This window comes from Pseudomonas sp. NPDC085632, from assembly GCF_044541255.1.
GTDB lineage: Bacteria > Pseudomonadota > Gammaproteobacteria > Pseudomonadales > Pseudomonadaceae > Aquipseudomonas.
In genome coordinates, this window is the sequence record NZ_JBITSX010000022.1 from 1 (window position 1) to 55,786 (window position 55,786).

54 protein-coding genes (1 of these 54 cut by a window edge) are annotated in these 55,786 nt (G+C 59.9%); 36 read left to right on the top strand and 18 right to left on the bottom strand.

The features are described from left to right. The 5 genes from ACIF4X_RS15650 to ACIF4X_RS15670 all read left to right on the top strand — a co-directional run. Positions 1–963, top strand: a 963-nt coding sequence (locus tag ACIF4X_RS15650; protein WP_397482832.1) for a homoserine dehydrogenase, incomplete at its 5' end; no start/stop codon positions are given. A gap of 105 nt (positions 964–1,068) precedes the next feature. Then, on the top strand, positions 1,069–2,478 hold the full coding sequence (gene thrC / locus ACIF4X_RS15655; RefSeq protein ID WP_397482833.1) for a threonine synthase: 1,410 nt from the start codon (positions 1,069–1,071) through the stop codon (positions 2,476–2,478). A 120-nt stretch (positions 2,479–2,598) separates the two neighbouring features. Beyond that, complete coding sequence (locus ACIF4X_RS15660) at positions 2,599–3,972, top strand: transporter substrate-binding domain-containing protein (RefSeq protein WP_397482834.1); 1,374 nt, start codon at positions 2,599–2,601, stop codon at positions 3,970–3,972. A 116-nt stretch (positions 3,973–4,088) separates the two neighbouring features. Then, entirely contained in the window at positions 4,089–4,496 is a 408-nt protein-coding gene (locus tag ACIF4X_RS15665; protein ID WP_397482835.1) for a response regulator, read from the top strand. A gap of 166 nt (positions 4,497–4,662) precedes the next feature. Further along, positions 4,663–4,944: a DUF3509 domain-containing protein gene (locus ACIF4X_RS15670; RefSeq protein ID WP_134174817.1), complete on the top strand. Its 282-nt coding sequence runs from the start codon at positions 4,663–4,665 to the stop codon at positions 4,942–4,944. 176 nt (positions 4,945–5,120) lie between these two features. Here the strand turns inward: ACIF4X_RS15670 and ACIF4X_RS15675 are convergent, their stop codons facing one another. Next, positions 5,121–6,101 (bottom strand): TIGR02285 family protein, encoded by a 981-nt coding sequence (locus ACIF4X_RS15675; protein WP_397482836.1) that lies wholly within the window; start codon positions 6,099–6,101, stop codon positions 5,121–5,123. Then, positions 6,028–7,227, bottom strand: a complete 1,200-nt coding sequence (locus ACIF4X_RS15680; RefSeq protein WP_397482837.1) for a CaiB/BaiF CoA transferase family protein — start codon at positions 7,225–7,227, stop codon at positions 6,028–6,030. The genes ACIF4X_RS15675 and ACIF4X_RS15680 overlap by 74 nt, the downstream gene beginning before the upstream one ends. A 146-nt stretch (positions 7,228–7,373) precedes the next feature. Here ACIF4X_RS15680 and ACIF4X_RS15685 point away from each other — a divergent pair, with 146 nt between their 5' ends. The 3 genes from ACIF4X_RS15685 to ACIF4X_RS15695 all read left to right on the top strand — a co-directional run bounded on the left by ACIF4X_RS15685 (position 7,374) and on the right by ACIF4X_RS15695 (position 11,073). Next, positions 7,374–7,916 (top strand): YaeQ family protein, encoded by a 543-nt coding sequence (locus ACIF4X_RS15685; RefSeq protein ID WP_007908961.1) that lies wholly within the window; start codon positions 7,374–7,376, stop codon positions 7,914–7,916. A 55-nt stretch (positions 7,917–7,971) separates the two neighbouring features. Further along, a complete protein-coding gene (recJ, locus tag ACIF4X_RS15690) occupies positions 7,972–9,681 on the top strand; it encodes a single-stranded-DNA-specific exonuclease RecJ (protein ID WP_397482838.1) in 1,710 nt (569 codons plus the stop codon). 285 nt (positions 9,682–9,966) lie between these two features. After that, entirely contained in the window at positions 9,967–11,073 is a 1,107-nt protein-coding gene (locus ACIF4X_RS15695) for an NADH:flavin oxidoreductase/NADH oxidase (RefSeq protein WP_397482839.1), read from the top strand. 201 nt (positions 11,074–11,274) lie between these two features. On the opposite strand, the gene ACIF4X_RS15700 is transcribed toward ACIF4X_RS15695, so the two are convergent. Further along, complete coding sequence (locus ACIF4X_RS15700) at positions 11,275–12,903, bottom strand: glucan biosynthesis protein D (protein WP_397482840.1); 1,629 nt, start codon at positions 12,901–12,903, stop codon at positions 11,275–11,277. A gap of 393 nt (positions 12,904–13,296) precedes the next feature. On the opposite strand from ACIF4X_RS15700, the gene ACIF4X_RS15705 reads away from it, so the two are divergent. Beyond that, positions 13,297–13,482: a hypothetical protein gene (locus ACIF4X_RS15705; RefSeq protein ID WP_007908956.1), complete on the top strand. Its 186-nt coding sequence runs from the start codon at positions 13,297–13,299 to the stop codon at positions 13,480–13,482. On the opposite strand, the gene ACIF4X_RS15710 is transcribed toward ACIF4X_RS15705, so the two are convergent. Together ACIF4X_RS15710 and ACIF4X_RS15715 are read right to left on the bottom strand one after the other, a co-directional pair. After that, the gene (locus ACIF4X_RS15710) at positions 13,479–13,685 is read right to left on the bottom strand and encodes a hypothetical protein (RefSeq protein WP_134174828.1); all 207 of its coding nucleotides are present in this window, start codon (positions 13,683–13,685) and stop codon (positions 13,479–13,481) included. The genes ACIF4X_RS15705 and ACIF4X_RS15710 overlap by 4 nt on opposite strands. Before the next feature lie 83 nt (positions 13,686–13,768). Then, entirely contained in the window at positions 13,769–14,281 is a 513-nt protein-coding gene (locus ACIF4X_RS15715; RefSeq protein WP_397482841.1) for a Bro-N domain-containing protein, read from the bottom strand. 419 nt (positions 14,282–14,700) lie between these two features. Here ACIF4X_RS15715 and ACIF4X_RS15720 point away from each other — a divergent pair, with 419 nt between their 5' ends. Next, positions 14,701–14,946 (top strand): AbrB/MazE/SpoVT family DNA-binding domain-containing protein, encoded by a 246-nt coding sequence (locus ACIF4X_RS15720; protein WP_082341390.1) that lies wholly within the window; start codon positions 14,701–14,703, stop codon positions 14,944–14,946. Next, positions 14,946–15,347, top strand: coding sequence for a type II toxin-antitoxin system VapC family toxin (locus ACIF4X_RS15725; RefSeq protein ID WP_397482842.1), 402 nt, complete (start codon positions 14,946–14,948; stop codon positions 15,345–15,347). Before ACIF4X_RS15720 ends, ACIF4X_RS15725 begins: the two co-directional genes overlap by 1 nt. 75 nt (positions 15,348–15,422) lie before the next feature. Here ACIF4X_RS15725 and ACIF4X_RS15730 read toward each other — a convergent pair whose 3' ends face one another. The 8 genes from ACIF4X_RS15730 to ACIF4X_RS15765 all read right to left on the bottom strand — a co-directional run bounded on the left by ACIF4X_RS15730 (position 15,423) and on the right by ACIF4X_RS15765 (position 25,502). Continuing rightward, positions 15,423–16,907, bottom strand: coding sequence for an APC family permease (locus tag ACIF4X_RS15730; protein WP_397482843.1), 1,485 nt, complete (start codon positions 16,905–16,907; stop codon positions 15,423–15,425). Positions 16,908–17,133: 226 nt separating this feature from the next. Next, positions 17,134–18,558, bottom strand: coding sequence for a gamma-aminobutyraldehyde dehydrogenase (locus tag ACIF4X_RS15735; protein ID WP_397482844.1), 1,425 nt, complete (start codon positions 18,556–18,558; stop codon positions 17,134–17,136). Positions 18,559–18,723: 165 nt separating this feature from the next. Further along, entirely contained in the window at positions 18,724–19,533 is an 810-nt protein-coding gene (locus tag ACIF4X_RS15740; protein ID WP_397482845.1) for an ABC transporter permease, read from the bottom strand. Beyond that, positions 19,523–20,443 carry an ABC transporter permease gene (locus tag ACIF4X_RS15745; protein WP_397482880.1) on the bottom strand — a complete coding sequence of 307 codons (921 nt, stop codon included), beginning with the start codon at positions 20,441–20,443 and terminating at the stop codon, positions 19,523–19,525. The genes ACIF4X_RS15740 and ACIF4X_RS15745 overlap by 11 nt, the downstream gene beginning before the upstream one ends. Positions 20,444–20,459: 16 nt before the next feature. Further along, a complete protein-coding gene (locus tag ACIF4X_RS15750) occupies positions 20,460–21,497 on the bottom strand; it encodes an ABC transporter ATP-binding protein (protein ID WP_397482846.1) in 1,038 nt (345 codons plus the stop codon). 266 nt (positions 21,498–21,763) lie between these two features. Next, on the bottom strand, positions 21,764–22,915 hold the full coding sequence (gene ydcS / locus ACIF4X_RS15755) for a putative ABC transporter substrate-binding protein YdcS (protein ID WP_158829609.1): 1,152 nt from the start codon (positions 22,913–22,915) through the stop codon (positions 21,764–21,766). 83 nt (positions 22,916–22,998) lie between these two features. Beyond that, the gene (locus ACIF4X_RS15760) at positions 22,999–24,456 is read right to left on the bottom strand and encodes a gamma-aminobutyraldehyde dehydrogenase (protein WP_186612452.1); all 1,458 of its coding nucleotides are present in this window, start codon (positions 24,454–24,456) and stop codon (positions 22,999–23,001) included. Between the two features lie 131 nt (positions 24,457–24,587). After that, on the bottom strand, positions 24,588–25,502 hold the full coding sequence (locus tag ACIF4X_RS15765) for a LysR family transcriptional regulator (RefSeq protein ID WP_007949637.1): 915 nt from the start codon (positions 25,500–25,502) through the stop codon (positions 24,588–24,590). 178 nt (positions 25,503–25,680) lie between these two features. On the opposite strand from ACIF4X_RS15765, the gene ACIF4X_RS15770 reads away from it, so the two are divergent. The 15 genes from ACIF4X_RS15770 (at position 25,681) to ACIF4X_RS15840 (ending at position 42,544) form a co-directional block, all read left to right on the top strand. After that, the gene (locus ACIF4X_RS15770; RefSeq protein ID WP_397482847.1) at positions 25,681–26,403 is read left to right on the top strand and encodes a tellurite resistance TerB family protein; all 723 of its coding nucleotides are present in this window, start codon (positions 25,681–25,683) and stop codon (positions 26,401–26,403) included. A 292-nt stretch (positions 26,404–26,695) separates the two neighbouring features. Beyond that, on the top strand, positions 26,696–28,318 hold the full coding sequence (locus ACIF4X_RS15775) for a methyl-accepting chemotaxis protein (protein WP_397482848.1): 1,623 nt from the start codon (positions 26,696–26,698) through the stop codon (positions 28,316–28,318). After that, positions 28,318–28,854, top strand: coding sequence for a chemotaxis protein CheW (locus ACIF4X_RS15780; protein WP_397482849.1), 537 nt, complete (start codon positions 28,318–28,320; stop codon positions 28,852–28,854). Before ACIF4X_RS15775 ends, ACIF4X_RS15780 begins: the two co-directional genes overlap by 1 nt. After that, positions 28,851–30,122: a CheR family methyltransferase gene (locus ACIF4X_RS15785; protein WP_397482850.1), complete on the top strand. Its 1,272-nt coding sequence runs from the start codon at positions 28,851–28,853 to the stop codon at positions 30,120–30,122. Before ACIF4X_RS15780 ends, ACIF4X_RS15785 begins: the two co-directional genes overlap by 4 nt. Continuing rightward, positions 30,119–30,802 (top strand): chemotaxis protein CheW, encoded by a 684-nt coding sequence (locus tag ACIF4X_RS15790; RefSeq protein ID WP_397482851.1) that lies wholly within the window; start codon positions 30,119–30,121, stop codon positions 30,800–30,802. Before ACIF4X_RS15785 ends, ACIF4X_RS15790 begins: the two co-directional genes overlap by 4 nt. Continuing rightward, complete coding sequence (locus ACIF4X_RS15795) at positions 30,799–33,084, top strand: hybrid sensor histidine kinase/response regulator (protein WP_397482852.1); 2,286 nt, start codon at positions 30,799–30,801, stop codon at positions 33,082–33,084. Before ACIF4X_RS15790 ends, ACIF4X_RS15795 begins: the two co-directional genes overlap by 4 nt. Then, the gene (locus ACIF4X_RS15800) at positions 33,081–34,091 is read left to right on the top strand and encodes a chemotaxis response regulator protein-glutamate methylesterase (protein WP_397482853.1); all 1,011 of its coding nucleotides are present in this window, start codon (positions 33,081–33,083) and stop codon (positions 34,089–34,091) included. Before ACIF4X_RS15795 ends, ACIF4X_RS15800 begins: the two co-directional genes overlap by 4 nt. A gap of 48 nt (positions 34,092–34,139) precedes the next feature. After that, a complete protein-coding gene (locus ACIF4X_RS15805; RefSeq protein WP_008086602.1) occupies positions 34,140–35,141 on the top strand; it encodes a PleD family two-component system response regulator in 1,002 nt (333 codons plus the stop codon). 457 nt (positions 35,142–35,598) lie between these two features. Then, positions 35,599–36,694, top strand: a protein-coding gene (gene prfB / locus ACIF4X_RS15810; protein ID WP_102358477.1) for a peptide chain release factor 2 whose coding sequence is annotated in 2 segments (ribosomal slippage) — positions 35,599–35,670 and positions 35,672–36,694 — 1,095 coding nt in all. Because the reading frame shifts where the segments join, the coding sequence is not laid out codon by codon here. A 114-nt stretch (positions 36,695–36,808) separates the two neighbouring features. Further along, positions 36,809–38,311 carry a lysine--tRNA ligase gene (lysS, locus tag ACIF4X_RS15815; protein WP_008078360.1) on the top strand — a complete coding sequence of 501 codons (1,503 nt, stop codon included), beginning with the start codon at positions 36,809–36,811 and terminating at the stop codon, positions 38,309–38,311. A 105-nt stretch (positions 38,312–38,416) separates the two neighbouring features. After that, positions 38,417–39,130, top strand: a complete 714-nt coding sequence (locus tag ACIF4X_RS15820; RefSeq protein ID WP_283437548.1) for a TetR/AcrR family transcriptional regulator — start codon at positions 38,417–38,419, stop codon at positions 39,128–39,130. A 151-nt stretch (positions 39,131–39,281) separates the two neighbouring features. Then, positions 39,282–39,836, top strand: coding sequence for a hypothetical protein (locus ACIF4X_RS15825; RefSeq protein WP_397482854.1), 555 nt, complete (start codon positions 39,282–39,284; stop codon positions 39,834–39,836). Between the two features lie 59 nt (positions 39,837–39,895). Beyond that, a complete protein-coding gene (locus ACIF4X_RS15830; RefSeq protein WP_176091693.1) occupies positions 39,896–41,146 on the top strand; it encodes a flavohemoglobin expression-modulating QEGLA motif protein in 1,251 nt (416 codons plus the stop codon). A 166-nt stretch (positions 41,147–41,312) separates the two neighbouring features. Then, complete coding sequence (locus ACIF4X_RS15835; RefSeq protein WP_397482855.1) at positions 41,313–42,218, top strand: alpha/beta hydrolase; 906 nt, start codon at positions 41,313–41,315, stop codon at positions 42,216–42,218. Further along, positions 42,215–42,544, top strand: coding sequence for a hypothetical protein (locus ACIF4X_RS15840; RefSeq protein ID WP_034154859.1), 330 nt, complete (start codon positions 42,215–42,217; stop codon positions 42,542–42,544). The genes ACIF4X_RS15835 and ACIF4X_RS15840 overlap by 4 nt, the downstream gene beginning before the upstream one ends. A gap of 234 nt (positions 42,545–42,778) precedes the next feature. On the opposite strand, the gene ACIF4X_RS15845 is transcribed toward ACIF4X_RS15840, so the two are convergent. The 3 genes from ACIF4X_RS15845 to ACIF4X_RS15855 all read right to left on the bottom strand — a co-directional run bounded on the left by ACIF4X_RS15845 (position 42,779) and on the right by ACIF4X_RS15855 (position 44,737). Further along, the gene (locus ACIF4X_RS15845) at positions 42,779–43,567 is read right to left on the bottom strand and encodes an OmpA family protein (protein ID WP_397482856.1); all 789 of its coding nucleotides are present in this window, start codon (positions 43,565–43,567) and stop codon (positions 42,779–42,781) included. Positions 43,568–43,621: 54 nt separating this feature from the next. Continuing rightward, complete coding sequence (locus ACIF4X_RS15850; protein WP_034154861.1) at positions 43,622–44,026, bottom strand: DUF4398 domain-containing protein; 405 nt, start codon at positions 44,024–44,026, stop codon at positions 43,622–43,624. A gap of 366 nt (positions 44,027–44,392) precedes the next feature. Next, a complete protein-coding gene (locus ACIF4X_RS15855) occupies positions 44,393–44,737 on the bottom strand; it encodes a hypothetical protein (RefSeq protein ID WP_016983304.1) in 345 nt (114 codons plus the stop codon). Positions 44,738–44,950: 213 nt separating this feature from the next. Between ACIF4X_RS15855 and ppc the strand changes: the two genes are divergently transcribed. The 7 genes from ppc to ACIF4X_RS15890 all read left to right on the top strand — a co-directional run bounded on the left by ppc (position 44,951) and on the right by ACIF4X_RS15890 (position 52,243). Further along, complete coding sequence (ppc, locus tag ACIF4X_RS15860) at positions 44,951–47,581, top strand: phosphoenolpyruvate carboxylase (RefSeq protein ID WP_397482857.1); 2,631 nt, start codon at positions 44,951–44,953, stop codon at positions 47,579–47,581. 300 nt (positions 47,582–47,881) lie between these two features. After that, positions 47,882–48,532 carry an adenylate kinase gene (gene adk / locus ACIF4X_RS15865; protein WP_397482858.1) on the top strand — a complete coding sequence of 217 codons (651 nt, stop codon included), beginning with the start codon at positions 47,882–47,884 and terminating at the stop codon, positions 48,530–48,532. A 93-nt stretch (positions 48,533–48,625) separates the two neighbouring features. Beyond that, entirely contained in the window at positions 48,626–49,300 is a 675-nt protein-coding gene (tsaB, locus tag ACIF4X_RS15870) for a tRNA (adenosine(37)-N6)-threonylcarbamoyltransferase complex dimerization subunit type 1 TsaB (RefSeq protein WP_397482859.1), read from the top strand. A gap of 222 nt (positions 49,301–49,522) precedes the next feature. Beyond that, positions 49,523–49,834, top strand: a complete 312-nt coding sequence (locus ACIF4X_RS15875; RefSeq protein ID WP_122609625.1) for a hypothetical protein — start codon at positions 49,523–49,525, stop codon at positions 49,832–49,834. Then, positions 49,834–50,694 (top strand): DUF72 domain-containing protein, encoded by an 861-nt coding sequence (locus ACIF4X_RS15880; RefSeq protein WP_397482860.1) that lies wholly within the window; start codon positions 49,834–49,836, stop codon positions 50,692–50,694. The genes ACIF4X_RS15875 and ACIF4X_RS15880 overlap by 1 nt, the downstream gene beginning before the upstream one ends. A gap of 32 nt (positions 50,695–50,726) precedes the next feature. Next, positions 50,727–51,548 carry an oxaloacetate decarboxylase gene (locus tag ACIF4X_RS15885; RefSeq protein ID WP_397482861.1) on the top strand — a complete coding sequence of 274 codons (822 nt, stop codon included), beginning with the start codon at positions 50,727–50,729 and terminating at the stop codon, positions 51,546–51,548. A gap of 2 nt (positions 51,549–51,550) precedes the next feature. Further along, positions 51,551–52,243 carry an extensin family protein gene (locus tag ACIF4X_RS15890; protein ID WP_397482862.1) on the top strand — a complete coding sequence of 231 codons (693 nt, stop codon included), beginning with the start codon at positions 51,551–51,553 and terminating at the stop codon, positions 52,241–52,243. A 3-nt stretch (positions 52,244–52,246) separates the two neighbouring features. Here ACIF4X_RS15890 and ACIF4X_RS15895 read toward each other — a convergent pair whose 3' ends face one another. Continuing rightward, a complete protein-coding gene (locus ACIF4X_RS15895; RefSeq protein WP_397482863.1) occupies positions 52,247–52,867 on the bottom strand; it encodes an energy transducer TonB in 621 nt (206 codons plus the stop codon). A gap of 92 nt (positions 52,868–52,959) precedes the next feature. Between ACIF4X_RS15895 and ACIF4X_RS15900 the strand changes: the two genes are divergently transcribed. Continuing rightward, positions 52,960–53,742, top strand: a complete 783-nt coding sequence (locus ACIF4X_RS15900) for a class I SAM-dependent methyltransferase (protein ID WP_397482864.1) — start codon at positions 52,960–52,962, stop codon at positions 53,740–53,742. Positions 53,743–53,945: 203 nt separating this feature from the next. Here ACIF4X_RS15900 and ACIF4X_RS15905 read toward each other — a convergent pair whose 3' ends face one another. Next, the gene (locus ACIF4X_RS15905) at positions 53,946–54,581 is read right to left on the bottom strand and encodes a TetR/AcrR family transcriptional regulator (RefSeq protein WP_397482865.1); all 636 of its coding nucleotides are present in this window, start codon (positions 54,579–54,581) and stop codon (positions 53,946–53,948) included. 94 nt (positions 54,582–54,675) lie between these two features. Here ACIF4X_RS15905 and ACIF4X_RS15910 point away from each other — a divergent pair, with 94 nt between their 5' ends. Continuing rightward, positions 54,676–55,776: an efflux RND transporter periplasmic adaptor subunit gene (locus ACIF4X_RS15910; RefSeq protein WP_160056179.1), complete on the top strand. Its 1,101-nt coding sequence runs from the start codon at positions 54,676–54,678 to the stop codon at positions 55,774–55,776. 6 nt (positions 55,777–55,782) lie between these two features. Next, positions 55,783–55,786, top strand: partial view of an efflux RND transporter permease subunit gene (locus ACIF4X_RS15915; protein WP_397482866.1) — the 5' end (the start) only. 3,065 nt of this gene lie beyond the right edge of the window; only the first 4 of its 3,069 coding nucleotides appear in the window; its start codon is at positions 55,783–55,785; the stop codon falls past the right edge of the window.

Consider the following 55,786-nt stretch of genomic DNA (forward strand, 5'->3'; position numbering starts at 1 on the left):
GCCAAGGCACGCGAGAAAGGCGTGATCGTCGCATTCGAAGCGGCCGTGGCCGGTGGCATTCCGGTGATCAAGGCGATCCGTGAAGGCCTGTCCGCCAACCGCATCAACTGGGTCGCCGGGATCATCAACGGCACCGGCAACTTCATCCTCACCGAAATGCGCGAGAAGGGCCGTACCTTCGAAGACGTGCTGGCCGAAGCTCAGGCGCTGGGCTACGCCGAAGCCGATCCGACTTTCGACGTTGAAGGCATCGACGCCGCGCACAAGCTGACGATTCTGGCCTCCATCGCGTTCGGCATTCCGCTGCAATTCGACAAGGCTTACACCGAAGGCATCACCAAGCTGACCACCGCTGACGTGAATTATGCCGAAGCGCTGGGCTATCGCATCAAGCACCTCGGTGTGGCGCGCAGCACAGACGCCGGCATCGAGTTGCGCGTGCACCCGACGCTGATCCCGGCCGATCGCCTGATCGCCAACGTCAACGGCGTGATGAACGCGGTGATGGTCAACGGTGACGCCGCCGGTTCGACGCTGTTCTACGGCGCCGGCGCTGGCATGGAACCGACCGCTTCGTCGGTGATCGCCGACCTGGTCGACGTGGTTCGCGCCATGACGTCCGACCCGGAAAACCGTGTACCGCACCTGGCTTTCCAGCCGGACTCGCTGTCGGCCCATCCGATCCTGCCGATCGAAGCCTGCGAAAGCGCTTATTACCTGCGCATTCAGGCCAAGGACCATCCGGGCGTACTTGCTCAGGTGGCAAGCATCCTGTCGGAGCGCGGTATCAACATCGAGTCGATCATGCAGAAGGAAGTCGAGGAACACGACGGTCTGGTGCCGATGATCCTGCTGACCCACCGAGTGGTCGAGCAGCGCATCAACGATGCCATCGCCGCCCTCGAAGCGCTGGCCGGCGTGAATGGTCCGGTGGTCCGGATCCGCGTCGAACACTTGAATTAACAGCAGCGGCAAGTTTTCAGCTTCAAGCTGCAAGTAAAAGCAGAGCCGCTTTTCACTTGTAGCTTGCAGCTCACAGCTTGTAGCTCAAACCGAAGGTTTGCCCTTATGCGTTATATCAGTACCCGCGGCCAGGCACCGGCCCTGAATTTCGAAGACGTCCTGCTGGCCGGTCTCGCCACCGACGGCGGTCTGTACGTTCCGGAAAACCTGCCACGTTTCACTCAGGAAGAAATCGCTTCCTGGGCCGGCCTGCCGTATCACGAACTGGCCTTCCGCGTGATGCGCCCGTTCGTCACCGGCAGCATTCCGGACGCCGATTTCAAAAAGATTCTTGAAGAAACCTACGGCGTGTTCGCCCACAGCGCCGTGGCGCCGCTGCGTCAACTGAACGGCAACGAATGGGTGCTGGAGCTGTTCCACGGCCCGACCCTGGCGTTCAAGGACTTCGCCCTGCAATTGCTCGGTCGCTTGCTCGATTACGTGCTGGAAAAACGCGGTGAGCGCGTGGTGATCGTCGGTGCCACCTCCGGTGATACCGGTTCGGCCGCGATCGAAGGCTGCAAGCACTGCGAAAACGTAGACATCTTCATCCTGCATCCGCACAACCGTGTGTCGGAAGTGCAGCGTCGCCAGATGACCACGATTTTCGGCGAGAACATCCACAACATCGCCATCGAAGGCAACTTCGATGACTGCCAGGAAATGGTCAAGGCGAGCTTCGCCGACCAGAGCTTCCTCAAGGGCACGCGTCTGGTGGCGGTGAACTCGATCAACTGGGCGCGGATCATGGCCCAGATCGTCTACTACTTCCACGCAGCCCTGCAGTTGGGCGGCCCGGCGCGTTCGGTGTCGTTCTCGGTGCCGACCGGCAACTTCGGCGACATCTTCGCCGGCTACCTGGCACGCAACATGGGCCTGCCGATCAACCAGTTGATCGTCGCCACCAATCGCAACGACATCCTGCACCGCTTCATGAGCGGCAATCAGTACGTCAAGGAAACCCTGCACGCCACGCTGTCGCCGTCGATGGACATCATGGTCTCGTCGAACTTCGAACGCCTGCTGTTCGACCTGCACGGTCGCAACGGCGCAGCGATTGCTGGTCTGATGGATTCGTTCAAACAGGGCGGCGGTTTCAGCGTCGAGCAAGAGCGCTGGACTGAAGCGCGCAAACTGTTCGACTCGCTGGCCGTAGACGATGCGCAGACTTGCGAAACCATCGCCGAAGTCTACGAGCAGACGGGCGAAGTGCTGGATCCGCACACCGCCATTGGCGTCAAGGCTGCGCGCGAATGCCGTCGCAGTCTGGACATCCCTATGGTCATTCTGGGCACCGCTCACCCGGTGAAATTCCCTGAGGCCGTAGAGAAAGCCGGTGTAGGAAAAGCGCTCGAGCTACCTGCACATCTTTCTGATTTGTTTGAGCGAAACGAGCGCTGCACCGTTTTGCCAAACGAGCTGAAAGCCGTGCAAGCCTTTGTCAGCCAGCATGGCAACCGCGGCAAGCCGCTTTGAGCCATTAAAAGCTGTCACATTTTGAAGCCCGTCTCCTGACGGGCTTTTTTGTTTCTGCTGCCACACTGCTCGGGTTTTCACCCATGAAGGACGGGTGAGTCGATCACGAAGGAAGTGGCAATGCTGTTTTATAGAGGTTTGAAACCGGCACTGGGTGTGTTGTTTTTGTTCGGATTATTGGCGTTGATGCGCTGCAGCATGGCGGCGCAATTGGCGCTGCACGCTGATGCCGTGACGTCCAGAGTCCAGCCCATCGAACTGGCTGCACACGAGCGTCAATGGATTCGCGACAACCCCAAGGTGACGGTGACGTCGGTGCAGTATCCGTTGTATCTGTTTCAGGATGAGCACGGGCAGTGGAGCGGCTTGAACAACGACGTGCTCAAGCGCGTGACGGCGATGACCGGGCTGCAGTTTGTGCATCAGGAGTCGTTCTCGACGGATCACATGCTCGAGCGCCTGGAGAGCGGAGCGGCCGATATCAGTACAACCTTGGCCATGAGCGAGGAGCGCAAGGCATTCCTGGATTACAGCCACGCGTTCGGTGGCGCGGGCTGGGTGTTTGTCGGCCGCGCTGACGCACCTCGGCTGGATGCTTTCGAGCAGTTGAGTAAACGGGTGCTGGTGCTGCCGGCCCGGCATGCGCTGGAGGACATGATCAGGCGGGACTTTCCCTCGATCGAGATTCGCTCGGTCAAGACCTACGCCGAGGCACGGGCGCTGGTCGAGAGCGGTGAGGCCTACGCCACCATCGAAAACGAAATCGGCGCGCAACTTTATCCCTTGGGCATGCTCAAGGTAGGCGGTGTGGTCGAGGGCAAATGGGAAGCCGATAACCTGGCTGTGCGCAAAGGCATGCCGGTGCTCCTGAGTATTCTCAACAAGGCCCTTGAGGCGTTTCCCGCAGCCGAATTGCGGGCGATCCGCCTGAAATGGCTGGAAGGTATTGCACCGGCGCCCGTGCCGTCAGTCTGGCAGCAGATGCTTGAATGGGGTTGCTGGGGCATGTGCGGGCTTGGCGTGTTCGGCCTGCTGTCACTGATATGGAATCGGCGTCTGACCGCCGTGATCAAACTGCGGCGCGCGGCGGAAAAGGATCTGGGCGATCAACTGGCATTTCAGCATGCATTGATCGACTCCATGCCGGATCCTGTGTTCGTTCGTGATCTGCAAGCGCGGCTGATCATGTGCAATCGCAGCTATGAGGAGGCCTTGTCGATTCGACTGGACCAGGTGCTCGGGAAGTTGCTGATCGAGGTTGACGCGCTGCCGCAGGCTACAGCGCTGATGCTGCACGATGAATTCCTGGTGCAGTTGCGCACGCGCAAGTCGCGTTTCAGCAAACGGCGATTGCAGTTCAAGAGCGGCACCCGTGAGGTCTATCAGTGGACGGTGCCGTTTTACAGCGCCGACGGCAAATTGCGGGGGCTTTTGGGCGGTTGGACAGACATCACCCAGCGTCGTACAGAGAGCGGGTGTCGATGTCTGCAATGAAGATGGGAAATGTCCTATAAGACGCGGCTACTTTTCCGATGGGAGGCTTAGGATGGCTGCCCTAGAGTGACAACAACTGCGGTGAGAATCCGCGATTGTCGCTTCAGAGGTCGCTTATGCGCTCGCTTAAAGTCCTGATACTTGAACCCAACCCGTTCCAGCTGATGGCATTGCATCAAATGCTCAATGCCATTGGTATCTATGACGTACTGACGGCACCGTCGCTGGCATCTGCCTTGTCGTCATTGCGCCATCGCGGCGCGGTCGACATCGCCATCTGCGATCCACAACTCAAGGGTGGTGATGGCCTGGCGCTGATTCATCATCTGGCGATTCAGCATGAGGCGCGTGCGCTGATCCTGCTGGGTGTGGTCGCACCGAGCCTGCTGAACGATCTCGAACCCTTGCTGTGCGAACACCACCTGCGGCTGTTGGGGCGCCTGCAAACGCCCGTGTCGGCGGTATTGATGCGCGGTTTGCTCGACAGTTACCTGATCGCCGCTTCGTCACCCGTACGGGGTTGACGGGGGCGGTTATTTTTCTGTCATCTTCGCCGTGCATGCTCTGACAGACCGGTGACACTCCAGGAACGGGGCAGTCGGTTTGCAGAACTTTCTTCTCGGGCCGGTGGTCATTTATTGTGAACACGCCCCAGGCACACAGTTTTCGGACTATTGAGTGGAGATCGAGATGGAAAGTATCAGTCTATTGCTCGGTGAGGCTCTGAGCCCGTATCAGGTTTCGTTGTCTCCAAGCGGTTCCCATGGCGAATGCCTGGTGACCTTGAAGAACAGCAGCGGCGCCATTGTGGTGGAACGCGAATTCAATCAGGCACAGCTGAGCGACAAGCGCCAACTGACCGATGTCGTTGACGGCTTGCACCGCGACGTTCTGATAGCTGAAGGACGGCTGGAACCCTGTGTGATCGCGGCATTGCGCAACGCTGCGCTGGACAAACGTGCGGCGCTGTAAAGATGAAATATTTTTTGTGGGAACCTTCCTGCATCCCTGTCAGTCAGACCCCATAACAGCAGGATCAAGCATTGTGCTCCGGTGCTTGTCGCTTGCTGCTACGGGTCTTTATGTAGGCCACGTTTAACCCCGAGTCGTCTCCCCACTTCTCGGGGTTTCTTTTGTCCGGCGTTTGCTCATTGCGCTGCCTGATGTTCGAAAAACGTGCGGGCCTCTTCGAGATAATCCGCACGCCGGTCAGGGTCCAGCCATGCAGCGTAGAGCTGATTCAGGTGTTCATGGGGCAGGGTGCGCAGCAGATGGTTGATCTCGGTGATCGCCTGACGTCCCTGCGTGGTGTCGGAACATGCCACATAGCCAGACAGATATTTCCCGTTGCCCTGAATCGGATAGAACTCCAGCTCATCTTCATTGATCTGCGCCTGCTTCGCCTGATAGCGAATCTCCGGCCAGTAGCCCAACACCACCTGCAACCGACCGAGGCGCTGCATTGAAAGCAGATTGGTCAGCGCATCGTTGCCGTAATGCGCAGTCAGGGCACCGTTGGGCGCTTGATGCAAAAGGGTGTCGATGAACTCGCCATAGCTGCGTTCCGCTACCACACCGACTTTGCGCTCCGTAGCGGCCAGCAGCGCCGACAGATCGACTTCACCGTCGACCAGATACGGCTCGAGTACCGAGCGATCTCGCTGGCGAACCACCAGGCCATTGCTCACGGCGCGAATCGCCGGGATCGAATACGAGACCCACTGCGCGCGCTCCTTGTTCCACAGCAGCGCGGGGTCACAGGCAAACGGGTTTTCATGGAGCATCTGCAGACCGCGGGCGCGATTGACCCGCATTAGCGTGTGCTCGTACTGCGGCATGCCAGCGATCAGCAACGGCATCAGTTGGTCAATCACGCCCTGGCCCTTTTTCGGGCCTTCGAAAATGGTCAGTGGCGGCAGGTCACGCAGTAACCAGATCAGCGTCGGCTTCGCCTGCGCTCCCGTCGACAGCGCGAGCAAAAACAACAGGCCGAACAGCCGCCACGTCCACCAGTGGTGAGCGCGGTTGGTGTGCGATGTCTGCCGGCGTTTCAGCTTAAATGGCTCCGTCTTCGCGCAGCTTGGCGATCTGTCTCTCGTCGTAGCCAAGGTCGTGAAGTACCTGCGCATTGTGTTCACCCAGTTGCGGTCCGACCCATTCTGAACTGCCCGGTGTATCAGAGAGTTTCGGCACAATGCCCGGCATCTTGAAGTCTTTGCCATCAGGCAACTTGGCGTGCAGGAACATCTCTCGGGCCAGGTACTGTGGATCGTTGAACATGTCCTCGGCACTGAAGATCCGGCTGGCCGGCACCTCGGCTTGATTGAGCAGGTCGAGCACGGTTTGCAATGGCAGCGAATTGACCCAGCGATCAATCACCCCGTACAACTCGTCGCGGCGACCGTCGCGCCCGTCATTGCTGGCCAATCTCGGATCGTTGGCCAGATCTTCGCGACCGATAATCAGCATGAAGCGTTTGAAGATTGCATCGCCATTGGCGCCGATCTGCACGTGTTTGCCGTCGGCGCTGGTGTGAATCGAAGAGGGCGTGATGCCGGGCATGATGTTGCCGGTGCGCTCGCGGATAAAACCGAACACATCGAACTCGGGCACCATGCTTTCCATCATCGCGAAAATGGCTTCGTACAACGCCACATCGACGACCTGGCCGAGGCCACCGTTGACCTCACGATGCCGCAGCGCCATCAGCGCGCCGATCACGCCCCACAGCGCGGCAATCGAATCGCCGATGGAAATCCCGGTGCGCACCGGTGGCCGATCCTCGAAACCGGTGATGTAACGCAGACCGCCCATGGATTCGCCGACCGCACCAAAGCCCGGCTGATCCTTCATCGGCCCGGTCTGGCCGAAACCGGACAGGCGCACCATCACCAGTTTCGGATTCAGCGCGTGCAAGGTTTCCCAGCTCAGGCCGAGTTTTTCCAGGACGCCGGGGCGGAAGTTTTCAATGAGGATGTCGGCTTCGCTGAGCAGTTGTTTGAGGATCGCCAACCCTTCGGGGTGTTTGAGGTTCAGCGTCAGTGACTTCTTGTTGCGCGCCTGAACGAACCACCACAACGAGGTGCCTTCATACAGCTTGCGCCATTTACGCAGCGGATCACCGCCGTCCGGTGACTCGATCTTGATCACTTCGGCACCGAACTCGCCGCAAATGCGCGAGGCAAACGGCCCGGCAATCAATGTACCCAATTCAATGACTTTCAGACCCGAGAGCGGTTTGCTGGTGAACGGCATGCGAAATCCTGTAGGACAAGGCTGAACGGATACAGCGTTTTAACATAGCCGGCTGTCAGACGCCGCAGGTTGATCGCCATCAATTCGATGATTGCCTACCGCATCGGTTAGACTTGCCGACTTTCCTCGTATCAAGAAGCCCGTTCATGGCCCAGCCGTCCACTACCTACAAGTTTGAACTGAACCTCACCGACCTCGACCGCAGTGTCTACGAGAGCGTCAAGCAGACCATCGCCCGTCACCCTTCGGAAACCGAAGAGCGCATGACCGTGCGACTGCTGGCCTACGCGCTCTGGTACAACGAGCAGTTGTCGTTTGGCCGTGGTCTGTCAGACGTGGACGAACCTGCGCTGTGGGAAAAGAGCCTGGATGATCGTGTTCTGCACTGGATCGAAGTCGGCCAGCCAGACGCCGACCGTCTGACCTGGTGCTCGCGTCGTACCGAACGCACCAGCCTGCTCGCCTACGGCAGCCTGCGCGTTTGGGAGACCAAAGTGATCCCGGCGATCAAGAATCTGAAAAACGTCAACATCGCTGCGGTTCCGCAAGAAGTGCTGGAAACCCTGGCCAAGGACATGCCCCGTGTTATCAAGTGGGACGTGATGATCAGCGAAGGCACGATCTTCGTCACCGACGACCGTGGTCAGCACGAAGTCCAGTTGCAGTGGCTGCAAGGTGAGCGCGGCTGATCCCGCGCCTTCAACTGAATAATCCCACGTAATAAAGAGAAGTCTCCGTCACCCCATGCGCATCGAACCTCGTCAACTGCCTGCCACTCTGCCCTTTCTGGGTGATATTCCGCCGCTGCTGACTCGCCTGTACGCGGCGCGGGGTGTGCAGTCCGAGGCAGAACTGGACAAGAGCCTGGCGCGGTTGATCCCGTTCCAGCAACTCAAAGGCATCGATGCAGCGGTGGACCTGCTGGTGACGGCGCTGGAGCAACGCCAGCGCATTCTCATCGTCGGGGACTTCGATGCGGACGGAGCGACGGCCAGCACCGTTGGCATGCTCGGCTTGCGTTTGCTCGGTGCAGCGCATGTTGATTATCTGGTGCCGAACCGCTTTGAATATGGCTACGGTCTGACCCCGGAAATCGTCGAAGTCGCTTTGACCCGCGAGCCGCATTTGCTGGTCACCGTCGACAACGGCATTTCCAGCGTCGAGGGCGTGGCAGCGGCCAAGCGCGCAGGCCTGAAGGTCTTGATCACCGACCACCACTTGCCCGGCGATGAACTGCCCCAGGCCGATGCGCTGGTCAACCCGAACCAGCCCGGTTGCGAATTCCCAAGCAAGGCGCTGGCCGGCGTCGGGGTGATTTTCTACGTGTTGATGGCGTTGCGCGCGCGTTTGCGTAGCCTCGGCTGGTACGAGAGCAAGCCGCAACCGAACATCGGTGAACTGCTTGATCTGGTAGCGCTGGGCAGCGTTGCCGACGTGGTGCCGCTGGACGCCAACAACCGGATTCTGGTGCATCAGGGGCTCGAACGGATTCGCGCCGGTCGCGCACGGCCGGGGATCAAAGCGATTCTTGAAGTGGCCAAGCGTGACGCCACCCGCATCACCTCCACGGATCTCGGTTTCATCGTCGGCCCCCGCCTGAATGCCGCTGGGCGTCTGGATGACATGAGCCTGGGCATCGAATGCCTGCTCACCGCCGACGCCAACCTGGCCCGGGAAATGGCTGCGCAACTGGACGGCATGAACCAGGACCGCAAATCCATCGAGCAGGGCATGCAGCGGGAAGCGCTGGCGCAGCTCAAGGATTTGCCGGTGGAGTCAATGCCGTTTGGCTTGTGCCTGTTCGATCCGGAGTGGCACCAAGGTGTGATCGGCATCCTCGCCTCACGTATGAAAGAGCGTTATTTCCGCCCGACCATTGCCTTTGCCGATGCTGGTGATGGTTTGCTAAAAGGGTCGGGGCGCTCTGTTCAGGGCTTCCATATCCGTGATGCCCTGAGTGTGGTCGCGGCGCAGCATCCGAACCTGATCGCCAAGTACGGTGGTCACGCGATGGCCGCCGGTCTGACCTTGCCACAGGAGAACTTTGCGCTTTTCGCCGAGGCATTCGACGCTGAAGTGCGTAGGCAACTTCGCGAGGAAGACCTGACCGGGCGCATGCTGTCGGACGGCACGCTGGCGGTCGAAGAGTTCCACCTCGAACTGGCCCGCGCGCTGCGCCACGCCGGGCCTTGGGGACAGCACTTTCCGGAGCCGCTGTTTCACGGTGTGTTCCAGTTGGTTGAGCAGCGGGTGGTTGGCGAGCGTCACCTGAAAGTGGTGCTGAAAAGCGAGTGTGGCTCGGTGAAGCTGGATGGCATTGCCTTTGGCATTGATCGCGATATCTGGCCGAACCCGACGATTCAGTGGGTTGAACTGGCTTATAAGCTCGACGTTAACGAGTTTCGGGGTAACGAGACCGTTCAGTTGATGATTGCCCACATCGAACCGCGTTGACGCCATTCACGAGCAGGCTCGCTCCCACATTTTGGAATGCATTCCCCTGTGGGAGCGACGGTGCGACGATTCGACTTGCTCGCGAAAGCGTCCGTTAACACACTGAATCACTCTGAACCCTCCCTCATCCCCGGTTGTCGACTAGGCTCTAAGCACTGCTTGATTGGCCTTGTGACGTCTTGTCGAATTTTTTGCCCGCGGGGGCGGGTGCTGCACCTTTTCCTGTCACTCGTCGACTATTCAAACAGAACCCTGGAGCCTGCCCACTGATTTGAGAGGTGCCCCATGAGTCTGCTGCTTGAACCCTTCACCCTCCGCCAACTGACCTTGCCCAACCGCATTGCCGTCTCACCGATGTGCCAATACTCCAGCGTAGACGGCCTGGCCAACGACTGGCACTTGGTACACCTCGGCAGCCGCGCCGTGGGCGGTGCCGGTCTGGTATTTACCGAAGCCACAGCCGTCACGGCCGACGGGCGGATCACCGCCGAAGACCTTGGCTTGTGGAACGACGAGCAGATCGCACCGCTGCAACGCATTACCCGATTCATCACGTCGCAAGGCGCAGTCGCCGGCATTCAATTGGCTCACGCCGGGCGCAAGGCCAGCACCCATCGGCCGTGGATCGGCAAACATGGCAGCGTCAAACCGGAAGATGGCGGCTGGGCACCGGTCGGGCCGTCGCCGATTGCTTTCGATCCGCAACATACGCAACCGAAACAGCTTGATGAGGGGCAGATTGCCGACGTCATTCAGGCGTTTGTCGACGCCGCGAAACGTGCCTTGAAAGCGGGTTTCAGCGTGGTCGAGGTACACGCGGCGCATGGTTATCTGCTGCATCAGTTTCTTTCGCCGCTGAGCAATCAACGGCGGGATCAGTACGGTGGTTCTTTTGAAAATCGTATTCGTCTGGTGCTGCAAGTCACTGAAGCGGTGAGAGCGGTCTGGCCTGAGGAATTGCCGGTGTTTGTCCGCGTGTCGGCCACTGACTGGGTGGAGGACGGCTGGAACCCGGATGAAACCGTGGAGCTGGCGCGACGCCTGCACACCCTTGGTGTGGATCTGATCGACGTGTCATCGGGGGGGACGGCGGCCAACGCGGAAATCCCGGTCGGGCCGGGTTATCAGACGCGCTTCGCCGAACGTGTGCGCAAAGAGTCAGGCATCGCCACCGGCACTGTGGGAATGATTACCGAGCCGGCGCAGGCCGAGCATATTCTGCGCACCTGTCAGGCCGACATCATCTTCCTTGCCCGCGAACTGTTGCGTGATCCGTATTGGCCGCTGCACGCGGACGATGATCTGGGTGGGCGCAAAGCGGTGTGGCCGGCGCAGTATCAGCGCGCGACTCATCGGGATCAGCCGATTCATGAGTCTGATTTGCGCGATTAAGTCAGTCGAGATAAAGCAAAAAGCCCCGGTCAGTGATAGCCGGGGCTTTTTTTCGTCTGGTTGTTCTTTGTTGCCATGCTGGCGCCATCGCTGGCAAGCAGCTCCCACAGGTTTGGTGGCGTACGCAAAGTTTGTGCTTGACACCATTCACTGTGGGAGCTGGCTTGCCAGCGATGAGGCCTGTGCAGGCGCCTCAAATCATCAAGGGTATTTACGCTTGTCCGGCGCAGGCGGGAAATACTGGTACAACCAGGTCTCGCTCAACGTGCGGTCATTGGTGCGAATAAACAGCCGCAGCTCCACCGGCTCCACGCTGTCACTGGTCGGGTACCAGTCAAACAGAATCCGGTACCCCTTGATGTCATCCAGCACCAGCACGCTGAAGTCCTGCACCTTGCCGTTCGAGCACGTCACCACCGGCTCAATCCCGGTGCCCTGCGGCAGGCGGTCCAGACCCCCACCGGTGAAGTCCACGGCAAAGCGACGCGCCCACACCGGCGGGTAATGCTCGCCCGGTGCCCATCCCTCAACAAAACCGCCCATGCCGGAACGGGTCGCGTGTACGCGGGCCAACGGCGTGCCCACCGGCGGCAGAGCGCTCCAGTAAAGCTTGTAGCCATAGTTCAGCGAATCGCCGGCAGCCACCGGTTTTTTCGGTGTCCAGAACGCGACGATGTTATCGAGGGTCTCGCCGGTCGTAGGAATTTCCAGCAGATCGATAGAGCCTTCGCCCCACGCGGTGGTCGGTTCTACCCACAGGCTCGGGCGCTTGCTGTACCAGTCGACGGTGTCCTGATAGTTGGCGAATTCATGGTCGGTCTGCACCAGACCGAATCCTTTCGGATCGGTGTCGGCAAACGCATTGAACTGCAGGGTCGCCGGGTTGTTCAGCGGACGGCAGATCCACTCGCCGTTGCCGCGCCACATCGCCAGACGATCCGAGTCGTGGATCTGCGGGTGGATGGTGTCGCACATGCGGCGCTCGTGGGTGCCGCAACTGAACATACTGGTCATCGGCGAGATGCCCAATTGCTCGATCGCCGTGCGCGCATTGATGTGCGCATCGACTTCCATCACCACGCGCTCGGCCTGGCAGTCGATGTCGAAACGGTAAGCGCCAGTGGCACTCGGCGAGTCGAGCAGGGCATACACCACAAATCGGGTGGCGTTCTTGTCCGGTGTCTCGAACCAGAACTTGGTGAAGTCAGGGAATTCTTCGCGTTTTTTCGCGTACGTGTCGATCGCCAGGCCGCGCGCCGAGAGGCCATATTGGCCAGTGGCGTCTACCGCACGGAAATAGCTGGCGCCGAGGAACGACAACACATCGTGACGATCCAGCTCCGGTGCTTTGAACAGCTTGAAGCCGGCAAAACCGAGGTCACCCTTGAGCTGCTGGGTGTCGACAGAAGTGTTTTCATAGTTGAACAGTGCGGGGCGGAAATGCACTTCGCGGGCAGTGCGCGTCTTGGCGTCGACGCTGTACATGCGCACCGGCTGACGGAACCCCATGCCGACGTGGAAGAACTGCACGTCCAGTTGGCCCTTGTTCTCCTTCCACAGCGAATGCTCGCCGTCGTAGCGGATCGCGTTGAAGTTCTGCGGGGTCATGGTCGCCAGGGTTGGCGGCAGCACCTGTTTGGTGTCCTGATAGGCGCTGGCAGCCAGTTGCTTGGCCTGGCGCTTCAGCGCTTCGAAGTCGAAGGCCTGCGCCTCGCCATCGGCGGCGCCGCCATTGGCCGCCCACGCACGGGTGGCCAGCAGGCCGGTGGCCGAAAGACCGGTGTAAGCCGCAATGGCCATGGACGCTTTGAGCAAATTCCTGCGGTGCATAAATTACAACCTGTCGTGAGCAATCCCGCGCCGTTCCTGGCACGTGCTGGATCAGAAATAACGGTTCGGACAAGCCTTCGGCCAAACGCAACGGACTATTAACAGATGCCCGCTAGCTTAAACGGTTCGCTCGCAATGCAAAATTCGTTGATTCACCGCGCCAGTGTGTCAATGAAACAAGACATGTCGGTTAAAAATCTTACGGGGCTTTCTGATTTACACGGCATATCTGCTTTTTTCGACTAATTACTCTAAAAACCGCTTTTCAGCGCCGATTTAATTTCTATTCTATGGGCATGACCGGTGCGGACCGGTAGGGCACACGGCGCTGCTGTAAGGGGCAGGGCGATGTGGTGGTTTAGCAATTCTTTGAAGTATTGAAGGACATCGTCCATGGCAAAAATACAAGGTATCACCGACATGCTGGGCATCTTTCCCTGCCTCGGCAGCGGCCGCAAAAGGCGTCGGCTCAGCTCTGACGAAGTGAAACTGGTGGAGCGTTATCGGGAGCTTTCGGAGAATGACCGGATTGCGATGCGGTATCTGGTGGATGCGATGCGGAGTGTTTCGCGGTTTTAACGCTGGGGTGGGCACCGTGAAAGCCATTTGGCTTTTACGCTGGCCAGGTCAATCAAATTGCCTGCGTCGGCATCGTCGATGCCGACGGCAATGGCCTTCTGAAGCTCGGCACTGTCGTTTAGTTTCAGGTAAGAGATCGCAAAGCTTTCATCACAGGGAATGACTTCCTCAATCTGAGGACATTTGAGAACAGTTCTACTCATCTGAATTCAACTCGCTAGAGGGGACACGCTTAACCTGTGGCGAGGGAGCTAGCTTCCTCGCCACAGTTTTTTGTTTATGAGCCTTAGCTGCAAGTACCCAGAACCGGATAAGGCCGCTGGCCTTGCATCAACTCCGGCACATCCCGCCATTTGACCCACGCCTGCTGTTGCCAGTGCAGCAACGGCACGGTGACGCCTGCCCAATGCATCGAACTCACGCTGGGGTGGTTTTTCACAGAGCTTGAATGGGTTTCGCGCAGCATCGGGATGACTTCATGGCTCAGCCATTGGCGCAGGTGTCGGTTTTCCGGGACGAAGTGATGGACGAGCAGGGCGAACAGGCCGGATTCGCTGACCATCGCGCAATCGATGATTTCGCCGTCCCGACGCAGAAGGACATGGCGACGCTGATCGGGATCGAGTTTCAGGGTGAGACGTTCGTTTAGCGGATAGCCCATCAAGCGACCGAGATCTTGCACGCAGAACCAGGCTTCGTGGTCTTGCATGAAGGCGTGGAGGAAACGGTTGTGGCGGGTGAAGATGGTGGGGGTGAAGAAAGCAGAGGTTTCAGAAGGAATTTGTACGTGGTTAGGCATTTTTCGACTCCAATATTGAGAATAGAGCCGCCACTCAAGTGAGTGCGGTCACGCCGTGTTGATATTTATTCCGGCTCCGACACCGGGCCGCTGATTTCGCCGCCGAGGGAAAGCCTATCGGCTAGCCACCTACTACGCCAAGTCGGCTCTATCGATACCTTCTGTAGGAAAACGTGCTTATCTCTGAAGGCAGAATCTGTAGGAAATGGCTGATTTTGCAGTGTCAGCAGCAACCGACCGCCCAAGCCGTAGTTTTTCCTTTATCTATTCGGATCCACGGAATGAACTGCATGAGTGCCATCAGGGCTAAGAGGTCGAGGCCTGCAATCCGGTAAAAATAATCCTGCGATAAGCGGCGGTTGCAGATATCTCGATCAAGTAATACGTTGTTCCATTGAGTAATACTTTAGGGGTATGACATGTCGACGACCATGACCAGCAAGGGGCAAGTCACAATCCCCAAGCCAATTCGTGATGCTTTGCATCTTACGCCGGGCTCGGCCATTGAGTTCAGCGTCAACGATCATGGCGAAGTGGTTCTGCATAGTGCTAAGCGCGAATCGGGAAAAGCGCGAGCTCCTGATCGATTTGATGCCGTAAGGGGCAAAGCCGATATCAAATGGCGAACCGATGATTTAATGGCCTTGCTCCGAGGGGATGATTGATGGTGCTGGTCGATACGAATGTGTTGATTGATGTGCTCGAAGACGATCCGGTCTGGGCCGATTGGTCGATTCAGCAACTTCGTGCTCAATCACTGATCCATGAGTTAGCCATCAACCCGATAGTTTATGCAGAGCTATCACAGACATTTTCGACGTTTGAGGCATTGGACGGAGTAGTGAGTCAACTGGGATTGGTCATGCAGGAGATTCCTAGACCCGCACTGTTTTTAGCTGGTAAGGCCTTCGTGAAGTATCGGAAGGTTGGCGGTGGAAAGCATAATGTTCTGGCGGATTTTTTCATCGGAGCACATGCGGCCGTAAAAAAATTACCCTTGTTGACGAGAGACTCCAAGCGTTACCGCAATTATTTCCCTTCAGTCGAATTGGTAACGCCGTCCTGAGTTTATGGATTGCTACACGACGAGCGGTCTCGCAAATCGCCCCGGTAAGAATGAACCTACCGGGGCGATTCTGCTTTAGCGACTCACCTTCCAAGCATCCCCAGCCGGCGCCTTGCCATGGTCATACGGCTTGCCAATCCACATATAAACCAGCCCCAAACCAATCACGATCGCGGTGCTCAACACCATCGCATAGTTCACATACCACGCTGCATCCGGCGTACGTGGCCAAGCCATGTTGATGATTGCGCCAACGCCGTACACCAGCGCGCCAATGTTCACCGGCCAGCCCCATGCGCCGAGGGTGAATTTGCCGCTCGGTTTCCAGCCTTTGCTGCGGGCGTACAGCGCGGCCAGGACGATCATCTGGAATGCGAGGTAGATGCCGATGGCGGCGAAGCTGACGATGGTGGCTACGGCATCTTGCAGGAAGAAGCCGAGGGCGATGATCAGGGCCGGCAGGATGCCGGACACGAACAGTGCGGCAACCGGTACTTGGGTGGTAGGAGAAATCTTTTTCAGCAGTCGGCTGCCGATGACCATTTCGTCCCGAGCGTAGGAGTACAGCAGACGGCTTGCCGCTGCTTGTAGGCTGATGACGCAGGAGATGAAGGAAATCATTACCACGCCCATCACCACTTTCGAACCGACCGGGCCGAAGGCGTTGTTGAGGATGGTGGTGACCGGGTCCTTGTCGGTGCCGTTGATCACCGCTTGCATGTCCGGTACGGCGAGGATCAGCGCGAGGCAGGCGAACATCGCCGCGATGCCGCCGATGTAGATGGTCATGCGCATCGCCACCGGGATTTTTGCGCTGGGGTTCGGGGTTTCTTCGGCGACGTCGCCACAGGCCTCGAAGCCGTAGTAAAGGAACATCCCCGCCAGCGAGGCAGTGAGAAACGCCGGCAGGTACGAGCCGTCGACGCTGATGTCGAAGGTGTTGAACAGCACGCTCAGCGGTTGGTGACGTTCGAACACCAACAAGTAAACACCGACGATCACCGCGCCGACCAGTTCGCAGAGAAAGCCGAACATGGCGATGCGCGCCAGCACTTTGGTGCCGCTGAGGTTGACCAGTGTGGCGAACAGGGTCAGCACCAGCGCGATGACGATGTTGGTGTTGTTGCTCGGCTCAAAACCGAGCATGGCGGCCAGGTACGGGCCAGCGCCGACCGCAACGGCTGCGATGGTAACGCAGAGGGCGATGGAGTAGATCCAGCCGACCATCCACGCCCATTTTTTACCGACCAAGCGGCGTGCCCAGGGGTAGACGCCGCCGGAAATCGGGAACTGCGAAACCACTTCGCCGAAGATCAGGCACACCAGCAACTGGCCGCAACCCACCAGCAAGTAGGCCCAGAACATCGGTGGGCCGCCGGCGGCGAGGCACAGACCGAAGAGGGTATAAACGCCTACGACCGGTGACAGATAAGTGAAGCCCAACGCGAAGTTTTCCCACAGGCTCATGCTGCGGTTGAAGTTCGAGGTGTAGCCCAGTTTGCGCAGTTGTTCGGCATCGCTGTCGGCAACGGCTGCGGCGAGATCGGGTGAGGAACTCATGTGTGTTTTGCTCCGTGAAATCGGCAGATTTCGGATGGCCGAGGCCGTGGCGGGGCTTTTTGGGCGCCGCCCGGTTCGGTAGTTGTTGTTTTGGTTTCGGTGAAGCCTGGTGGTGAATCGCCGACATCGTCCGTGTGTCGCGGAAAAGATCGCAGCCTGCGGCAGCTCCTACAGAAGAGCGGCGTCCATCTTGTAGGAGCTGCCGCAGGCTGCGATCTTTTCGCTATTAATGCTTGAACATCACATGCCGAACCGTGGTGTAGTCCTCCAGCCCATACATGGACATATCCTTCCCGTAACCGGACAATTTCTGACCGCCATGGGGCATTTCGCTGACGAGCATGAAGTGCGTGTTCACCCACGTGCAGCCGTACTGCAAGCGCGCCGACATGCGATGCGCGCGTCCTACATCCGCCGTCCAAACAGAGGACGCGAGGCCGTAGTCCGAATCGTTGGCCCACTCCAGCGCCTGCGCTTCATCGGTGAATTTGGTCACCGAAACCACCGGCCCAAACACTTCGCGGCGAACGATTTCATCGTCCTGCTGCGCATCGGCCAGCACCGTCGGTTCGAAGAAGAAACCATTGCCTTCAACAGCCTTGCCACCAGTAATCAAACGAATATGCGGCTGCGCCACAGCACGCTCAACAAACCCGGCTACACGGTCGCGATGTTGCGCTGTGATCAGCGGCCCCAGTTCAGTCGATGGATCATCCTGCAAGCCGTACTTGATGCTGCTGACCGCCGTGCCGAGCTTCTCGACAAATTTGTCGTAGATACCTTGCTGCGTATAAATCCGGCACGCGGCGGTGCAATCCTGCCCAGCGTTGTAGAAACCAAAGGTGCGAATACCTTCCACCGCCGCATCGATATCGGCGTCGTCGAAGATGATCACTGGCGCCTTGCCGCCCAGTTCCATATGCATGCGTTTGACGCTGTCGGCAGTGTTGGAAATGATGTTGGCGCCCGTGGCGATGGAGCCGGTCAGCGAAACCATGCGCACTTTCGGGTGCGTGACCAACGGGCTGCCGACGGTAGGACCGCGACCAAATACCAGATTGAGTACACCCGCCGGGAAGATTTCCGACGCCAGTTCGGCGAGACGCAACGCGGTCAGCGGGGTTTGTTCCGACGGCTTGAGCACCACGGTATTACCGGCCGCCAGCGCCGGCGCGATTTTCCAGGCGACCATCATCAGCGGGTAGTTCCACGGCGCGATGGAGGCGATCACGCCGACCGGGTCGCGACGGATCATCGAGGTGTGGCCGGGCAGGTATTCGCCACCGGCCGAACCGCTCATGCAACGGCTGGCGCCGGCGAAGAAACGGAACACGTCGGCAATCGCCGGAATTTCGTCGTTGAGCGCGGCGCTGTAGGGTTTGCCGCAGTTGTCAGATTCGAGTTTGGCCAGTTCTTCGCCGTGGGCTTCGATGGCATCGGCGAGTTTGAGCAGCAGCAGCGAGCGGTCTTTCGGCGCGGTTTGCGACCACTCGGCGAAGGCGTTATCGGCGGCGCGTACGGCGGCATCGACCTGGGCTTCAGTGGCTTCGTTGATCTCTACCAGGACTTCGCCAAGCGAAGGATTGAGCACCGGTTGCGCCGGGCCTTCGCCATTGACCAGTTGGCCGTTGATCAAGAGTTTGGTTTGCATGCTTTTGTCCTCTTTGAATCTATTATTTTTCTGCCGAAACCGGATTGAAACTGTGGGAGCGAGCCTGCTCGCGAAAGCGGTGTATCAGTCGACATCGATGTTGGATGTGACGGCCTCTTCGCGAGCAGGCTCGCTCCCACAGGGGGGGGGGTGTCTGTTATGAGTTCATTTGCCACCACTGCCGGCGACGCTCTCGCCACCACGCGTCAGGTAATACGCACCGAGAATCGGCAACATGGTCACCATCATCACCAGCATCGCGACGACGTTGGTCACCGGCACATCCCGTGGTCGGCTCAGTTGATTGAGCAGCCACAATGGCAACGTGCGTTCATGCCCGGCGGTAAACGTGGTGACGATGATTTCGTCGAACGACAGCGCAAACGCCAACATGCCGCCCGCCAGTAAGGCCGAGCCGAGGTTCGGCAGGATGATGTAGCGAAAGGTCTGCCAGCCATCGGCGCCGAGGTCCATCGAGGCCTCGATCAAACTGTGCGAAGTACGGCGCAAGCGGGCGATAACATTGTTGTAGACGATCACCACGCAGAAGGTCGCGTGGCCGACGATGATGGTGAACATCCCCGGCTCGATCCCCAGCGTCTTGAACGTCGCCAGCAGCGCGATCCCGGTGATGATCCCCGGCAACGCAATCGGCAAGATCAACATCAGCGAAATGCCCTGTTTGCCGAAGAAGTCGCGGCGATACAGTGCTGCCGAAGCCAAGGTGCCGAGCACCATCGCAATCAACGTGGCGATGGCTGCGATCTGTAATGAAAGCTTGATCGACTCCAGAACATCCGGTCGCGAAAACGCCACGCTGAACCAGTGCAGCGTGAAGCCCTTCGGAGGGAAACTGAACGCGGCTTCCTCGGTGTTGAAGGCGTACAGGAAGATGATCAGGATCGGAAAGTGCAGAAACACTAATCCGCCCCAGGCTGTGATCTTTAAGCCTAATGATGCTTTCTCAGAGTGCATCGAAGGCCCCCAGTCGTTTGACGATGGACAGGTAAACCGCGATCAACACAATCGGCACCAGCGTGAACGCCGCCGCCATCGGCATGTTGCCGATCGCACCTTGCTGCGCGTACACCATGCTGCCGACAAAGTAGCCCGGCGGCCCGACCAGTTGCGGCACGATGAAGTCGCCCAGGGTCAGCGAAAACGTGAAGATCGAACCCGCAGCGATGCCCGGAATCGACAGCGGCAAAATCACCTGCATAAAGGTCTGACGCGGCTTGGCGCCGAGGTCAGCGGAGGCCTGCAACAGCGACGGCGGCAGACGTTCCAGCGACGCCTGAATCGGCAGAATCATGAACGGCAGCCAGATGTAGACAAACACCATGAACCGCCCGAGATGCGAGGTCGACAAGGTGCTGCCGCCGACGCCGGGAATCCCCAGAATGAACTGCAACACCGGCTCCAATCCAAGGTGTTGCACAAACCACTGCGCCACGCCGCCCTTGGCCAACAGCAATGTCCATGCATACGCCTTGACGATGTAACTGGCCCACATCGGCATCATCACCGCGATGTAGAAAAACGCCTTGGTTTTGCCCGTGGTGTAGCGCGCCATGTAGTAGGCGATCGGGAACGCGACGATGGCGCTGGCGATCGACACGACGACGGCCATGCTCAGCGTGCGCAGGATGATGTCGAAGTTCGACGGCTGAAACAACGCAGCGAAATTGGCCAGGGTCAGGTCAGGGGTGACCGCCATGGTGAAGTCGTCGAAGGTATAGAACCCTTGCCACAACAGCACCAGCAGCGAGCCAAGATAAATCGCGCCAAACCACAGCAGCGGCGGCACCAGCAGCATCGACAAATACAGGTTCGGCTTGCGGTAGAGCAGGTTGGAAAACCTGCGCAACGGCGGCGATGTTGTCATCGCGAGCGTGCTCATGTCACACCCCGCTCGCCACGGTATCGTGTAATGGGATCATCGCTTCCCGCGCCCAACGCGCGCTCAGGCGCTGACCGGTCTGATGCTGCGCGCTGCTGTCGATCCACTGATTGTTGGCGTGACTGATGCTCAGGGTCTGGCCGTTTTCCAGTTTCAATTCATAGCGCGTGGCGCTGCCCTGATATTGAATGTCGTGGAGCAATCCGCTGACTTCGATTTCGTGGCTGGCGAGTGGGCCTTCGGCAAACCGCACGTGTTCCGGGCGAATCGAAAACGGCTGCGGATGACCGCTGATTTCCTGGGCCAGATCGCCGCGAATCACGTTCGAGGTACCGACGAATTCAGCCACGAATGTAGTGGTCGGTTTCATGTACAAATTGCGTGGCGTGTCGACCTGTTCGATGCGGCCCTTGTTGAACACGGCGACACGGTCGGACATCGACAGCGCTTCGGTTTGATCGTGGGTGACGAAGATGAAAGTGATGCCGAGCTGGCGTTGCAGCTTCTTCAGTTCGCTTTGCATTTGCTCGCGCAGTTTCAGATCGAGTGCGCCCAAAGGCTCATCGAGCAACAGCACGCGCGGACGATTGACCAAGGCGCGGGCGAGGGCGACACGCTGGCGCTGACCGCCGGATAGCTGCACCGGTTTGCGCGCGCCGTAACCGCCGAGGGCGACCATGTCCAAGGCTTCTTCGGCACGATTGTGACGTTCGGTTTTGCCGACGCCTTTGACCTTCAAACCGTAGGCGACGTTGTCGAGGACGTTCATGTGCGGGAACAGCGCGTAATCCTGAAACACCGTGTTGACGTCGCGTTGATACGGCGGCAACCCGGCTGCTTCAGCACCGTGAATTCGGATCGAGCCAGCGCTCGGTTGCTCGAACCCGGCGATCAGACGCAGGCAGGTGGTTTTGCCCGAACCGGATGGGCCGAGCATGGAAAAGAACTCGCCGTCCTCTATATCGATGGAAACCCGGTCGACGGCCTTCACTTCGCCGAACTGCCGGGAAACGTTGGTGAACTGGACTGCAAGCGTCATGGTGCGGTGCTCCGGTAAAGCGGGCTTTCAAAAAAGTCGTGTGTGCGTCGAAAAGATCGCAGCCTGCGGCAGCTCCTACAGTAGGTGTGCAGGGCGCTGGAATTGCTTTTAGCTCCCTCTCCCTCCGGGAGAGGGCGGGGGGTGAGGGCAGCGGTTTCGGCCTTTGCTCTGAAATCAAGAGCAAGGTCAAAAGCTACCCCCTCACCCCAGCCCTCTCCCCCAGGGGGGCGAGGGGGAAAGGGAGCTCGACCGAGTTGTTCCCTGGCTTAACGGCCGCCCATGATCGCAATGTAGTCCTGGGTCCAGCGGCTATACGGCACGAACTTGCCACCTTCAGCCTGCGGGGTTTTCCAGAAGGCGATCTTGTCGAACTGGTCGAAACCGTTGGTTTTGCAGCCTTCCGCGCCAAGCAATTCGCTCTCCTTGCACGCCGCCGGCACCGCCGGCAACGAGCCAAACCACGCCGCCACATCACCCTGGACTTTCGGTTTCAGCGACCAGTCCATCCACTTGTACGCGCAGTTCGGGTGCTTGGCCTCGGCGTGCAACATGGTGGTATCAGCCCAGCCAGTAGCGCCTTCTTTCGGAATGGTCGAAGCGATCGGCTGCTTCTCGTTCATCAAACCGTTGACCTGATACGGCCAGGCGCTCGACGCCACCACGCCTTCGTTTTTGAAGTCGCTCATCTGCACCGTGGTGTCGTGCCAGTAGCGGTGGATCAACGGCTGCTGCGCGCGCAACAGATCGAGCACGGCTTTGTACTGATCTTCAGTGAGTTGGTACGGATCCTTGATGCCCAGTTCTGGCTTGGTCGACTTCAAATACAGCGCCGCATCGGCGATATAGATCGGGCCGTCATAGGCCTGCACTCGGCCTTTGTTCGGTTTGCCATCGGGCAGATCCTGCGCGGCGAACACCACGTTCCAACTGGTCGGCGCGGTTTTGAACACGTTGGTGTTGTACATCAACACGTTCGGGCCCCACTGGTACGGGGTGCCGTAAGTCTGGTTGTTGACCACGTACCACGGCGCATCTTTGAGGCGCGGGTCGAGGGTGTTCCAGTTCGGGATCAACGCGGTGTTGATCGGTTGCACCCGCTTGCCGACGATCAGCCGCAGCGAGGCATCGCCCGACGCGGTGACCAGGTCGTAACCGCCCTTGGCCATCAGGCTGACCATTTCGTCAGAGGTGGCCGCTGTTTTCACGTTGACCTTGCAGCCGGTTTCCTGCTCGAAACCGGTCACCCAGTCATAGGCTTTATCGCTCTCGCCACGTTCGATGTAACCCGGCCACGCAACGATATCCAGCTGACCTTCGCCAGCACCGACAGCCTTCAACGGCTCGGCCGCTTGCAGGCTGGCGCTGGCCAGCAGGGCCGTGGTGATTGCACTGAGCAGTGCGGTCTTGTGCACGAACATGGTTGAACCCTCTTCTTTAAATTATGGTCGGGGCAGTTGTGAACGCGGTGAAGCATGCCGTTGGCGGCTTGTTATTAGCGTAGTCAGAGATGCTGGCCGTGGCGGGCCATGATGTGCCGCACCACGCTGTAGTCCTGCAGCGAATCGCTGGATAAGTCTTTGCCGTAACCGGAGCGTTTCAGCCCGCCGTGGGGCATTTCGCTGACCAGCATGAAATGGCTGTTGATCCACGTGCAGCCGTACTGCAGGCGCGCGGCGACTTGCATCGCCTTGTCCAGGTTCTGTGTCCAGACCGACGAGGCGAGACCGTATTCGGAGTCATTGGCCCAGTCGACGGCTTGCGCGAGTTCGTCGAAACGGGTCACGGTGACCACCGGGCCGAACACTTCGCGCTGGACGATTTCGTCGCTCTGTTTGCAACCGGCGAGCAGCGTCGGTTGGTAGTAGAAACCGGCGCCGGAATGCACCGCCGCACCGGTCACGCGTTCGATGTGCGGCTGACCGAGGGCGCGCTCGACGAAGCTGGCCACTCGATCGCGTTGGCGGGTGCTGATCAGCGGGCCAATCTCGTTGTCAGCGTCACGTTTGCCGGCGAAGCGCAGGCTGCTGACGGCGGCGCCGAGTTCGGCAACCAATTTGTCGTGAATCCCGGCCTGCGCGTAAATCCGGCACGCGGCGGTGCAGTCCTGACCAGCGTTGTAGTAACCGTAAGTGCGCACGCCGTCGACTACGGCCTGAATGTCGGCGTCGTTGCAGACGATCACCGGGGCTTTGCCGCCGAGTTCGAGGTGCGTGCGTTTCAGAGTTTTCGCGGCGGCCTGGAGGATTTTCTGTCCGGTGACGATATCGCCGGTCAGCGAGACCATGCGCACTTTGGCGTGACCGACCAAATGGCTGCCGACGCCTTCGCCGCCACCGCAGATGATATTGATCACCCCGCGTGGAAGGATTTCAGCCAGCGCTGGCGCCAGAGCGAGGATCGACAGCGGTGTGTGTTCGGACGGTTTGAACACCAGCGTGTTGCCGGCGGCGAGGGCCGGGGCGATTTTCCACGCGGCCATCATGATCGGGTAATTCCACGGCGCAATCGAGGCGACCACGCCAATCGGATCGCGGCGCACCATGCTGGTGTAGCCCGGCAGGTATTCGCCGCTCAACTGACCAGTCTGGCAACGCACCGCGCCGGCGAAGAAACGGAATACATCGACGGTCGCCGTCAAATCGTCCTGACGCGCCAGGTGCAACGGCTTGCCGCAGTTCAGCGATTCGAGACGGGCGAGGTGATCGGCGTGTTTTTCTACGGCATTGGCGATGTCGAGCAGCAGGTTCGAGCGTTGCTGCGGCGTGGTGCGCGACCATTCGGCGAAGGCGCGGTGGGCGGCGAGGATGGCGGCTTCGACTTGCTCGGTGCTGGCCTCGGCGATGTGCGTGAGGATTTCACCGGTGGCGGGGTTGAGAATCGGCTCGACGAAACCTTCCCCGGCGACCAATTCGCCATCGATCAACAACGCGGTACACATCGGGGTTTGCGCGCCAGCCATTTTCCGCAATCTCTTTTCTTGTGTGGCCATTGTTGCTCCCTGAAACCGGGAGCCGACCGTCTTATAGATGCAGCAAGACTAGTGCGCGGCTCCGAGGTCGACAAATTCTAAATACTGAAGGCAGCGTTCGATTAAATAGATGGCTTGCGTCCGCCGTGGGGTTGCTCGCGGGCGACGGTGAGAAATGGATCGACCAGCGCCGGACGCGCGGTGCCTCGGCGCCAGGCCAGACCGACGTCGAGGGTCTGGTTGAGGTCGGCGATCGGCCGCGCTTCGATGATGTCGCCCTCCAGTGACCACGGGCGATAAGTCATGTCCGGCTGAATCGACACGCCCAATCCGGCGGCGACAAGGCTTCGCACGGCCTCGGTGGACGCGGTTCTCAGAGTGATTTTCGGTTGCAGCCCGGAACCGCGCCAGAAACGCTGGGCGTTGCGATCCATTTCATCGACGTTGAGTTGAATCAACGGCTCGCGGGCGACATCGGCGAGGTTGATGCTGTCGTGTTCCAGCAATGGGTGCTGCGCTGGCAGCCATAAACGGTGCGGCGAATGGGTTAGCACCTCGGTCTGCAAGGCGTGGCGGTCTTCGAGGTTGGAGAGGATCAGCACGCCGACATCGATCTCGCCGCTGACCAGCAAATGCTCGATGTAGGGGCGCTCGTCCTCCATCACGCGGATTTCGACATTAGGGTAGGCACGTTGAAAACGCGTGAGCAGATCCGCCAGGTAGTAACCGGCAACCAGACTGGTCACACCGACGATCAACTGCCCGGCGACCTGATCGGTGCTCTGTTGCAGGCTGCGCTTGGCGTTATCCACGGTCGCCAGAATCAGGTGCGCCTGGCGTAGGAATTGATGACCTTGGTGTGTCAGCGTCATGCCCTTGGCGTGGCGGCTGAACAGGCTGACACCGATTTCCTCCTCCAGTTGCTGGATCGCCAGGGTCAGGGTCGATTGGGATATGAATGCGGTTTGCGCGGCGGCGGAGATCGAACCGGTTTCGGCCACAGCGATGAAATGACGGATCTGACGCAGGGTCATCATGAGAAGGGCTACCCAGTGGGCGGTTTTTATAGATTGGCCTGAGTGTATATCTATTTTCGCGAACGGCTGGGGCGTACTGAGCAACATCTGGAAGCACACTCGCAAGCAGGGCAGGGGCACTTTCGAACTAGGCTGAAGGCCTTATAGATCCGGATAACCCCTGTTTTGGAGGCGGAACATGAACACCCGTGGATTGCTCGATCAACTGCTTAAATCTGGCCAGGATCTGTTGCAGAACAAGGCTGGCGGAGCGCAGAACAAACCGGCTGGCGGTGGCTTGGGCGGTTTGCTCGGTGGCGCTTCTGGCTCCGGCGGTCTAGGCAGTTTGCTGTCAGGCGCGGGCGGCGGAGCGCTGGCGGCTGGCGCGATGGGCTTGCTGCTGGGCAACAAGAAAGTGCGCAAGGTTGGCGGCAAAGTCGCGATCTACGGCGGCCTCGCGGCGCTGGGTGTGCTGGCTTACAAGGCTTATGGCAACTACAACGCGCAGAAAGGCACCGCCCCACAAAGTGAACCGCAGACCCTTGATCGTCTGCCACCGGCGCAGGCCGAACAACACAGCCAGGCCATTCTCAAGGCGCTGGTCGCTGCCGCGAAGGCCGATGGCCACATCGATGACCGCGAACGCGAACTGATCGAAGGTGAATTCACCAAACTCGATAACGATCAGGAGCTGCAACACTGGCTGCACGCCGAACTCAACAAACCCCTCGACCCGACCGACGTCGCCCGCGCTGCGAGCACGCCGGAGATGGCGGCAGAAATGTACATCGCCAGTGTGATGTTGGTGGATGAGGAGAGCTTTATGGAGAAGAGCTATCTCGATGAACTGGCGCGGCAGTTGAAGCTGGAGCCGGGGTTGAAGGTGGAGCTGGAGAAGCAGGTGCGCATCGCATCGGCGTAAACCCGGCTGGCCCCTTCGCGAGCAAGCTCGCTCCCACACAGTATTGCGTTCCAATGTGGGAGCGAGCTTGCTCGCGAAGGCGTTTTCCACCGCACAGCGAAAGCAATGACCGATCCACCGCCCCTTTTTGCCATTATTCCACTGGTACGCCCACCCCAAATTATCGGACAGTCCCACCCCAGAGCCTTGCCGCCAACCCGACGGACAGGCCCGAGGGTTAAAAAGCGTCTTATAAATGAAACACGGCCCTCGGCTATACTCCCCGCATTTCGACTAGGCACGAGGAATCACTGTGAAGAACTGGACGTTGCGCCAACGCATTTTGGCGAGCTTTGCGGTGATTATCGCCATCATGTTGCTGATGGTCGTCGTTTCGTATTCACGGCTGTTGAAGATCGAAGCCAGTGAAAACAGCGTGCGCGATGACGCGATTCCCGGCGTCTATTACAGCTCGATGATTCGCGGCGCGTGGGTCGACAGCTATCTGCAGACTCAGGAACTGCTCGGGCTCAAGGAAGGCCAGGGGATTTCCAGCGAGGACGCGGCAGATTACAAGGCGTTCGAGGCGCGTTTGCAGGAGCAGATGGAGAACTATCGCAAGACCATGGCGACTGACGAGGATCGTCTCGAGTTCGCCGCGTTCGAGAAATACCACGACGCCTACATCCAGATTCAGGATGCCGTGCTGGACCTGCACAAACGCAATCTGGAAGCGGATGCGGTGAAGATGTTCCACGACAAGCTCACGCCGGCCTGGTATTCCGGGCGCATGAAGCTCAACGACATCATCGGCGAGAACAAGAAAGTCGCCGATCAGGCCATGAACAATATCGACGATGCCGTGGCCGCCGCCAAAGTCAGCATGTTCATTTCCCTGTTGGTCGCCGTCCTGGCCGCTGGCCTGTGTGGCTTGTTGTTGATGCGCGCGATCATGGCGCCGATGAACCGCATTGTGCAGATTCTCGAAACCATGCGCACCGGTGACCTCAGTTCGCGTCTGAACCTCGACCGCAAAGACGAGTTCGGCGCGGTGGAAACCGGCTTCAATGACATGATGACCGAGTTGACCGCGCTGGTGTCGCAAGCTCAGCGCTCCTCGGTGCAGGTGACGACTTCGGTGACCGAGATCGCCGCCACTTCCAAGCAACAACAAGCCACCGCCACCGAAACCGCCGCGACCACCACCGAAATCGGCGCAACGTCCCGAGAGATCGCCGCCACCTCGCGCGATCTGGTGCGCACCATGACTGAAGTGTCCACCGCGGCCGATCAGGCCTCGGTGCTCGCTGGCTCCGGACAGCAAGGTCTGGCGCGCATGGAAGACACCATGCACTCGGTGATGGGTGCGGCCGATCTGGTCAACGCCAAACTGGCGATCCTCAATGAGAAGGCCGGCAACATCAACCAAGTGGTGGTGACCATCGTCAAGGTTGCCGACCAGACCAATCTGCTGTCGCTCAACGCGGCGATCGAAGCCGAGAAGGCCGGTGAGTACGGTCGCGGTTTCGCCGTCGTCGCCACCGAAGTGCGGCGCTTGGCAGATCAGACCGCGGTCGCCACTTACGACATCGAGCAAATGGTCCGCGAGATCCAGTCGGCGGTGTCAGCCGGGGTGATGGGCATGGACAAGTTCTCTGAAGAAGTGCGCCGTGGCATGTCCGAAGTGCAGCAGGTCGGTGAGCAGCTGTCGCAGATCATCCATCAAGTGCAGGCGCTGGCGCCGCGGGTGTTGATGGTCAACGAAGGCATGCAGGCTCAGGCCACCGGTGCCGAGCAGATCAACCATGCGCTGGTGCAGTTGGGCGACGCCAGCAGCCAGACCGTCGAATCGTTGCGTCAGGCCAGTTTCGCCATCGACGAACTGAGCCAGGTGGCCGTCGGGCTGCGCAGCGGCGTTTCGCGATTTAAAGTCTGATGAGCGAAATCCTCGCCAAACGCAGCGCCGCGCAGGTGGCGAAGCCGGCGTTGTTCCTGCTGTTTCGCATCGGCAGCGAGCGTTACGCCTTGCGCGCCACCGAAGTCGCGGAAGTGTTGCCGCGCCTGCCGTTGAAGCCGATCGCCCGCGCACCGCAGTGGGTGGCGGGTGTATTCGCCTATCGCGGCGCGGTGGTGCCGGTGATCGACCTGAGTGCGCTGACCTTCGGCCATCCCGCTGAGGCGCGCACCAGTACGCGTCTTGTCCTCGTCAACTATCAGCCTGATGAGTCGCAACCGGCGCAATGGCTTGGGCTGATTCTGGAACAGGCCACCGACACGCTGCGCTGCCATCCACAGGAATTTCAGCCGTATGGCCTCGATAACCGCGAGGCGCCTTACCTTGGTCCGGTACGCGAAGATGCTCAGGGCTTGGTGCAATGGGTAAGGGTCAATGATTTGCTCGATGAAGCGGTGCGCACCGTGCTGTTCCCCGATCCGCCGATGAATCCGGCGCAGCTTGAGGCGCAGGCATGAGCAGCGATCAGCGCTTTTTCGACTTCCTCAAGGAACGCATCGGCCTCGATGTGACGTCGGTGGGGCCGGCGATCATTGAGCGCGCGGTGCGTCAGCGCACCACGCTCTCGCAAGCGGCGCATGCCGATGAGTATTGGCAATTGCTGCAAGGCTCGCGCGACGAACAACAAGCGCTGATCGAAGCGGTGATCGTCCCGGAAACGTGGTTTTTCCGTTACCCGGAATCCTTCGCCACGCTGGGTAAACTGGCGCGCAATCGCCTCGCCGAGCTGAACAACATGCGTGCGCTGCGCATTCTCAGCCTGCCGTGTTCCACCGGCGAAGAACCCTATTCGATTGCCATGGCCTTGCTTGATGCAGGCCTCAAGCCCCATCAATTCAAGGTCGACGGCATGGACGTCAGCCCGCTCTCGGTGGAGAAGGCGCGGCGTGCGTTGTACGGCAAGAATTCGTTTCGCGGCCAGGATCTGGACTATCGCGATCGGCACTTCATGCCTGAGCAGGACGGTCATCGGGTCAATGAGAATGTCTGTGAACAAGTGCGTTTGCAGGTCGGCAATGTGCTTGATCCAGCATTGCTGGCCAGCGAGCCGGCGTTCGATTTCGTGTTCTGCCGCAATCTGTTGATCTATTTCGATCAGCCGACGCAGAAGCAGGTGTTCGAGGTGCTCAAGCGCCTGACCCATTTTGATGGCGTGCTGTTTATCGGCCCGGCAGAAGGCAGTTTGCTCGGGCGTTTGGGCATGCGTTCGATCGGTATCCCGCAATCCTTTGCATTCAGCCGCCACAGTGATCCGCATCCCGAACCGCTGCCGACACCCAAACCGATCGTGGTGCCGGTCAGCCAACCGCCACGCAGTACGCCGCCAGCGCCGGTGCGCAATCGACCGTTTGCCGCCGTGACACCGCTACCAAGCTCCAGCAAAAGCGCCAACCCGGACGCGGCGACCCTGCTGGCCAACATCGCTGCACTGGCCAACGAAGGCAAAAGTGCCGAGGCCCGCGCCGCCTGCGAACAGTATTTGCGCAGCCATGAGCCGGTGGCTCAGGTGTTTTACTGGCTCGGCCTGCTCAGCGACGTCGCCGGCCTGACCCTCGAAGCTCAGGGCTTCTACCGCAAGGCGTTGTACCTCGAACCGCAACACCCCGAAGCGTTGATGCACCTGGCCGCGTTGTTGCAGGCCCAGGGCGATACGGCGGGTGCCAGACGATTGCAGGAGCGCGCCGCCCGCAGCGGCCGCACCGCCGACAGTGAGCGTAAACGATGATCCCGTCCGACACCTTGAACGTCACCCACGAAGACGCCCGGGCCATCGACGATTGCTGGAACCGAATCGGCATTCATGGCGACAAGTCCTGCCCGCTGCTGGAAGACCATATTCATTGCCGCAATTGCTCGGTGTATTCCGCCGCCGCTACCCGTTTGCTTGATCGTTATGCGCTGCAGCAGGATGAGCGCAGCCCGGTGGCTACCACTGTTGAAACAGATGTCAAAACCCGTTCGTTGCTGATGTTCCGTCTCGGCGAAGAATGGCTGGGGTTGGCGACACGGAGCCTGGTTGAAGTCGCCCCCATGCAGGCGATTCACTCATTGCCGCACCAGCGCTCGCGGGCCTTGCTCGGCGTGGCGAATGTGCGCGGTGCACTGGTGGCGTGCCTGTCGCTGGTCGAATTACTCGATCTGGATGGCAGCGCTGCGCCCGTTACTGGCGCGCGAATCATGCCGCGCATGCTGATCATCGCTGCGCACGGCGGGCCGGTGGTGGTGCCGGTGGATGAGGTCGACGGCATTCACGCCATCGATGAGCGCATTCTCGATGCCGCATCGCAGTCCGGCGCGCAAGCCAGTGCCAAATACACCCGTGGCGTTCTGCAATATCGCGGTCGCAGCCTGCGTTGGCTGGATGAAGAACAGCTGTTGTCCGCCGTGACCCGGAGCCTCACATGACCCCTGAGCAAATGCGCGACGCTTCGCTACTTGAGCTGTTCAGCCTCGAAGCCGAAGCCCAGACCCAGGTGCTCAGCGCCGGGCTGCTGGCGCTGGAGCGCAATCCGACCCAGGCCGATCAACTGGAATCGTGCATGCGCGCGGCGCACTCGCTTAAAGGTGCGGCGCGGATTGTCGGCATCGACAGCGGCGTCAGCGTTGCGCATGTCATGGAGGATTGCCTGGTCAGCGCTCAGGAAAGGCGCTTGCTGCTGCGTCCCGAGCACATTGATGCGCTGTTACAGGGCACCGATTTGCTGATGCGCATTGCGACGCCGGCGAATGCTCCGCAACCCACTGACATCGACGCGTATGTGACGTTGATGGCGCAGTTGCTCGATCCATCATCCGCGCCTGCCGTCGCCGCGCCAGTCATGGCCGAATTGCAACTGGAGGCTCCGCGCGCTGAGCCGACTCCGCCAGCGCCCATCATCGACGTTGCCAGTGAGCCACCAGAACCGGCACCGCGCAAAAACAAACGCACCACCGAAGGTGGCGAACGCGTCTTGCGCGTTACCGCCGAGCGCCTGAACAGCCTGCTCGATCTGTCGAGCAAGTCGCTGGTGGAAACCCAACGCCTGAAACCGCATCTGGCGACGATGCAGCGCCTCAAGCGCATGCAGAACAACGGCCTGCGTGCGCTGGAAAATCTCAACGTCCACCTCAAGGAACACGCGCTGAGTCTGGAGGCGCTGGAGGCCTTGGAGGATGCGCGGCGTCTGCTCGCCGAATCCCAACAACTGCTGAGCGAGAAAAACGCCGAACTCGACGAGTTCGCCTGGCAGGCCAGCCAGCGCGCGCAAGTGCTCTACGATACCGCGCTGGCCTGCCGCATGCGGCCCTTTGCCGATGTGTTGACTGGTCAGGTGCGCATGGTCCGTGATCTGGGCCGCAGCCTCGGCAAGCAGGTACGCCTGGAAATCGAAGGCGAGAAAACCCAGGTCGACCGTGACGTGCTGGAGAAACTCGAAGCGCCGCTGACGCATTTGCTGCGCAACGCCGTCGATCACGGCATCGAAACCCCGGAACAACGACTGCTCAAGGGTAAACCGGAAGAAGGCTTGATCCGCCTGCGCGCCTCGCATCAGGCCGGTCTGCTGGTGCTGGAATTAAGCGATGACGGCAATGGCGTTGACCTGGAGAAGGTCCGGCGCAGCATCGTCGAGCGGCAGTTATCCCCAGCCGAAACCGCTGCGCAGCTGAGCGAAGAAGAACTGCTGACCTTCCTCTTTCTGCCCGGTTTCAGCCTGCGCGATACCGTCACCGAAGTGTCCGGGCGGGGCGTTGGTCTCGATGCTGTTCAGCACATGGTTCGCCAGTTGCGCGGTGCGGTGGTGCTGGAGCAGACGGCGGGCGAGGGCAGTCGTTTTCATCTGGAAGTGCCGTTGACCTTGTCGGTGGTGCGCAGTCTGGTGGTAGAGGTCGGTGAAGAGGCGTACGCCTTCCCGCTGGCGCACATCGAGCGCATGTGCGATCTGGCACCGGAAGACATCGTGCAGGTCGAGGGCCGTCAGCATTTCTGGCACGAAGGCCAGCACGTCGGATTGGTCGCGGCCAGCCAGTTGCTTAACCGCCCGGCCAGTCAGAACAGTGGCGAAACCCTTAAAGTCGTGGTGATCCGCGAGCGCGACGCAGTTTATGGTGTTGCCGTGGAGCGTTTCATTGGCGAGCGTACGCTGGTGGTGTTGCCACTGGACGAGCGTCTGGGCAAAGTGCAGGACATCTCTGCCGGCGCCTTGCTTGACGACGGTTCGGTGGTGTTGATCGTCGACGTTGAAGACATGCTGCGTTCGGTGGACAAACTGCTCAATACCGGACGCCTTGAGCGTATCGCCCGTCATGGCAATCAGGCCGCCGAGGCGGCGCGCAAGCGGGTGCTGGTGGTCGACGACTCGCTGACCGTGCGCGAGCTGCAACGCAAACTGCTGCTCAATCGCGGCTACGATGTCGCAGTGGCGGTGGACGGCATGGACGGTTGGAATGCGCTGCGTTCGGAGGACTTCGATTTGCTGATCACCGACATCGACATGCCGCGCATGGACGGCATCGAACTGGTCACGCTATTGCGCCGCGACAACCGTCTGCAATCGCTGCCGGTGATGGTGGTGTCGTACAAGGATCGGGAAGAGGATCGCCGCCGTGGACTGGATGCCGGGGCGGACTATTATTTAGCCAAAGCCAGTTTTCATGACGACGCCCTGCTCGACGCAGTGGTCGAGCTCATCGGAGGAGCGCGGGCATGAAGATCGCAATCGTCAACGACATGCCCATGGCGGTGGAGGCGCTGCGCCGTGCGCTCGCCTTCGAGCCGGCGCATCAGGTGGTCTGGGTCGCCCGCAACGGCGCCGAGGCGGTGCAACTGTGCGCCGAAAACACGCCGGACCTGATCCTGATGGATCTGATCATGCCGGTGATGGATGGCGTCGAAGCCACCCGGCGGATCATGGCCGAAACCCCGTGCGCGATCGTCATCGTCACCGTCGATCGTCAGCAAAACGTGCATCGGGTCTTTGAAGCCATGGGCCACGGCGCGCTGGACGTAGTAGACACCCCGGCCCTCGGCGCTGGCGACGCTCGTGAAGCCGCCGCGCCGTTGCTGCGCAAGATCCTCAATATTGGCTGGCTGATCGGCGATAAGCCGCAACGCTCGCGCCCGGCGCCGACGGCTCAACGCAGCTCCGCTTCATGTCAGCGGCTGGTCGCGATCGGCTCATCCGCTGGTGGGCCGGCGGCGCTGGAAGTGCTGCTCAAGGGTTTGCCGAAGGATTTTTCGGCGGCGATCGTGCTGGTGCAGCATGTCGATCAGGTGTTTGCTGCCGGCATGGCCGAATGGCTGGCCAGCGCCAGCGGTCTGGATGTGCGTCTGGCCCGTGAAGGCGAGCCGCCGCAGGCCGGCGCGGTGCTGCTGGCCGGCACCAACCACCATATTCGCTTGTTGAAAAACGGCACGCTGGCTTACACCGCCGAGCCGGTCAACGAGATTTACCGTCCCTCGATCGACGTGTTTTTTGAAAGTGTCGCCAGCTATTGGAATGGCGACGCCGTCGGGGTTTTATTGACCGGGATGGGACGCGATGGGGCGCAAGGGCTTAAGCTCATGCGCCAACAGGGTTATCTGACCATCGCGCAGGATCAGCAAAGCAGTGCGGTGTATGGCATGCCCAAGGCCGCTGCGGCCATTGACGCTGCCGTAGAAATCCGTCCACTGGAAAGAATAGCGCCACGATTGCAGGAGATTTTCCCCAAATGAGCAGGTCAATCCGCAATCCTGGCCCCCGCAGTACTCAGGTGACCGCCCATGAATGACTTACAGATCGACGACATTAAAACCGACGAAAACGCCGCCATGGTGTTGTTGGTGGACGATCAGGCGATGATCGGCGAAGCCGTGCGCCGTGGGCTGTCGAACGAAGAGAACATCGACTTCCACTTCTGCTCCGATCCGCATCAGGCCATTGCGCAAGCGGTGCGGATCAAGCCGACGGTGATTCTGCAGGATCTGGTGATGCCCGGTCTCGATGGCCTCAGCCTGGTGCGCGAATACCGCAATCACCCGGCGACCAAGGACATTCCGATCATCGTTTTGTCCACCAAGGAAGACCCGCTGATCAAGAGCGCAGCTTTCTCCGCTGGGGCCAACGATTATCTGGTGAAACTGCCGGACACCATCGAACTGGTCGCGCGCATCCGCTATCACTCGCGCTCGTACATGACCCTGTTGCAACGTGATGCCGCGTATCGCGCGTTGCGGGTCAGCCAACAGCAATTGCTCGACACCAACCTGGTGCTGCAACGCCTGATGAACTCCGATGGCCTGACGGGGCTGTCCAATCGCCGGCACTTCGACGAATACCTGGAACTGGAATGGCGCCGCTCGTTGCGCGATCAGAGCCAGTTGTCGTTGCTGATGATTGATGTCGATTACTTCAAGTCCTACAACGACAGTTTTGGCCACGTTGAAGGCGACGAGGCACTGCGCAAGGTCGCCACGGCGATCCGCGACGCCAGCGCACGACCTTCGGACTTGCCGGCCCGTTATGGCGGTGAAGAGTTTGCGTTGGTATTGCCGAACACCTCGCCGGGCGGCGCGCGGCTGGTCGCGGAGAAACTGCGCCAGACCGTGGCGTCGCTGAAAATTCCGCATAACACCCCGGCGGACGGCGCGAGCCTGACCATCAGCATCGGCCTGGCAACCATGGTGCCGCAGTCGGGCAGCGATTGCCGCCTGCTGATCTCGGCGGCAGATCGTGGGTTGTATCTGGCCAAGAACAATGGGCGTAATCAGGTCGGGATCGAGTAACGGCTTTCCCCTCATCGGAACGCCGCCCGCCCAGCCCTCTCCCGGAGGGAGAGGGGGCCGACCGAGGTGTCTTTGGTCCTACATCGACCTGAAAGACCTCGGCGATTATGGATCTGTAAGCTTGGCACTTCCGGATTCAGCAAAGCCCTTTCACGTCGGCGTACCTCCCGAATATCCCCCAATCGGTCCCCTCTCCCTCCGGGAGAGGGCTAGGGTGAGGGCTGGCCCATACGCCAATTTCCGCCTGAAAGCCTTGGCGATTATGGATTCGGCAAAGCCCTTCCACGTCGGCGTATCTCCCGAACATCCCCCAATCAGTCCCCTCTACCTCTGGGAGAGGGTTAGGGTGAGGGCAAAGGCTTTAATGATCCCCACACCCGCCAGACGGGCTGCCGTCCCAGCCTGATTACGTTATACTCGCCGGCTTTCAAAAGTTCGCCAACGAGTGCTGCCCGTCATGGAAATCAATCCGATCCTGAACACCATCAAGGACCTGTCCGAGCGCTCCGAAACTATTCGGGGGTATCTTTGACTACGATCAAAAGCATGAGCGTCTGACTGAAGTCAATCGCGAGCTTGAAGATCCGAGTGTCTGGAACAAACCTGAATACGCCCAGGAGCTGGGCCGTGAGCGTTCGGCGCTGGCGCAGATCGTCGATACCCTCGACGAATTGAACGCCGGCCTGGCCGATTGCCGCGATCTGCTGGACATGGCCGTCGAAGAAAACGACGAAGGCGCAGTGGGCGATGTCGTCGCCGAGCTGGCCCGTCTCGAGGAAAATCTGGCCAAGCTGGAATTCCGCCGCATGTTCAGCCATGAAATGGACCCGAACAACGCCTACCTGGACATCCAGGCCGGTTCCGGCGGCACCGAAGCCCAGGACTGGGCCAACATCCTGCTGCGCATGTACCTGCGCTGGGCGGACAAACGCGGTTTCGACGCGACCATCATGGAATTGTCGGCCGGTGAAGTTGCTGGTATCAAAGGTGCGACCGTGCACATCAAGGGCGAATACGCCTTTGGTTGGCTGCGCACCGAGATCGGCGTGCACCGTCTGGTGCGCAAGAGCCCGTTCGACTCCGGCAACCGTCGCCACACCTCGTTCTCCGCGGTGTTCGTCTCGCCAGAGATCGACGACAAGGTCGAAATCGAAATCAACCCGGCAGACTTGCGGATCGACACCTATCGTTCCTCGGGTGCCGGTGGTCAGCACGTAAACACCACCGACTCGGCCGTACGGATTACTCACGTACCGACCAACACCGTGGTCAGCTGCCAGAACGAACGTTCCCAGCACGCCAACAAGGACACCGCCATGAAAATGTTGCGGGCCAAGTTGTACGAGCAGGAAATGCAGAAACGCAACGCCGCGTCGCAAGCGCTGGAAGACACCAAGTCCGACATCGGCTGGGGTCACCAGATTCGCTCGTACGTGCTCGATGCGTCGCGGATCAAGGATCTGCGCACCAACATCGAACGCAGCGACTGCGACAAGGTACTCGACGGTGATATCGACGAATACCTGTATGCCAGCCTGAAATCGGGCCTGTAAAAGACGCAATACAGCATCGGCTGATTCAAGCCGATCCCTGTAGGAGCCAGCCCAGCTGGCGATCTCCGGGCCGCAAGGCCCGGGGGCAACGAACCTGATGGAATATCTAAAGACATGAGCGACCAACAACTCGACCCGCAAGCCCTGCAACAGGAAGAAAACTCCCTGATCGCCCTGCGCAAGGAAAAGCTGGCTGCCGAGCGCGCCAAGGGCAACGCCTTCCCGAACGACTTCCGCCGCGAAAACTACTGCGAAGATCTGCAGAAGAAATACGCGGACAAGACCAAGGAAGAGCTGGCAGAGGCTGCAATCCCGGTCAAGGTTGCCGGTCGCATCATGCTCAACCGTGGCTCGTTCATGGTGATTCAGGACATGACCGGTCGCATCCAGGTCTACGTCAACCGTAAAACCCTGTCGGAAGACACCCTGGCCGCGGTGAAAACCTGGGACATGGGCGACATCATTGCTGCCGAAGGCACCCTGGCGCGTTCCGGCAAGGGCGACCTGTACGTTGAAATGACCCACGTGCGTCTGCTGACCAAATCGCTGCGTCCGCTGCCGGACAAGCACCACGGCCTGACCGACACTGAACAGCGCTACCGTCAGCGCTACGTTGACCTGATCGTCAACGACGAAGTGCGCCAGACCTTCCGCGTGCGTTCGCAAGTGATCGCGCACATCCGTAGCTTCCTGATGAAGCGCGACTTCCTCGAAGTCGAAACGCCGATGCTGCAGACCATTCCGGGCGGCGCTGCGGCCAAGCCGTTCGAAACCCACCACAACGCGCTGGACATGGAAATGTTCCTGCGTATCGCGCCAGAGCTGTACCTCAAGCGTCTGGTGGTTGGTGGCTTTGAAAAGGTTTTCGAGATCAACCGCAACTTCCGTAACGAAGGCGTTTCGACTCGTCACAACCCGGAATTCACCATGTTGGAGTTCTATCAGGCGTACGCCGATTACGAAGACAACATGGACCTGACCGAAGAACTGTTCCGCGAACTGGCGCAGCTGGTACTGGGCAGCACCGACGTGCCGTACGGCGACAAGGTGTTCCACTTCGGCGAGCCGTTCGTGCGTCTGTCGGTGTTCGACTCGATCCTCAAGTACAACCCTGAGTTGACCGCTGATGATCTGAACGACATCGACAAGGCCCGCGCCATCGCCAAGAAGGCCGGCGCCAAGGTGCTGGGCTTCGAAGGTCTGGGCAAGCTGCAGGTGATGATTTTCGAAGAGCTGGTCGAGCACAAGCTGGAACAGCCGCACTTCATCACCCAGTACCCGTTCGAAGTGTCGCCACTGGCGCGTCGCAACGACGACAACCCGAACGTCACCGACCGCTTCGAGCTGTTCATCGGTGGCCGTGAAATCGCCAACGCCTACTCCGAGTTGAACGACGCGGAAGACCAGGCCGAGCGCTTCATGGCGCAGGTGGCCGACAAGGACGCCGGCGACGACGAAGCCATGCACTACGACGCCGACTTCGTTCGCGCGCTGGAGTACGGCATGCCGCCAACGGCCGGTGAAGGCATCGGCATCGACCGACTGGTGATGTTGCTGACCAACTCGCCGTCGATTCGCGATGTGATCCTGTTCCCGCACATGCGACCGCAAGCGTAAACGTTTCAGTTAAAAAGCCGCCTAAAACAGGCGGCTTTTTATTGCCTGTCTGGTACAAATGTATCAATTGGTTAATTTCGCAATAGCAGAGGAAGTTCTGTCGTGATGGGTGCAATAGCTCAAGAAGGTGCAGCGGGTATCGCCACTGCGGTCGCTGAAAGTGTTCAGTACCAGGGCCGCAAGGCCAGCCGACAGGGCAGTGAGCAGCGTCGACAGGACATTCTCGACGCGGCGATGCGTATTGTCGTACGTGATGGCGTGCGCGCTGTGCGTCACCGCGCAGTCGCCGCCGAGGCCGGTGTGCCGCTGTCGGCGACCACGTATTACTTCAAGGACATTGATGACCTGCTCACCGATACCTTCGCTCAATACGTAGAGCGCAGCGCGGAATACATGGCCAAGTTGTGGGTCAACAACGAAGGCTTGTTGCGTGAGATGGTGGTCAGTGGCGACGGCAGTCCGGAGTCGCGCTCGCAATTGGCTGACGACATTGCACGGTTGATGGCCGACTACGTGCATCGTCAATTGGTTAACCGGCGTGAGCATTTGATGGCTGAGCAAGCGTTCCGCCAGGAAGCGCTGCTTAACCCGCGCCTGGCGATTCTGGTGCGTTCACATCAGCAGATTCTGTTGCAGGGCACCTGCCAGTTGTTTCAGGTGCTGGGCTCGCGCGAACCGCAACAGGATGCCAAGGTGTTGACGGCGATTATCGGACGGATGGAATATCAGGGCCTGCTCAACGACGCCGAGCCATTGGCCGAAGAGGACATGCTCGGCATTCTGACGCGCTACATGCACCTGGTGCTCGCGTCGGTGTAACGCAATCGTTGCCGCCTGACGCCGATCCCAATGTAGGAGCTGCCGAAGGCTGCGATCTTTTGATCTTGCTTTTAGAGACCAAGATCAAAAGATCGCAGCCTTCGGCAGCTCCTACAGGGGAAAGGTGTTTCAGATTCATAGGGAGTTTTGAATGAAAGCCTGGCGTGGCGTGCTGATCGCCTTGTCGTTCCTGCTGCTCAGTGGCTGTCTGGTGACCTTCAAGGAGCCGCTGACCGCCAGTGACCCTGCGCCCAAGGGCTTGCTCGGCAAATGGTCGAGCACCAACGCCTGGGGTGAACCGATGAACCTTGAGCTGACGCGCCTGGGCAACGATCGCTATCAGGCGGTCACGTATTTCAAGGCCAAACCCCACGAGCGCGAAGCCTATCCGTTCACCGTTTCGCGCCACGGCAGCCGCTGGTATCTGTCGGCGAAAGTCCCGGCGCGCTTCGGCGGCCACTTCACCATCGCCGGTTTCGAGCTCACCGACAAACACGAACTGGTGGTCTACAACCTCGATCTCGAGCAGATCAATCAAGCGATCAAACAGAAAGCCCTCGACGGTCAGGCCTTCCCGACCGACGATGGCGACGGCGTGTTGGTCGACAGCCGCCTCGACAAGGTCTTTGCTTACCTCGACGATCCGGCCAATTCCGATGTCTTCGTTGAAGCCGTGCGCTACCAGCGTCAGGCCCGCGTCCAATAATTAACACGTCAGGTTTTCTACAGGAGTTTCGGGTGGACGATTACCAGCAGACGATACGCATGTTGTCCGACCGCATTGTGCTGGCGCAGACGCCGATCCGTGTGCTCGACGCGGTCAAGTGGGACGAGAACATCCGCAAGGGTTTCCTCAAGGCCAAAGGCAAGGAAATGCCGGCGGTGGATCGCGACTACTACCTCAATCGGCCGCTGAGCTTCGATTCGAGCAAGGTCAAACTGGAATTCCAGAACATCGAGCGCGACATCACCCGCCAGCTCGGCCAGTTCAACCCGGTCGGGCAGATCATGCGGCGCATGTGCAAGGAATATCGCATGGTGGTGCGCATGCTCGAAGCGCGCGGCACCGAGGATTTCGGCCTGATCTCGCAGGAGCTGTATGGCGCCGCGTCCGACGCCTTCCACGCCGGTGACCCGACGCTGGCCGACCTCGGCCTGATGATGTCCGACTACCTCAACAACATCGACGGCCGTGGCGACCTGAAGGACGAGCCGAAAATCCTCACCGCCAAAGACGCCGTGCATCTGCTGCAAACCCGCCTGAACAAGGTGTTCGGCGAGGCCGAGGAAACCATCCGCGTGTTCGAGTCCGACGGCATCGTCGCCGACGCGGCGGCCGGTGCGGATTACATCAAGATCCGCACCGACGCGATGTTCAACGATCGCGACGTGCGCGCGCTGGAAGTTCACGAGGGGCTGGTCCACGTTGGCACCACGCTCAACGGTTTGAACCAGCCGATCTGCACCTTCCTCTCCAAAGGCCCGCCGTCGTCGACGGTGACGCAGGAAGGCCTGGCGATCCTCATGGAAATCATCACCTTCGCCTCCTACCCGAGCCGTCTGCGCAAACTGACCAACCGCACCCGCGCCATTCACATGGTCGAGGAGGGCGCCGACTTCCTGCAGATCTTCGAGTTCTTCCGCGAGCAGGGTTTTGAAATGGCGGAAAGTTACGGCAACGCCAGTCGGGTTTTTCGTGGCTCGACGCCGACCGGTCTGCCATTCACCAAAGACTTGTCCTACCTCAAGGGCTTTATCATGGTTTACAACTACATTCAGTTGGCCGTGCGTAAAGGCAAGCTTGAGCAGATTCCGCTGTTGTTCTGCGGCAAGACCACCCTGGAAGACATGCGTACCCTGCGCCAGTTGGTGGATGAAGGGCTGGTGGTGCCGCCGAAGTATCTGCCGGATCAGTTCCGCGATTTGAATGCGTTGTCGGCGTGGATGTGTTTCTCCAACTTCCTTAATCACCTGAGCCTGGACCGGATCGAAGCCGACTATTCCAACATTCTTTAACCCAACCACAATCCCCTGTGGGAGCTGGCTTGCCAGCGATTGCATTCTGTCAGTCAATATTGATGTTGGCTGACCCACCGCCATCGCTGGCAAGCCAGCTCCCACAGGGTTATTTGTTTTTCTCTGAATCGTTTGTTTGCCAATTTCCTTCGCGAGGTTTCACCGGATGAGAATCCTCGGCATCTTCTGCCTGCTCATGACCCTCGGCGGTTGCAGTTCGCTGTTGTTCTACCCCGAACCGGGCCAGATCTTCACACCGGAAAAAGCCAAACTCGAATACCGTACCGTCACGCTGGTGACAGCCGATGGCTTTAAGCTCAACGCCTGGTGGCTGCCGGCCAAACCCGGCGTCGAGGTCAAAGGCACCGTGCTGCACCTGCACGGTAACGGCGGCAATCTGCCGATGCACCTCGGCGGCAGTTGGTGGTTGCCAAAAAACGGCTATCAGGTGCTGTTGGTGGACTATCGCGGTTATGGCTTGTCCGAGGGCGAGCCGAGTTTGCCGGCGATCTATCAGGACATCGACGCCGCGTTCGCCTGGCTCGACAAGGCGCCGGAAGTCAAAGGCAAGCCATTGGTGTTGCTCGGCCAAAGCCTCGGCGGCTCGATGGCGGTGCATTGGCTGGTACAACATCCTGAAAGACAAAAGCAGCTCAAGGCTTTGGTACTCGACGGTGTACCCGCCAGTTACCGCAGCGTCGGCCAATACGCGCTCAGCACTTCGTGGCTGACCTGGCCATTTCAAGTGCCACTGTCGTGGCTGGTGCCGGACGGCGACAGCGCGATCAACTCGATGCCGCAACTCAACGGTGTGCCGAAGCTGATCTTCCACAGCCTCGACGATCCGCTGGTGCCGCTTTCCAACGGCATCCGCCTGTATCAAGCTGCGCCGCCACCACGTGTGCTGCAACTGACCCGTGGCGGTCATGTGCAGACCTTCGGCGACCCGGTATGGCGCCAAGTGATGCTGCGCTACCTCGACGATCCCGCGCATTTCAACGGCCTGCGCCGCCTCGGCGAAATCCCCAATTACCCGACACCCCCGAATTCTGAAGACGAGAGTCCGCAATGACTGAAGAACGCAACGCCATCCCGCTGATCATCACCGGTATCTGCAGCATCCTCGGCACCGTCGGGGCGCTGTGGTACTACGGCTACCTGCACTTCGCCAAACCCGAGGATGCGTTGCTGCTCAACGAATTCACCATGCTCAAGACTGTGCCGGGTGAGGATTACAAGGTCTCGCTGGACCCCGCGCCGCAGGTGGCGCAGTGCATCGATGGTGTGCTGGTGTTGTTTGATACCGAGCAGAAAGGCTTGACCGGTGTGCTGATCAACGCACAGAAGAAAGCGGTGCGTTGCATGGGTGAAGAGACCCCGCAGAAGCTGGAACAGTGATTCTGCAGGACCAGCCCTCACCCTAACCCTCTCCCAGAGGGAGAGGGGACTGACCGAGGTGTCTTTCGAGTTACGCCGACCTGACCCACCGAGTCGCACGCAAATGTGGAAAACACCCTAAATCGGCCCCCTCTCCCTCGGGAGAGGGCTGGGGTGAGGGGCTGCGATTTCAGCTCCCACAAAAAAGCCCCGCCGGACTGAGTCAGGCGGGGCTTTTGCGTTACAGCAGGGCGCTTAGTTCGAGCTGACCGCCGAACGTGGCATCACCGGCTGGTTGTCGTTGGAAATGGTCACTTCCACACGACGGTTCATCGCACGGCCAGACACGCTGCCGTTCTCGGCAACCGGGTATTCCTTGCCGTAGCCTTGGGTGACGATGCGCGCTGGATCAACGCCCATTTTCACCAGTGCGGTGCGCACGGAGTTGGCGCGACGCTCCGACAGCGACTGGTTGTGGCTGGCAGAACCGGTGCTGTCGGTGTAACCCTCGACGATCACTTTGCGATCCGGGTTTTCCTGAAGGAATTGCGCCAGTTTGTTGATGTTGACCAGACCGCTGGATTTCAGGTCGGCACGGTCGGTGGCGAACAGCACGTCACCGAAAGTCACCAGCGTACCGCGATCGGTCTGCTTGGCGTTCAGGCTGTCCTGCAGCTGTTTGATCTGCTGATCACGCGCGTCCAGACGCGCCTGGGCACGTTGGGCAGCGGCGTTCTTCAGGTTGTTTTCAGCGGTGCGCAGGGCGATGGTCTGCTTGGCCACTTCCACACGCTGGTTGGTCAGGTAGGCCAGCTGGTCAACCTTGGCCGCGTCTTGCTTGTCCAGGTAAGCCTTGTCGGCCTTGTCCAGGTAATCACTGGCGTCTTTGGTTTCCAGTGCCGCGACTTTGCTCGCTTGCGGGTTGGCTTGCAGACCCGAGTAGTTGGTGCGCGCGTTTTCCAGGTTCGGGTTAGGTGGGGTCGAGCAGGCAGCCAGAGCGACACTTGCGGCCAGAAGAGCTGGGATCATCAGTTGCTTACGCATAATTTTTCGTCCTTTCTATCGATAAAGTTTCAGCGTTGCGGTCGGGATGCGCGCTTACTGCACGGTGCGCTGACTTTCCTGACGCAGTTCCTGAACACCTTTCTGGGAATCCTTCACAGCCTGTTCGGCTTTAGCGGCCTGAGCCTTGCGTTCGGCGACGCGAGCGTCCCACTCGGCTTGCTCGGAGAGGGTGCGTGCTTCGTCATACTTCTTGTCGTGCATGGCGATTTCGGCTTGTTTCAGTTTGTCCTGCGCTTGCTTCATCTCAACGGCAGCAAACTCGGTACCGCCGGCGCTGACCGCGCTGTTCACCGCAGATTGAGTCACGGCGTATTGCTCGGTCGGTGGGTTACCGGCGCAACCGGCCAGCACGAAGCTGGTGCCGATGGCCAGGGCAGCCAGTTTCAGACCGCGCAGGTGGGTAAACGAGGTTTGGTTTTTCATGGTCTTCAACTCCATTAGGCATCTCCTGAAAACATCTGAATCCATCCTGGGCGAGGAGCCGAAAGCGACGTGTGAAAGCGCGTTTTTGAAACGCTCGTTCCAGGCGTGGTTACAAGTTCCGACCGGAGTGATTTTTCAAAAGTTCAGAAAAGATGGCCTATCGCCAAAATTATTTTTGACCGAATGGACAAGGCTCTAAAGCGGGAACTTTGGGGGAGTGAAACGGTACGCGCGGGAGAAAAAGGACGTAGTTCCTGAGGGAAATACAGTCCCTGTGGGAGCTGGCTTGCCAGCGATGATGCCGTCAGATTCAACACATCGGTGACTGAACTGACGCCATCGCTGGCAAGCCGGCTCCCACAGGTTTTGAGGTGTTAGAAGTTAATGTTTTTGCTTGCCTTCAACGGCCGAGAGGTCATGCAAATGCCGGCGCGACAGCGCCAGAAACCGCGGCGTAGGCCCAACATCCTCATACAACGGATCACCTTCCTCATCCGTCGCCACCACTGTCGAGCCCTTCACATACGGCAGGCTCGCTTCGAACTCTTCAAGGGCCGCGCCGATCAGTTCGCCGAGCAGTTCTTCGGCATGTCGTTTCGGGTACATCTCGGCGATCGCCGCCAAGCGCGCAGCGGCTTCAACGTCCAGATGAATCGTGTAGCCAGTGTCGGTCAGGCGACCCTTGGCGTTTTCTTCCCAATGCTGGGCGAGTTCACGAATTTTCATGATGACCTCATTTCGCGCCTGCTCATGGCAGGCCTGGGTGAGTGTCCGGCAGCGCCGGCGGCAAGCCGTTGTACGGCTTACTGTTGAGACTAGCTTTCGCCCACAAGGTTTAAAGTCCCTTCGTCGGCTGCTTGTAAGAAGCGGCGTAGAGCGGCACTCTCTAGGTCATGCACTCGTTTCTAAGCCGTCCGGATTACTGCTGGGGAATTGCTGATGACCGATATTGATGCACGCTTGCGCGAAGACGTTCACCTGCTCGGAGAGCTGTTGGGCAACACCATTCGAGACCAGTACGGCGAGGCATTTCTCGACAAGATCGAGCAGATCCGCAAGGGCGCCAAGGCCGACCGGCGTGGCTCGATGGACGCTGAACTGAGTGCCAGCCTCAATCAATTGAGCGAGGACGAATTGCTCCCGGTGGCGCGGGCGTTCAACCAGTTTCTCAATCTGGCGAACATCGCCGAGCAGTATCAGTTGATTCACCGGCGTGAAGAGTCGCAGCCGGCACCGTTCGAATCCCGGGTGTTGCCGGAATTGCTGGCCCGTTTGCGCAACGAAGGCCACAGCGCCGAATCGCTGGCCCGGCAACTGGCGCGGCTGGAAATCGAACTGGTGCTGACCGCACACCCGACCGAAGTCGCGCGACGCACGCTGATCCAGAAGTACGATGCGATCGCCGGGCAACTCGCCGCGCAGGACCATCGCGACCTGACTTCAGCCGAACGCGAACAGATTCAAAACACCCTGCAACGCTTGATCGCCGAAGCCTGGCACACCGAAGAAATCCGCCGCACACGACCGACACCGGTTGATGAGGCCAAGTGGGGTTTCGCGGTGATCGAGCATTCGCTGTGGCAAGCGATCCCCAACCATATGCGCAGGGCTGACAAGGCTTTGCATGAAGCGACCGGCCTGCGTCTACCATTGGAAGCCGCGCCGATTCGCTTCGCCTCGTGGATGGGCGGCGACCGTGACGGCAACCCCAATGTCACCGCCGCAGTAACCCGCGAAGTGTTGCTGCTGGCGCGCTGGATGGCCGCCGATTTGTACCTGCGCGACGTCGACCATCTCGCCGCCGAACTGTCGATGCAGCAGGCCAGTGATGCCCTCAAAGCCAAGGCCGGCGACAGTGCCGAACCCTATCGCGCGGTGCTCAAACAACTGCGCGAACGCTTGCGTGCCACGCGCAACTGGGCACACGCCGCGCTGACCGCACCGACCCCGGCGCCGGCTGATGTGCTGAGCAACAATCGCGACCTGCTCGATCCGCTGGAGCTGTGTTTCAACTCGCTGCACGAGTGCGGCATGGGCGTGATCGCTGACGGCCCGCTGCTCGATTGCTTGCGCAGGGCGGTAACCTTCGGCCTGTTCCTCGTGCGCCTCGATGTGCGCCAGGATTCGTCACGACACAGCTCGGCGATGACGGAAATCACCGATTACCTTGGTCTCGGTCGCTATGAAGATTGGGACGAAGAACAGCGCATCGCGTTCCTCACTCGCGAACTGAGCAATCGCCGGCCACTGCTGCCGGCACATTTCAAACCGTCGGCCGACACCGCCGAAGTGCTCAACACCTGCAAGGAAATCGCTGCCGCACCGGGCGCTTCGCTCGGCTCTTACGTGATCTCCATGGCCGGCGCCGCTTCCGATGTGCTCGCCGTGCAACTGCTGCTCAAAGAGTCCGGCGTGCTGCGGCCGATGCGCGTGGTGCCGCTGTTCGAAACCCTCGCCGACCTCGACAACGCCGGGCCGGTGATGGAGCGGCTGTTGCTGCTGCCGGGTTATCGCGCACGGCTGCAAGGCCCGCAGGAAGTGATGATCGGTTATTCCGACTCGGCCAAGGACGCTGGCACCACGGCGGCGGCCTGGGCGCAATATCGGGCGCAGGAACGTTTGGTGGAAATCTGCCGCGAGCAGCAAGTTGAATTGCTGTTGTTCCATGGCCGCGGCGGCACTGTGGGCCGCGGTGGTGGCCCGGCCCACGCGGCGATTCTGTCGCAGCCACCGGGATCGGTGGCGGGGCGCTTCCGTACCACCGAGCAGGGCGAAATGATTCGCTTCAAATTCGGCCTGCCGGACATCGCCGAGCAAAACCTCAATCTGTATCTCGCCGCCGTGCTGGAAGCGACGTTGTTGCCGCCGCCGCCACCGACGCCTGAGTGGCGTCATCTGATGGACGAATTGGCCGCCGACGGTGTCAACGCTTACCGCCAGGTGGTGCGGGAAAATCCGCAGTTCGTCGAGTATTTCCGTCAGTCCACACCGGAGCAGGAATTGGGCCGTTTGCCGCTCGGCAGTCGTCCGGCCAAGCGTCGCGCCGGCGGCATCGAAAGCCTGCGGGCGATCCCGTGGATCTTTGGCTGGACGCAAACGCGGCTGATGCTGCCAGCGTGGCTCGGCTGGGAGTCGGCGCTGAGCAAAGCACTGGAGCGCGGCGAAGGCGAATTGCTCGGGCAGATGCGCGAGCAATGGCCGTTCTTCCGTACGCGCATCGACATGCTGGAAATGGTCCTGGCCAAGGCTGATGCGGACATCGCACTGTCCTACGATCAGCGTCTGGTCGAGCCGGATCTGCTGCCGTTGGGCGCGCAGTTACGCGACCTATTGTCGCAGGCGTGCGCGGTGGTGCTCGGCCTGACTGGCCAGTCGCAGCTGCTGGCACATAGCCCTGACACCCTCGAATTCATCCGTCTGCGCAACACCTACCTCGATCCGTTGCATCTATTGCAGGCCGAATTGCTGGCCCGTTCGCGACAGCAAGATGTCGAGCAGGGCAGCCCGGTGGAACAGGCGTTGCTGGTGTCTGTGGCGGGTATTGCCGCCGGTTTGCGAAATACCGGCTAACGTTTTTCTCGTGGCGCGCGCCACCGGACACAAACGCCGGATGCCGCTTTGCCTGACGAGGGGAAGTGCCGCCAGGCGACAGTTAATGATGGGGTTGCGACTTGGGTTACCGCGTCGCAAGGTCGCGGGGGGCGTCGGTTTCTCCGACTTTTGGCGTCTTGTGTGGGCGCAGCCTGCTGTGTATCTTGATCAGCCTTTGGCCGTTTGTGCGGCCACGACCCGTATTTTCAGGATTCGTCCCAAGAGGCGAATCCTTTGTTTTGTAAAAGCTTTTTATAAAAAAATTGAGGAGCACATCTAATGCGCGTCATTCTGCTGGGAGCTCCCGGGGCCGGTAAAGGTACTCAGGCTAAGTTCATCACCGAAAAATTCGGCATTCCACAAATTTCCACTGGCGACATGCTGCGTGCAGCGGTCAAGGCCGGTACTCCGCTGGGCGTGCAAGCCAAGAGCATCATGGATGCCGGCGGCCTGGTGTCGGATGACCTGATCATCGCTCTGGTTCAGGACCGTATCGCTCAGCCGGACTGCGCCAACGGTTTCCTGTTCGACGGCTTCCCGCGCACCATTCCGCAGGCTGAAGCTCTGGTAACTGCCGGCGTTGAGCTGGATGCGGTCGTTGAAATCGCTGTTGAAGACGAAGAAATCGTTCAACGCATCGCCGGTCGTCGTGTTCACGAAGCCAGCGGCCGCGTTTACCACATCGTCTACAACCCGCCGAAAATCGCTGGCAAAGACGACATCACCGGCGAAGAACTGGTACAGCGCAAGGACGACACCGAAGAAACCGTGCGTCATCGCCTGTCGGTCTACCATTCGCAGACCAAGCCGCTGGTGGAGTTCTATCAGAACCTGTCCGCGAAAAACGCTGGCAAGCCGAAGTACAGCCACATTCCTGGCGTTGGCTCGGTAGAAGCCATCACCGCCAAGGTGCTTGAAGCGCTGAGCTGAGAAGTCTGAACGGCAGCATCATCCACGGCCCGCTTGCGGGCCGTAGTTGTTTATACTGACGCACTTTTTCCCACCCCTGTTTTGGAAACATCGATGAGCACCTTGCTGGCCCTGGACACCGCGACTGAAGCTTGCTCCGTTGCCTTGCTGCATGACGGCAAGGTCACGAGCCATTACGAGGTGATCCCGCGCCTGCATGCGCAGAAGCTGCTGCCGATGATCCAGCAATTGCTGGCCGACGCCGGCACTACGCTGCAAGCGCTCGATGCCATTGCCTTCGGTCGCGGCCCGGGTGCGTTTACCGGGGTGCGGATCGCCATTGGTGTGGTGCAGGGTCTGGCGTTCGCACTGGATCGTCCGGTGTTGCCAGTGTCCAACCTCGCGGTGCTGGCCCAGCGTGCCTATCGCGAACATGGCGTGAGCCAGGTCGCGGCGGCCATCGATGCGCGGATGGATGAAGTGTATTGGGGCTGCTATCGCGAGACGGCGGGGGAGATGCGCCTTGTGGGTGCCGAAGCGGTGTTGCCACCAGAAGTCGCGGCGTTGCCGGCCGATGCCAGTGGCGACTGGTTCGGTGCCGGCACCGGTTGGGGTTATGCCGAGCGCATTGCCGTCAATCTGAGCGGTTCCGACGCCGGTATGCTGCCCCACGCCGAAGACCTGCTGACCCTTGCGCGCTTCGCCTGGGAGCGCGGCGAGTCGATCCCGGCGGACGACGCACAACCGGTTTACCTGCGCGATAAAGTCGCCACCCCCAAGGTTCGCTGAGCCTTTAAAAGATCGCAGCCTGCGGCAGCTCCTACAGGGACCACATTCCAAACGTAGGAGCTGCCGAAGGCTGCGATCTTTTGATTTTCAAAACACCAATCGTCAGTTTCTAACCCCGCGCTTTAAACCTTTTGCGCTTTATGTGTTCTAGTTATCACTCGGCGGTTTGCTAAGTCGGTCAAGTGCCGCTAAATTGCCATCATCGATACCGAGCATGAAATTATGCGTATAGACGGCCTTTCCTCTCAGTCCTACCCCATCAAGCGCAAGCCTCGCAAAGGCAATGTGGCGCTGGATGAATCCGTCGACGATATCGACGGCGAGCTGGAATTCCCGACTGAAGAGCAACTGGCTGCCCGTGCTGCCGCCAAAGCTGCCGCGCAACGCCTGAGCAATCTGCCCGCCCGCCAACAAGACATGATCTACCACCGTGCGATGAAAAAAAGCGTAGCGATGGCTTTGGCCAGCTACCTGAGCACCGCCGGTTTTGTTGATTGGGATGCAGACGTGCTGGGCCTCGATCTGTACATCTGATGGATCTGCCTTACTACCTCGGTTGCCCGTCCTGGAGCGAAAACGCCTGGCGCGAGTATCTGTATCCGGTCGACGCCAAAACTTCTGATTTCCTCGGTCTCTATTCCCAAGTATTCAATGCCGTTGAAGGCAACACGACCTTTTACGCCAGCCCGTCGCCTGCCACCGTGCAGCGTTGGGCCGAAGTCATGCCCGAGCACTTTCGCTTCACCGCCAAATTCCCCGGCGACATCAGCCACAGCGGCGATCTGCGCGAGCAACTGACCGCCGCCGAAACCTTCCTGCAATTACTCAAGCCTCTCGGGCAGCGTGTTTCGCCGCTGTGGCTGCAACTGTCGAAAAGCTTCACGCCGCATCGGCTGCCGGAACTGGCGGCGTTCATTGATGCGCTGGATTGCCCGCTGGCAGTGGAAGTGCGCCATGAACAGTTCTTCGCCAAGGGTGAAAGCGAACGTCTGCTCAATCGCCTGCTGCTGGACCGTGGCGTTGAGCGTATTTGTCTCGATCCGCGTGCGTTGTTCAGTTGCCTGTCGACCGAGTCTTCGGTCATCCACGCGCAATCGAAAAAGCCGCGAGTGCCGACGCGTCCGGCGGCGTTCACCCAGTTTCCGCAAGTGCGCTTCATTGGCCATCCCGAGCTTGAAGCCAACGATACGTTCCTGGTGCCGTGGGTGGCGAAAATCGCCGAGTGGATCGAAGAGGGCCGTACGCCTTACATCTTCCTGCACACCGCCGACAACTTGCTGGCGGCGAAGCTGGCGCAACGTTTTCATGCACAACTGATGCAACGTTTGCCTGGCTTGCCGTCCCTGCCTGAGCTATACAGAGAACCCGCCGCCGAGCAACTTGGCCTGCTCTGAGGCGGTTTTTTTTCCTGCCCCGGAGCCTGCCGATGGACGCGCAAACCGTTAGAGCCCACGCCTTCAAAGCGCTGCATGAACGTGCGCAAGTTTTCGTCATTCCCAATCCGTGGGATGCAGGTTCGGCGAAGATGCTCGCCAGCCTCGGCTATCAGGCTCTGGCAACGACCAGCGCCGGTTATGCGTTTTCCCAAGGCAAGGCTGATGGCGCGTTGAGTCTTGACGAGACCTTGGCCAACGTCCGCGCGATTGTCGCCGCGACAGATTTGCCGGTGGCGGTGGATCTGGAAAACGGTTTCGCCGATGACCCGGCCGAATCTGCAAAAAGTTTGATCCGTGCAGCCGAGGCGGGCGCCGTCGGTGGCTCGATCGAAGACGCCACCGGCCGGCCAGACGCACCGATCTATTGCTTCGAACACGCCGTGGCACGTATTGAAGCGGCCGTCGCGGCGGTGCGCACGCTGCCATTTCCCTTCATCCTCACCGCGCGTGCGGAAAACTATCTGCACGGCAATCCCGACATCAACGACACCATTCGCCGCTTGCAGGCCTTCGCCGAGGCCGGGGCCGACGTGTTGTACGCGCCAGGTTTGCGCAACGCCGAAGAAGTGCTGGCGGTGGTGCGCGCCGTGGCGCCGAAACCGGTCAATGTGCTGATGTCCGGCGGCTTGAAACTGACCGTGCAGGAACTGCAAGACATGGGTGTGCGGCGGATCAGCACCGGTTCGGCCTTGGCGTTGGCGGCATTTGGAGGGTTCTTCCGCGCCGCAGAAGAGATCCAGCAATCGGGCACCTTCGGCTTTACCTCGCAGTCGATGCCGTACGCCAAGGCTAATCAATTCTTCAAGGGCTGAGCATGGGGCGATGGATTGCACTCACTGTGCTGCTGATCACCGGCGGCGCCTTGATCAGTGTCTGGCGCGGTTGGCTGGATGTGCCGGCGCAATGGAATCCTTGGGCACCACTGGACGTGAAAGCCGCGCCCAACTGGCTGACCGGCTACAAGCTGATGCGCTTGCGCAGTGATCCTGAACTCTGCGCCCAGGCATTGAGCAGCTCCGATCTGCGCGTTACACGTCAATCCGACAGTCCTGACGCCAAGTGCCCGCTGATCGGCGCCCTTCGTGTGCAGGGCGGTGAGGTGCCGTTGAGCAGCAGTTTCCTCGCCAGTTGTCCGCTGGCGGTGGCCTACGCGATGTTTGAACACCACACCCTGCAACCCGCCGCACAATCCGTTTACGGGCAAAAGGTCGCGCGGGTTGATCACCTCGGCAGCTTCGCCTGTCGCAATATCTACAATCGCGAAAGCGGCGCGCTCAGCCGCCACGCCAGTGCCGATGCATTGGACATTGCCGGTTTTCGTCTCGCCGACGGCCGCCGCATCAGCGTGCTCAAGGACTGGTCAAGGCAGAATCAGGACGCGCAATTTCTGCATCAGGTGCGCGACGGCGCCTGTGAGGCGTTCAGTGTGGTGTTGAGCCCGGATTACAACGCCGCCCATCGCAATCACTTTCATGTCGATGTCGGGCGCTGGAGCGTGTGTCGCTGAGGCTTAAGCGGCGAGGCGCAGGTTCTGCAGCACGATCGGGCGCGCCCAGCCGTTATCGAAGTCCAGTGCCTTCTGTTGCTCGACGATTTCTTCCGGCGGGAACGGCGGGTAAGGTTTTTGCAGCAGGTCCAGATCGAATTCGGCAATCGGCAGGTACAGCGGTTTCTTCTGCGGTGCCGGGCCAGGTTCTGGTGTTGGCTGGCCGTTGTTGATCACGACCGGTCGCACCCAGCTACTGTCGAAATCCTGTTGCTCTTGTTGAGCCTTGAGTTCTTCAGGCGGGAACGGGGGGAATGGCTTGTCCAGCAGATCCATTTCGAATTCGGCGATCGGCAGGAACAGCGGCTCCGGCGGACGCACTTCGGTTTCGACCACATCACATTCGCGCTGGCTGACGATGTGTGCGTGCAGCTCGCTGCCGACGGTGGGCTCTTCAGGGCTGCTCAGGTCAACCGGCGGAAACGTGCCGCAGGCAGGCACCACTTCACTCGTCTGTTCGGCCAGCGCCTGGGCAAAGAAATCCTGCCACAGGTGACTGACGCCGCTCAGTGCTTGAGTGTTGTGACGGCTAAAGTCGCCATGGGGCGAGATGTAGCCAATCGATGTGGGAAGAATGCCTGACATTTTTTTCGGTTGACGCTCAGCTCTGGCAAAATGCGCGTTGAATGAGTTATCGGCGGTTTTTGCCGCTCCTTGAATTTTTGAGCGTGTTTTCCATGATTGAGCAACCCGCGGCCTGCCGCATCCATGTTCAGGCCCTCGGCCCTACGTTTGAAGCGCAAGCCGGGCAGTGGGCCGAGCGCTTGGGCCTGCCGCTTGAAGTGGCGGATGGCGAGTTTGCCTTGCAGGTCGGCGAGCAGGGTTTGCAGCTGCAACAGCTCGGTCCGGACGCACCGGGGCCGGTGCGGGTCGACTTTGTTGAGGGTGGCGCGGCGCATCGTCGTTTATACGGAGGCGGCAGCGGGCAGATGATCGCCAAGGCTGTCGGCGTCGCCCAAGGCGTGCGTCCGCGCGTGCTGGATGCGACGGCGGGGTTGGGCAAGGATGCGTTTGTGCTGGCCAGTCTTGGTTGCGAGATGAGCCTGATCGAGCGTCAGCCGTTGATTGGCGCGCTGCTGGAGGATGGTCTGGCGCGGGCGGCGGAAGATTTCGATGTGGCGCCGATTGTGGCGCGGATGACGTTGCTCAAGGGCAATTCCATCGAGGTCATGCAGAACTGGGAAGGCGAGCCGCCGCAGGTGATCTACCTCGACCCCATGTTTCCACATCGCGATAAGACCGCGCTGGTGAAGAAGGAAATGCGCCTGTTCCGGCCGTTGGTGGGCGATGATCCGGACGCGCCGGCGTTGCTCGAAGCCGCGTTGGCGCTGGCGACGCACCGGGTGGTGGTCAAGCGGCCGCGCAAGGCTCCGTGCATTGAAGGGCCGAAACCGAGTCATGCGCTGGATGGCAAATCCAGCCGCTATGACATTTATCCGAAGAAAGCACTCAAGCCTTAAACCGAGTCGCCCCCATCGCTGGCAAGGCAGTTCCCACAAGGTTCAGCGGTGTGCACACGATTTGTGATCACATCCAAGTCCTTGTGGAAGCTGGCAAGCCAGCTCCAACAGAGTACAGCGGTGTGCACACGATTTGTGATCATACCCAAACCCTTGTGGGAGCTGGCTTGCCAGCGATGGCGTCAGCGCCAACACCGCAGAAATCAGGGCTTGTACGCCCGCATAAACAGCCCCACCACTTCCTGAATATGGCTCTCCGCAGCCTCTTCGCTCAACGGCTCCCCACAGCCATACAGCAACCGAAAATTCCCCGCGCCTTTGATCAGGCAAAAGAAATGCTCGGCCGCATTGCGCGGCAGGTCGATGCTCAGCGCGCCGCTGTCATGGATTTGCGTCAGCAGTCGCTCCATGCCCTGCACCATGCGCTGCGGTCCCGCCTCGAAGAAGATCAGCGACAGCTTCGGATCCTGCACCCCCAGCGCCATGATCAAGCGGTGCAGATTCACCGATTCATCGCTGTTGATCAGGTGATGAAAGCCTCGGGCAATGTTCAGCAACACATTTTCCACGGCGATGCCTTCGGGCAATTCGAAGAACAGCGGCGGTAATTGCTCCTCGCACTTGGCCACCACTGCGGAGGAGAACAGCGTTTCCTTGTCGTTGAAATGGCTGTAGACCGTCAGCTTCGACACGCCAGCCTCGCTGGCGACCGCGTCCATGCTGGTGTTGGCGTAGCCATGACTCAGAAACAGAATTTTCGCCGCGTCGAGGATCGCCTGGCGCTTGGCCAGATCCTTGGGGCGGCCCGGGCCGTTTGGAGCTGAAGGATTGTTCGACATTCTTCGCTTTTAATACTGGACTGGTGAGTTTGCTATTAATAACATACCCGCCAGTATAATTATTCCAAGCACCATTAGCGAAAGGTCCGTCACCATGTTCCGCCATGCGTTGTCCCTCGCGTTGCCAGTGAGTCTGGCGTTCCTTTTGTCAGCATGCGGTCAGGAAGAGGCGACGCAAGTCACCGTGCGCCCGGCCATGGTGGTGCAGCCAGAGCCTTCGGCACAGGCGATGGAAAGTTATCCGGGCGAGGTGCGCGCCCGCTACGAACCCGATCTCGCGTTCCGCATTGGCGGCAAAGTCAGCCGACGACTGGTCGACGAAGGTCAGCGAGTGAAGGCCGATCAGCCGCTCGCCGAACTCGATCCGCAGGATGTGCGCCTGCAACTGGAAGCCACCCGCGCCCAGGTTGCCGCCGCCGAAGCCAATCTCAATCTGGTCCGCGCCGAGCGTGATCGCTACAAGACCTTGATGGACCGGCAGATGGTCAGCCGCTCGGCTTACGACAACGCCGAAAACCTTTACCGTTCCGGTGAAGCCCGCCTCAAACAAATCAAAGCTGAATTCAACGTCTCGACCAATCAGGCCAGTTACGCCGTGTTGCGTGCGCCGCAGGATGGCGTGGTGGCCAAGCGTTCGGTCGAGGTGGGGCAGGTCGTCGCCGCCGGGCAAACGGTGTTTACCCTCGCCACCGACGGCGAGCGCGAAGTGCTGATCAGCTTGCCGGAGCAGAGTTTCGGCCGCTTCAAGGTCGGTCAGCCAGTGACGGTCGAACTGTGGACGCAACAGAATCAGCGCTTCGCCGGACAGATCCGCGAACTGTCGCCCGCCGCCGATCCACGCTCGCGCACCTTCGCTGCACGTATTTCCTTCACTGGTGGCAAAGTCCCGGCCGAACTGGGCCAGAGCGCCCGGGTGTTTGTGCAATCGGCCGATAGCGTTTCGCTGTCGGTGCCGCTCTCGGCACTCACTGCCGAAAACGGCGCGACCTATGTGTGGGTCGTCAACGGCAACAACACCTTGAAGAAAACCCCGGTGCGTGTCGGCCCGTTCGGTGAGAAAAGCGTGCCGGTGCTCGAAGGCTTGAACGCCAGCGACTGGGTGGTGGCTGCCGGCGTGCATGTGTTGCTCGAAGGGCAGCAGGTGCGGCCGGTGGATCGCTCCAACCGTGTGGTCAATCTGGCGGACAAGGAGTAAGCCCCGATGC

What these genes read in the sequence shown, in the direction of transcription:
- ACIF4X_RS15830 (WP_176091693.1), top strand. Translation starts at nt 39,896, where the DNA reads ATGTTGTCCGACCGCATTGTGCTGGCGCAGACGCCGATCCGTGTGCTC.
- ACIF4X_RS15670 (WP_134174817.1), top strand. Translation starts at nt 4,663, where the DNA reads ATGGAAAGTATCAGTCTATTGCTCGGTGAGGCTCTGAGCCCGTATCAG.
- ACIF4X_RS15880 (WP_397482860.1), top strand. Translation starts at nt 49,834, where the DNA reads ATGGATCTGCCTTACTACCTCGGTTGCCCGTCCTGGAGCGAAAACGCC.
- ACIF4X_RS15805 (WP_008086602.1), top strand. Translation starts at nt 34,140, where the DNA reads ATGAATGACTTACAGATCGACGACATTAAAACCGACGAAAACGCCGCC.
- ACIF4X_RS15785 (WP_397482850.1), top strand. Translation starts at nt 28,851, where the DNA reads ATGAGCAGCGATCAGCGCTTTTTCGACTTCCTCAAGGAACGCATCGGC.
- recJ (WP_397482838.1), top strand. Translation starts at nt 7,972, where the DNA reads ATGCGCATCGAACCTCGTCAACTGCCTGCCACTCTGCCCTTTCTGGGT.
- ACIF4X_RS15895 (WP_397482863.1), bottom strand. Translation starts at nt 52,867, where the DNA reads ATGTCAGGCATTCTTCCCACATCGATTGGCTACATCTCGCCCCATGGC.
- ACIF4X_RS15825 (WP_397482854.1), top strand. Translation starts at nt 39,282, where the DNA reads ATGAAAGCCTGGCGTGGCGTGCTGATCGCCTTGTCGTTCCTGCTGCTC.
- ACIF4X_RS15800 (WP_397482853.1), top strand. Translation starts at nt 33,081, where the DNA reads ATGAAGATCGCAATCGTCAACGACATGCCCATGGCGGTGGAGGCGCTG.
- ACIF4X_RS15885 (WP_397482861.1), top strand. Translation starts at nt 50,727, where the DNA reads ATGGACGCGCAAACCGTTAGAGCCCACGCCTTCAAAGCGCTGCATGAA.
- ACIF4X_RS15730 (WP_397482843.1), bottom strand. Translation starts at nt 16,907, where the DNA reads ATGAGTTCCTCACCCGATCTCGCCGCAGCCGTTGCCGACAGCGATGCC.
- ACIF4X_RS15900 (WP_397482864.1), top strand. Translation starts at nt 52,960, where the DNA reads ATGATTGAGCAACCCGCGGCCTGCCGCATCCATGTTCAGGCCCTCGGC.
- ACIF4X_RS15705 (WP_007908956.1), top strand. Translation starts at nt 13,297, where the DNA reads ATGGCAAAAATACAAGGTATCACCGACATGCTGGGCATCTTTCCCTGC.
- ACIF4X_RS15710 (WP_134174828.1), bottom strand. Translation starts at nt 13,685, where the DNA reads ATGAGTAGAACTGTTCTCAAATGTCCTCAGATTGAGGAAGTCATTCCC.
- ACIF4X_RS15905 (WP_397482865.1), bottom strand. Translation starts at nt 54,581, where the DNA reads ATGTCGAACAATCCTTCAGCTCCAAACGGCCCGGGCCGCCCCAAGGAT.
- ACIF4X_RS15855 (WP_016983304.1), bottom strand. Translation starts at nt 44,737, where the DNA reads ATGAAAATTCGTGAACTCGCCCAGCATTGGGAAGAAAACGCCAAGGGT.
- ACIF4X_RS15685 (WP_007908961.1), top strand. Translation starts at nt 7,374, where the DNA reads ATGGCCCAGCCGTCCACTACCTACAAGTTTGAACTGAACCTCACCGAC.
- ppc (WP_397482857.1), top strand. Translation starts at nt 44,951, where the DNA reads ATGACCGATATTGATGCACGCTTGCGCGAAGACGTTCACCTGCTCGGA.
- ACIF4X_RS15675 (WP_397482836.1), bottom strand. Translation starts at nt 6,101, where the DNA reads ATGCGCAGGTACTTCACGACCTTGGCTACGACGAGAGACAGATCGCCA.
- ACIF4X_RS15760 (WP_186612452.1), bottom strand. Translation starts at nt 24,456, where the DNA reads ATGGCTGGCGCGCAAACCCCGATGTGTACCGCGTTGTTGATCGATGGC.
- ACIF4X_RS15875 (WP_122609625.1), top strand. Translation starts at nt 49,523, where the DNA reads ATGCGTATAGACGGCCTTTCCTCTCAGTCCTACCCCATCAAGCGCAAG.
- ACIF4X_RS15720 (WP_082341390.1), top strand. Translation starts at nt 14,701, where the DNA reads ATGTCGACGACCATGACCAGCAAGGGGCAAGTCACAATCCCCAAGCCA.
- ACIF4X_RS15715 (WP_397482841.1), bottom strand. Translation starts at nt 14,281, where the DNA reads ATGCCTAACCACGTACAAATTCCTTCTGAAACCTCTGCTTTCTTCACC.
- ACIF4X_RS15790 (WP_397482851.1), top strand. Translation starts at nt 30,119, where the DNA reads ATGATCCCGTCCGACACCTTGAACGTCACCCACGAAGACGCCCGGGCC.
- ACIF4X_RS15850 (WP_034154861.1), bottom strand. Translation starts at nt 44,026, where the DNA reads ATGGAGTTGAAGACCATGAAAAACCAAACCTCGTTTACCCACCTGCGC.
- thrC (WP_397482833.1), top strand. Translation starts at nt 1,069, where the DNA reads ATGCGTTATATCAGTACCCGCGGCCAGGCACCGGCCCTGAATTTCGAA.
- ACIF4X_RS15740 (WP_397482845.1), bottom strand. Translation starts at nt 19,533, where the DNA reads ATGCACTCTGAGAAAGCATCATTAGGCTTAAAGATCACAGCCTGGGGC.
- ACIF4X_RS15735 (WP_397482844.1), bottom strand. Translation starts at nt 18,558, where the DNA reads ATGCAAACCAAACTCTTGATCAACGGCCAACTGGTCAATGGCGAAGGC.
- ydcS (WP_158829609.1), bottom strand. Translation starts at nt 22,915, where the DNA reads ATGTTCGTGCACAAGACCGCACTGCTCAGTGCAATCACCACGGCCCTG.
- lysS (WP_008078360.1), top strand. Translation starts at nt 36,809, where the DNA reads ATGAGCGACCAACAACTCGACCCGCAAGCCCTGCAACAGGAAGAAAAC.
- ACIF4X_RS15890 (WP_397482862.1), top strand. Translation starts at nt 51,551, where the DNA reads ATGGGGCGATGGATTGCACTCACTGTGCTGCTGATCACCGGCGGCGCC.
- ACIF4X_RS15770 (WP_397482847.1), top strand. Translation starts at nt 25,681, where the DNA reads ATGAACACCCGTGGATTGCTCGATCAACTGCTTAAATCTGGCCAGGAT.
- ACIF4X_RS15700 (WP_397482840.1), bottom strand. Translation starts at nt 12,903, where the DNA reads ATGCACCGCAGGAATTTGCTCAAAGCGTCCATGGCCATTGCGGCTTAC.
- ACIF4X_RS15750 (WP_397482846.1), bottom strand. Translation starts at nt 21,497, where the DNA reads ATGACGCTTGCAGTCCAGTTCACCAACGTTTCCCGGCAGTTCGGCGAA.
- ACIF4X_RS15660 (WP_397482834.1), top strand. Translation starts at nt 2,599, where the DNA reads ATGCTGTTTTATAGAGGTTTGAAACCGGCACTGGGTGTGTTGTTTTTG.
- tsaB (WP_397482859.1), top strand. Translation starts at nt 48,626, where the DNA reads ATGAGCACCTTGCTGGCCCTGGACACCGCGACTGAAGCTTGCTCCGTT.
- ACIF4X_RS15840 (WP_034154859.1), top strand. Translation starts at nt 42,215, where the DNA reads ATGACTGAAGAACGCAACGCCATCCCGCTGATCATCACCGGTATCTGC.
- ACIF4X_RS15845 (WP_397482856.1), bottom strand. Translation starts at nt 43,567, where the DNA reads ATGCGTAAGCAACTGATGATCCCAGCTCTTCTGGCCGCAAGTGTCGCT.
- ACIF4X_RS15820 (WP_283437548.1), top strand. Translation starts at nt 38,417, where the DNA reads ATGGGTGCAATAGCTCAAGAAGGTGCAGCGGGTATCGCCACTGCGGTC.
- ACIF4X_RS15835 (WP_397482855.1), top strand. Translation starts at nt 41,313, where the DNA reads ATGAGAATCCTCGGCATCTTCTGCCTGCTCATGACCCTCGGCGGTTGC.
- ACIF4X_RS15725 (WP_397482842.1), top strand. Translation starts at nt 14,946, where the DNA reads ATGGTGCTGGTCGATACGAATGTGTTGATTGATGTGCTCGAAGACGAT.
- ACIF4X_RS15665 (WP_397482835.1), top strand. Translation starts at nt 4,089, where the DNA reads ATGCGCTCGCTTAAAGTCCTGATACTTGAACCCAACCCGTTCCAGCTG.
- ACIF4X_RS15765 (WP_007949637.1), bottom strand. Translation starts at nt 25,502, where the DNA reads ATGATGACCCTGCGTCAGATCCGTCATTTCATCGCTGTGGCCGAAACC.
- ACIF4X_RS15910 (WP_160056179.1), top strand. Translation starts at nt 54,676, where the DNA reads ATGTTCCGCCATGCGTTGTCCCTCGCGTTGCCAGTGAGTCTGGCGTTC.
- ACIF4X_RS15780 (WP_397482849.1), top strand. Translation starts at nt 28,318, where the DNA reads ATGAGCGAAATCCTCGCCAAACGCAGCGCCGCGCAGGTGGCGAAGCCG.
- adk (WP_397482858.1), top strand. Translation starts at nt 47,882, where the DNA reads ATGCGCGTCATTCTGCTGGGAGCTCCCGGGGCCGGTAAAGGTACTCAG.
- ACIF4X_RS15680 (WP_397482837.1), bottom strand. Translation starts at nt 7,227, where the DNA reads ATGCCGTTCACCAGCAAACCGCTCTCGGGTCTGAAAGTCATTGAATTG.
- ACIF4X_RS15695 (WP_397482839.1), top strand. Translation starts at nt 9,967, where the DNA reads ATGAGTCTGCTGCTTGAACCCTTCACCCTCCGCCAACTGACCTTGCCC.
- ACIF4X_RS15795 (WP_397482852.1), top strand. Translation starts at nt 30,799, where the DNA reads ATGACCCCTGAGCAAATGCGCGACGCTTCGCTACTTGAGCTGTTCAGC.
- ACIF4X_RS15745 (WP_397482880.1), bottom strand. Translation starts at nt 20,443, where the DNA reads ATGACAACATCGCCGCCGTTGCGCAGGTTTTCCAACCTGCTCTACCGC.